The sequence below is a fragment of the Achromobacter sp. Marseille-Q0513 genome, assembly GCF_018195695.1.
In the GTDB taxonomy this organism is placed as follows: Bacteria; Pseudomonadota; Gammaproteobacteria; order Burkholderiales; family Burkholderiaceae_B; genus Achromobacter.
Genome location: NZ_JAGTJY010000027.1, coordinates 1 through 48321 on the forward strand (window position 1 = coordinate 1; position 48321 = coordinate 48321).

At 66.2% G+C, this 48321-nt stretch carries 36 protein-coding genes and 1 tRNA gene; 11 read left to right on the forward strand and 26 right to left on the reverse strand.

Going from position 1 to position 48321, the window contains the following annotated elements:
• Together KDH83_RS08435 and KDH83_RS08440 are read right to left on the reverse strand one after the other, a co-directional pair.
• Positions 1-1032 (reverse strand): hydantoinase/oxoprolinase family protein (locus tag KDH83_RS08435; protein WP_212314366.1); only part of this gene is annotated, 1032 nt, incomplete at its 3' end.
• 10 nt (positions 1033-1042) lie between these two features.
• A complete protein-coding gene (locus tag KDH83_RS08440; RefSeq protein ID WP_233772616.1) occupies positions 1043-2107 on the reverse strand; it encodes a DUF917 domain-containing protein in 1065 nt (354 codons plus the stop codon).
• 275 nt (positions 2108-2382) lie between these two features.
• Here KDH83_RS08440 and KDH83_RS08445 point away from each other — a divergent pair, with 275 nt between their 5' ends.
• From KDH83_RS08445 to KDH83_RS08475, 7 genes are all read left to right on the forward strand, one after another.
• Positions 2383-3969, forward strand: a complete 1587-nt coding sequence (locus KDH83_RS08445) for an ABC transporter substrate-binding protein (protein WP_212314368.1) — start codon at positions 2383-2385, stop codon at positions 3967-3969.
• A 14-nt stretch (positions 3970-3983) separates the two neighbouring features.
• On the forward strand, positions 3984-4994 hold the full coding sequence (locus tag KDH83_RS08450) for an ABC transporter permease (protein ID WP_212314370.1): 1011 nt from the start codon (positions 3984-3986) through the stop codon (positions 4992-4994).
• Positions 4995-4999: 5 nt separating this feature from the next.
• Complete coding sequence (gene nikC / locus KDH83_RS08455) at positions 5000-5896, forward strand: nickel transporter permease (protein WP_212314372.1); 897 nt, start codon at positions 5000-5002, stop codon at positions 5894-5896.
• Between the two features lie 41 nt (positions 5897-5937).
• Entirely contained in the window at positions 5938-6966 is a 1029-nt protein-coding gene (locus KDH83_RS08460) for an ABC transporter ATP-binding protein (protein ID WP_212314374.1), read from the forward strand.
• Positions 6956-7906 carry an ABC transporter ATP-binding protein gene (locus KDH83_RS08465; RefSeq protein ID WP_212314376.1) on the forward strand — a complete coding sequence of 317 codons (951 nt, stop codon included), beginning with the start codon at positions 6956-6958 and terminating at the stop codon, positions 7904-7906. Before KDH83_RS08460 ends, KDH83_RS08465 begins: the two co-directional genes overlap by 11 nt.
• Positions 7907-7977: 71 nt before the next feature.
• Entirely contained in the window at positions 7978-8895 is a 918-nt protein-coding gene (locus tag KDH83_RS08470; RefSeq protein ID WP_212314378.1) for a LysR family transcriptional regulator, read from the forward strand.
• A gap of 115 nt (positions 8896-9010) precedes the next feature.
• Entirely contained in the window at positions 9011-9718 is a 708-nt protein-coding gene (locus KDH83_RS08475) for a FadR/GntR family transcriptional regulator (protein ID WP_212314380.1), read from the forward strand.
• An 85-nt stretch (positions 9719-9803) separates the two neighbouring features.
• On the opposite strand, the gene otnK is transcribed toward KDH83_RS08475, so the two are convergent.
• The 7 genes from otnK to KDH83_RS08510 form a co-directional block, all read right to left on the reverse strand.
• Positions 9804-11063: a 3-oxo-tetronate kinase gene (otnK, locus tag KDH83_RS08480; RefSeq protein ID WP_212314382.1), complete on the reverse strand. Its 1260-nt coding sequence runs from the start codon at positions 11061-11063 to the stop codon at positions 9804-9806.
• Complete coding sequence (gene ltnD / locus KDH83_RS08485) at positions 11060-11980, reverse strand: L-threonate dehydrogenase (protein ID WP_212314383.1); 921 nt, start codon at positions 11978-11980, stop codon at positions 11060-11062. The genes otnK and ltnD overlap by 4 nt, the downstream gene beginning before the upstream one ends.
• A 51-nt stretch (positions 11981-12031) precedes the next feature.
• Entirely contained in the window at positions 12032-13003 is a 972-nt protein-coding gene (gene denD, locus KDH83_RS08490; protein WP_212314384.1) for a D-erythronate dehydrogenase, read from the reverse strand.
• Positions 13004-13048: 45 nt separating this feature from the next.
• On the reverse strand, positions 13049-13837 hold the full coding sequence (gene otnI, locus KDH83_RS08495; protein ID WP_212314385.1) for a 2-oxo-tetronate isomerase: 789 nt from the start codon (positions 13835-13837) through the stop codon (positions 13049-13051).
• Between the two features lie 23 nt (positions 13838-13860).
• Entirely contained in the window at positions 13861-15180 is a 1320-nt protein-coding gene (locus KDH83_RS08500; protein WP_249204949.1) for an MFS transporter, read from the reverse strand.
• Between the two features lie 85 nt (positions 15181-15265).
• Positions 15266-15916 (reverse strand): aldolase, encoded by a 651-nt coding sequence (locus tag KDH83_RS08505; protein ID WP_212314387.1) that lies wholly within the window; start codon positions 15914-15916, stop codon positions 15266-15268.
• Positions 15917-16152: 236 nt separating this feature from the next.
• Complete coding sequence (locus tag KDH83_RS08510; protein ID WP_212314388.1) at positions 16153-16839, reverse strand: DJ-1/PfpI family protein; 687 nt, start codon at positions 16837-16839, stop codon at positions 16153-16155.
• Between the two features lie 134 nt (positions 16840-16973).
• Here KDH83_RS08510 and KDH83_RS08515 point away from each other — a divergent pair, with 134 nt between their 5' ends.
• Positions 16974-17936, forward strand: coding sequence for a DJ-1/PfpI family protein (locus KDH83_RS08515; RefSeq protein ID WP_212314394.1), 963 nt, complete (start codon positions 16974-16976; stop codon positions 17934-17936).
• Between the two features lie 138 nt (positions 17937-18074).
• Here the strand turns inward: KDH83_RS08515 and KDH83_RS08520 are convergent, their stop codons facing one another.
• Both KDH83_RS08520 and KDH83_RS08525 read right to left on the reverse strand, forming a co-directional pair.
• The gene (locus KDH83_RS08520; RefSeq protein ID WP_212314396.1) at positions 18075-20312 is read right to left on the reverse strand and encodes a TonB-dependent siderophore receptor; all 2238 of its coding nucleotides are present in this window, start codon (positions 20310-20312) and stop codon (positions 18075-18077) included.
• 237 nt (positions 20313-20549) lie between these two features.
• A complete protein-coding gene (locus tag KDH83_RS08525) occupies positions 20550-21284 on the reverse strand; it encodes a GntR family transcriptional regulator (RefSeq protein WP_349291609.1) in 735 nt (244 codons plus the stop codon).
• A 369-nt stretch (positions 21285-21653) separates the two neighbouring features.
• On the opposite strand from KDH83_RS08525, the gene KDH83_RS08530 reads away from it, so the two are divergent.
• From KDH83_RS08530 to KDH83_RS08540, 3 genes are all read left to right on the forward strand, one after another.
• Positions 21654-22556, forward strand: a complete 903-nt coding sequence (locus KDH83_RS08530) for a dihydrodipicolinate synthase family protein (RefSeq protein WP_212314398.1) — start codon at positions 21654-21656, stop codon at positions 22554-22556.
• 125 nt (positions 22557-22681) lie between these two features.
• Positions 22682-23626: a tripartite tricarboxylate transporter substrate binding protein gene (locus KDH83_RS08535; protein WP_212314400.1), complete on the forward strand. Its 945-nt coding sequence runs from the start codon at positions 22682-22684 to the stop codon at positions 23624-23626.
• Between the two features lie 96 nt (positions 23627-23722).
• Positions 23723-24211, forward strand: coding sequence for a hypothetical protein (locus KDH83_RS08540; RefSeq protein WP_212314402.1), 489 nt, complete (start codon positions 23723-23725; stop codon positions 24209-24211).
• Positions 24212-24266: 55 nt separating this feature from the next.
• On the opposite strand, the gene KDH83_RS08545 is transcribed toward KDH83_RS08540, so the two are convergent.
• From KDH83_RS08545 to ispB, 15 genes are all read right to left on the reverse strand, one after another.
• Positions 24267-25751, reverse strand: coding sequence for a TolC family outer membrane protein (locus KDH83_RS08545; RefSeq protein ID WP_212314404.1), 1485 nt, complete (start codon positions 25749-25751; stop codon positions 24267-24269).
• Entirely contained in the window at positions 25751-27175 is a 1425-nt protein-coding gene (locus KDH83_RS08550) for an HlyD family type I secretion periplasmic adaptor subunit (protein WP_212314405.1), read from the reverse strand. The genes KDH83_RS08545 and KDH83_RS08550 overlap by 1 nt, the downstream gene beginning before the upstream one ends.
• 2 nt (positions 27176-27177) lie before the next feature.
• Entirely contained in the window at positions 27178-29250 is a 2073-nt protein-coding gene (locus KDH83_RS08555; protein ID WP_249204951.1) for a type I secretion system permease/ATPase, read from the reverse strand.
• Between the two features lie 136 nt (positions 29251-29386).
• Positions 29387-32074: a hypothetical protein gene (locus KDH83_RS08560; protein ID WP_212314409.1), complete on the reverse strand. Its 2688-nt coding sequence runs from the start codon at positions 32072-32074 to the stop codon at positions 29387-29389.
• 2 nt (positions 32075-32076) lie between these two features.
• Positions 32077-32430, reverse strand: coding sequence for a hypothetical protein (locus KDH83_RS08565; protein ID WP_212314410.1), 354 nt, complete (start codon positions 32428-32430; stop codon positions 32077-32079).
• 342 nt (positions 32431-32772) lie between these two features.
• Positions 32773-40422, reverse strand: a complete 7650-nt coding sequence (locus KDH83_RS08570; protein WP_212314411.1) for a calcium-binding protein — start codon at positions 40420-40422, stop codon at positions 32773-32775.
• The gene (locus tag KDH83_RS08575) at positions 40343-40999 is read right to left on the reverse strand and encodes a DUF1629 domain-containing protein (RefSeq protein ID WP_212314413.1); all 657 of its coding nucleotides are present in this window, start codon (positions 40997-40999) and stop codon (positions 40343-40345) included. Before KDH83_RS08575 ends, KDH83_RS08570 begins: the two co-directional genes overlap by 80 nt.
• 510 nt (positions 41000-41509) lie before the next feature.
• The gene (locus KDH83_RS08580) at positions 41510-42163 is read right to left on the reverse strand and encodes a DUF1629 domain-containing protein (RefSeq protein ID WP_212314421.1); all 654 of its coding nucleotides are present in this window, start codon (positions 42161-42163) and stop codon (positions 41510-41512) included.
• Positions 42164-42915: 752 nt separating this feature from the next.
• A complete protein-coding gene (locus KDH83_RS08585) occupies positions 42916-43179 on the reverse strand; it encodes a hypothetical protein (protein ID WP_212314423.1) in 264 nt (87 codons plus the stop codon).
• Positions 43180-43213: 34 nt separating this feature from the next.
• Positions 43214-43870 (reverse strand): DUF1629 domain-containing protein, encoded by a 657-nt coding sequence (locus KDH83_RS08590; protein WP_212314425.1) that lies wholly within the window; start codon positions 43868-43870, stop codon positions 43214-43216.
• 272 nt (positions 43871-44142) lie between these two features.
• Positions 44143-44805 carry a hypothetical protein gene (locus KDH83_RS08595; RefSeq protein ID WP_212314427.1) on the reverse strand — a complete coding sequence of 221 codons (663 nt, stop codon included), beginning with the start codon at positions 44803-44805 and terminating at the stop codon, positions 44143-44145.
• A 336-nt stretch (positions 44806-45141) separates the two neighbouring features.
• Entirely contained in the window at positions 45142-45789 is a 648-nt protein-coding gene (locus tag KDH83_RS08600; RefSeq protein WP_212314429.1) for a hypothetical protein, read from the reverse strand.
• A 406-nt stretch (positions 45790-46195) separates the two neighbouring features.
• Positions 46196-46903: a hypothetical protein gene (locus KDH83_RS08605; protein ID WP_212314431.1), complete on the reverse strand. Its 708-nt coding sequence runs from the start codon at positions 46901-46903 to the stop codon at positions 46196-46198.
• Between the two features lie 114 nt (positions 46904-47017).
• Positions 47018-47094, reverse strand: a tRNA-Pro gene (locus KDH83_RS08610).
• 113 nt (positions 47095-47207) lie between these two features.
• Positions 47208-48173 (reverse strand): octaprenyl diphosphate synthase, encoded by a 966-nt coding sequence (ispB, locus tag KDH83_RS08615; RefSeq protein ID WP_212314433.1) that lies wholly within the window; start codon positions 48171-48173, stop codon positions 47208-47210.
• Positions 48174-48321: the final 148 nt, after the last annotated feature.

The window sequence follows — 48321 nt, forward strand, 5'->3', positions numbered from 1 at the left end:
GCCGAACACCAGCGCCTCTTGCAGCAGCCGGTGGCCCACGCTGACCGGCCCGATCTGCAGGGTATCCGGGTTCACCAGCGTGCCGCCGCCCACGCCGATGGACAACAGGTCCGGCATGCGGAATGCCGTGCGCACGCCGCCCACCTCGACCATGTTGTTGGCCTGCCGAGGGAAGCCGTTCTGCACGCAGCCCACGTCGGCGGTGGTGCCGCCCACGTCGCACACCACCGCGTCGTTGATCTTGGCCAGGAACACCGCGCCGCGCATGGAGTTGGTCGGCCCCGACGCGAAGGAATGCACCGGGAAGTCGCGCGCGTTCTCGGCCAGCGTCACGGTGCCATCGTTCTGCGTCAGGAACAGCGGCGCGTCGATGCCGCTGTCGGCCAGCGCCTGCACGAAGGCGTCGGTGGTCTTGTGCGCCAGGTCGATCAGCGTGGCGTTCAGCAGCGCGACGTTCTCGCGGCCCAGAAGGCCGATGCGGCCGAGCTGGTGCGAATAAGTGATGCGGCAGTCCGGATGTTCCTGCTTCAGGATCTCGCCGGCGCGCAGCTCGGCGTCGCCGATCAGCGGCGAGAACACGCCGCTGATCGCCACGGTCGACACGCCCGAGGCGCGGATGGCGCGGGCGGCGTCGCGCACCGCGCGTTCGTCCAGCGGCATCAGCTCGCGGCCGTCGAACTCATGGCCGCCCTGCACCAGATAGGTGCCGCCGTTGACCTTCTGCGCCAGGTCCTCGGGCCAGTCGCAGAACGGCAGCAGCGAGGCCGCGGCTGGCAGGCACACGCGCAGCGCGGCGGCGGGCTCCAGGTCGCGCCGCTGCACCACCGCGTTGGTGAAATGGGTGGTGCCGATCATCACCGCCTCGGGCGCCGCGGCCTGCGGGCAGGCCTGGATCAGCGCCGCCAGCGCGCGCCGCACGCCGGTGGTCACGTCGGAAGTGGTGGGCGACTTGACCGCCCCGAGGACCTGGTTGTCCTGCACGAATACGGCGTCCGTGTTGGTGCCGCCTACGTCGATGCCAATGTGTTTCATAGCGATTGCTTCACGCGAAGACAGTGCGATAGTCGATGTCGAATCCAAACGCGCGCGGGCCGACCAGCTCGAGGCCGCGTTCGCTGGTGAATACCTGGGGCGCGGGCAGCGCCAGCACGCTGACGCGCTGGCCAAAGCGCAGCACGTCGGTGCCGATGCCGTCGCCGCTGACCGAGTCCAGCACGCAGATCAGGTCCGGCGTCATGACCTCGGGCACGCCGTCACGCTCGCCCACCGAGAACTCGTTCTGGAAGTGCAGCGTGTAGCGCGAGCCGCGATCCTCGCCCAGCCCTTCGAGCACGGCGCGGCCGCGCAGGAAGCCCGCCGTGGTGCGGCGTTCCACGTCCACGACCTTGCCGCTGAACATGCGCTTGCCGCCGGATTCCTGCAGCACCGCGCCGATCACGTCGTCGTGCTGACGCCGCGCGCGCAGCACCACCTCGCCCAGCCGGATGGCCTTGCTGACGGTGTAGAGGATGCCGTGTTCCTTGACCTCGGCGCCGCTGCGCGGGGTCTTGCAGGTGGCGGCGGTGGAGCCCATCTCGACCACCACCTTGCGGCTCAGGCGCTCGACCCAGGTGGCCGACGCGGCGCGCGTGACGATGACCTCGTTGTCGCGGATGTCGGCCACGGCCAGCGGATACATGGGCAGGCCGCGCACGGCGAAGCTGGTCATCTGGGCCTCGGGATAGGCGCGGCCCATGCTGTCGGCGTCCACCACCGGCAGGCCCATCAGCGCGGCCACCATGAAGGGTTGCAGGCCGTTGCCGCCGCCGATTTCCAGCGCCATGATGGCGCGGAAGCGCTGGCCGCAGTATTCCTCCATCATGCGCACCGGCTTGACCGCGAAATGCGGATCGGCCAGCCGTTCCTGGCCGACCAGCGGCGCGCCCATGCCCGACACCACCGCCACGCGGTCGTCCTCGTTCAGGTACATGGGGTCCAGCAGCGAGGCGCGATAGCCCTTCTTGTAGAGCTGGCGCATGTTGAGCAGTTTCTGGTACGGATCGCCGCCGCCGCCGGTGCCCAGTATCCAGGCGCCCACGGCCAGGGCTTCCATCTCTTCGGCGGACACGACGCGCGTTCCGGTTTGCGTGCTTGCGGCTACAGATAGCATGGTTCGATGAAGTCTCTGGTGAACCGGGAAGGTGGCCAAACATTACTGCGCGCTTCCAAGCCCGGGCAAATTGAATCTGTGCATGCCTCGCATAAACCCAAATCATGCGGCGGCATGCGCTGCGCCTATGCGCCGCATTCTTCGTATTTATTTGCCGCCGCCGGGTCCATCTGCAAATATCGGCGTACAGACTCCGGCAGCGTCCGGCACGCGACATACAAGGGGAAACACCAATGCGGCATCGTCTGAGCAACTTCCTGCTGGCGGCGGCCATCGCCTGCGCGCCGCTCGCCTCGCATGCGTTCGAGACCGCCAACGGCAAGCGCATCCTGGTCATCGGCGGCCAGCAGGCCGTGTCGGTGATGGACCCTGCGCAGAAGTACGACTTCTCGATCCGCACCATCCAGCAGGCCACCTACGACGCGCTGCTCAAGTACGAGGGCGACCCCGTCGAGCTCAAGCCCTGGCTGGCCACGTCCTGGACCGTCAACGACGACGCCACCGTCTGGACCTTCAAGCTGGACCCGCGCGCGAAATTCCAGAACGGCGATCCGGTGGACGCCGCCGCGGTCAAGGCCTCGTTCGAGCGCACGCTCAAGCTGAACAAGGGCCCGGCCTGGATGTACACCGATTTCCTCAAGCCCGAGAACATCAGCGCCGAAGACCCGCAGACGCTGCGCTTCACGCTCAGCCGCCCCTATGCGGCCTTCCTCAGCCTGCTGCCGTGGTGGTACGTGGTCAACGTCAAGCAGGCCATGGCCAACGAGCACAACGGCGACTACGGCCAGCAATGGCTGACCGATCACACCGCCGGCTCCGGCCCGTATCGCGTCAAGCGCGTCGAGCCCAATTCGTTGTATGAACTGGAAGCCTGGGACGGCTACTGGAAAGGCTGGCCGCAGCCCGAGAAGGCGCGCCTGGGCGGCATCATCTATCGCGTCATCACCGAGAACTCCAGCCGCCGCGCGGCGCTGGCGCGCGGCGAGATCGACATCGCCGGCAGCCTGTCGCCCGAGGACCTGGACCAGCTCGAATCGGTCAAGGGCGTGAAGATCGGCCGCAAGGCCGGCACCGGCATGGGCGGATTCGGTCTGAAGTTCAATACGCAGGGCAAGTACATGTCCGACCTGAATCTGCGCCGCGCCCTGGCCTATGCCTTCGATTACGAGTCGTTGCTGAAGATCTACAACGGCCGCGCGCGGCTGATGGACAGCCCCTTCCCGCCCTCGGTCAAGGGCCATGTCGCCGTGCCTGACATGCCGCGCCGCGACATGGACAAGGCCCGCGCATACCTGGCCAAGTCCAAGTGGCCGCAAGGCGGCATCGAGCTGGAATACGTCTACGTGCAGGGCCTGGAGGAAGAGCGCCAGATGGGCCTGTTGCTGATCGACAATCTCAAGCCGCTGAACATCACGATCCGCATGGTGCCGCTGACCTGGCCCAACATGGTGGCGCGCGGCGCCAAGGCCGAGACCTCGCCCGACATCTTCGCGTCCTTCAGCACCACCATGTCGATCGATCCGGACCCGGTGGCCTACATGTATCACAAGGGTTCCTGGGGCCAGTACTACGCCACGCATTTCCTGGACGACCCGGAACTGTTCTCGCTGATCGACCGCGCGCGCACGCTGCCAGCCTGGTCCGACCGCCAGCCGCTGTATGAAGAGATCCAGCGCCGCATCGTGGCGGACCAGCCCGAGATCTTCGGCATGATCCGCGACCGCAACACGGCCACGCGCGACTACGTGCAGGGATTGGTGGACTCGCCCATCCGCATGGCCAGCGAGTTCGACCTGTACCCGCTGTACATCGGCCGCTAGGACCGTCACGCCCCATGCTGCGCTTCATCGTCAAACGCTCGGCCTTCATGCTGCTGATGGTGGCGGGCCTGCTGGCCATCACCTTCACCATCTCGCACGTGGCGCCGGGCGATCCGGCCCGGCTGGCCGCCGGCCCGAACGCCACCGAGGCCATGGTCCAGACGCTGCGCGCCGAGTACGGCATGGACAAGCCGGTAGTGGCGCAGTTCGGCGGCTATCTCGCCGGCGTCGTGCAGGGCGACCTGGGACGCTCCATCACCACCACCCGGCCGGTGTTCCAGGACCTGCTGCGCTATTTCCCCGCGACGCTGGAGCTGGTGTGCTTCGCCATCCTGCTGTCCATCGTCGGCGGCGTGGCGCTGGGCACGCTGGCCGCCGCCACGCAGAACCGCTGGCCCGATCACCTGATCCGCCTGCTGTCCACGTCCGGCGTGGCCTTCCCGATGTTCTCGCTGGGCCTGCTGCTGAAATACGCCTTCGCCCAGCACCTGGAATGGCTGCCGCTGGGCGGCCGGCTCGACATGCTGGCCCTTCCGCCGGACACCATCACCGGCTTCTACACCATCGACAGCCTGCTGCACGGCGACGTCGACACCTTCCTGTCGGCGCTGTCCTACATGCTGCTGCCGGCGCTGGCGCTGTCGTTTCCGGCGCTGGCGTCCATCATCCGCGTCAACCGCGCCGAAATGCTGGAAGTGCTGCGCCAGGACTACATCGTCGCGGCGCGCGCGCACGGCGTGGCGCCCTGGCGCGTGATCGCCAAGTACGCGCTGCGCAACGCCATGCTGCCCACGCTGGCCATGATCGGCCTGCGCTTCGGCTGGATGCTGGGCGGCACGGTGCTGATCGAATCGGTGTTCGACTGGCCCGGCATCGGCCTGTATGCGGTGCAGGCCACCATGAATTCCGACTTCCAGCCCATCATGGGCGTGACGCTGGTGCTGGGCGTGAGCTTCATGCTCATCAACTTCGTCATCGACATCATCTACGGCCTGCTGGACCCGCGCGTCCGGCAGCAGGGTTGAGCATCATGTCCACCACCGCCCTACCCACCTCCCCGGATGCGCGGCACGGCCTGGGCCGCCAGCTGCGGCTGTACGCCAGCACCTTCGCGCGCAACAAGTCCGCCATGCTGGGCCTGGTCATCGTCATCGGCTTCCTGCTGGTGGCGCTGTTCGCGCCCTGGCTGGCGCCCTATCCCGAGGACGCCGCCGGCAGCGTCAAGCTGGCGCAGAAGCTGCTGCCGCCCAGTTCGGCGCACTTGTTCGGCACCGACGAGATGGGCAACGACGTGTTCTCGCGCGTGATCCTGGGCGCGCGCACCTCGCTGCAGATCGGCCTGACCATCACCGTGATCGCCGCGCTGATCGGCGTGCCGCTGGGCGTGATCGCCGGTTACTTCGGCGGCCGCGTGCAGGAATGCATCATGCGCGTCACCGACATCTTCCTGTCGGTGCCCGGGCTGGTGCTGGCCATCGCCATCGTCGGCGCGCTGGGGCCCGGCATCCTCAACGCCATGATCGCGCTGTCGCTGGTCTGGTGGCCGGGCTACGTGCGGCTGGTGCAGGCCAAGACGCTGTCGCTCAAGGGCGAGGTCTATATCGACGCGGCCCGCATGATGGGCGCCGGCCCGCTGCGCATCGTGTTCGTCCACATCCTGCCCAACTGCGTCTCGCCCATCGTCATCAAGGCGTCGATGGACATGGGCATGGCCATCCTCAGCGCCGCCAGCCTGGGTTTCCTGGGCCTGGGCGCGCAGCCGCCCGCGCCGGAATGGGGCGCGATGATCTCCGTGGGCCGCAACTACCTGCCGCAATGGTGGTGGTACTCGGCCTTTCCCGGCCTGGCCATCTACCTGACCGTGCTGGGTTTCAACCTGATCGGCGACGGGCTGCGCGACGTGCTCGACCCCAAACAACGAGGCTGAGGCTTCCCCCGAAGCGCCGGACGCGCGGCGGAACGACTGACATGAACGCACCTTTGCTCGAATTCGACGACTTCAAGCTGCACTTCGATACCTTCGACGGTTGCTACCAGGCGCTGGACGGCGTCACGCTCAGCGTGGCGCCGGGCGAAGCCCTGGGGATCGTGGGCGAGACCGGCTGCGGCAAGTCGGTCACGGCCAAGAGCGTGCTCGGGCTGGTGCCCAGCCCGCCGGCGCGCGTGGCGGGCGGCGACCTGCGCTATCGCGGCCGCAGCCTGCTGGGCCTGGATGAAGCGGCCATGCGGCGCATCCGTGGCGTGGAGATCGCGATGATCTTCCAGGATCCCATGACCTACCTGAACCCGCTGTTCACCATCGGCGACCAGATGTCGGCGGTGATCGCCGCGCATGACGCCGGCAAGCCGCGCGGACAACGCCGCGACGCGCGCCAGCGCCGCGCCCATGCCACCGAGATGCTGGCCCGCGTGCACCTGCCCAATCCCGACACGCAATTGACGCGCTATCCGCACCAGCTGTCCGGCGGCCAGCGCCAGCGCGTGCTGATCGCCATGGCGCTGTCCGGCTCGCCGTCGCTGCTGATCGCCGACGAGCCGACCACCGCGCTGGACGTCACCATCCAGGCGCAGATCCTGGACCTGCTCGACGAGCTGCGCCGCGACCTGGGCCTGGCCATCCTGCTGATCTCGCACGACCTGGGCGTGATCTCGCGCGTCTGCGACCGCGTCGCCGTGATGTACGCCGGCACGGTGGTCGAGACCGCGCCGGTGCAGGCGCTGTTCGACGCGCCGCGCCATCCCTATACGCGCGGCCTGCTGGCCTCGGTGCCGCACCCGCGCCGGCCCGCGCAGATGCCGGTGGGCATCCCCGGATACGTGCCCAACCTGCTGCATCCGCCCGCCGGTTGCCGCTTCCAGGCGCGCTGCCCGTCCGCCGCCGCGGCCTGTACCGTCAAGCGTCCGCCCTCCGTGGAACTGGCGCCGGGCCACAGCGCCGCCTGTCTGCTGCTGACGCCGGCCGCAGCCACCGCTGGAGGCCGCGTCCATGCTGCTTGAGCTGCAATCCGTATCGCGCGAGTTCGCCATGAACGACGGCCGCAAGCTGCACGCGGTCAACGAGGTCGACCTGGCCATCGCGCCCGGCGAGGCGCTGGGCCTGGTGGGCGAGTCCGGCTGCGGCAAGTCCACGCTGGGCCGGCTGTGCGCGCGGGCGCTGGACCCGACGCGCGGCAAGGTCATGTTCGAGGGCCGCGACATCACCCGGCTGCCGCCCGCCGAGCTGCGCGCGCTGCGCCGCTCGATCCAGTTCATCTACCAGGATCCGCATTCGGCGCTGAATCCGCGCATGACCATCCTGCGCAGCGTGTCCGAGCCGCTGATTCTGCACACGGACCTGCGCGGCGCCAGGCTGCGCGCGCACGCCGCCGAGCTGATGGAGATGGTAGGCCTGCCGGCGCAATTCCTCAGCCGCTATCCGCACGAGCTGTCGGGCGGCCAGAAGCAGCGCGTGTGCATCGCCCGCGCCATCGCGCTCAAGCCCAGGCTGCTGGTGCTGGACGAACCCACCTCGGCGCTGGATGTATCGGTGCAGGCGCAGATCCTGGGCTTCCTCAAGGATTTGCAGGAGCGCTTCCAGCTGTCCTATCTGTTCATCTCGCACAACCTGGCGGTGATCCGCGCGCTGTGCCCGCGCGTGGCGGTGATGTACCTGGGCCGCATCGTCGAGCAAGGCCCCACCGAGGCGGTGTTCGCCCAGCCCCGGCATCCCTATGCGCAGGCGCTGATCGACGCGATCCCGGTGCCGGAGGCGCGCCAGCCGGAGCGCCGCATCGTGCTGCAGGGCGACATCCCCTCGCCCATCGACCTGCCGCGCGGCTGTGCCTTCGCCTCGCGCTGCCCGCAGTCCATCGCCGGCCGCTGCGACGCGACGCAGCCCGGTCTGTACCGCGACGGCGCGGCGCGCGAGGTGCGCTGCCATCTGTACGCGCCGGCCTGAGCGGGCCACGCTGACACGCTCCTGACGGCCGGCAAGATGGTAAAACAGCACACTGATATGAGTCGCCCGGCATGACCGCTCTCGTGGACAAGTTCGCCAACCAGCTCGACTGGAACCTGCTGCGCACCTTCATGGTGATCGTGCAGGAACGCAGCATCACACTGGCCGCCCACCGGCTGTCGGTGACGCAGCCCTCTGTCAGCGCGGCCCTGCGCCGCCTGGAAGAGCGGCTGGACCGCCGGCTGATCGAACGCGGCGGCGCGGCGTCCTTCCAGCCCACCGCCGCCGGCGAGGTGCTGTACCGGCACTGCGCCGACATCTACCGCCTGGTCACCGCGCTGCCCGACGCGCTGGACGCGGCCCATAGCGCCGTGCAGGGCATCGTCACCCTGCACCTGAGCGGCCATGTGCACTGGCCCGAGCTGCCGGCGCTGATCGCCGCCTACCGTCAGGAATACCCGCTGGTCCGCTTCCGCATCAAGCGCGGCACCTGCGGCGACATCCTCAGCCTGCTGGCGCAGAAGAACGCCGCGCTGGGCGTCGTGTCCGCGCCCGACGCGCGCCCGACCCTCAGCCATGCGCCGCTGTTCGAGCAGGACATGCTGCACTACGCCGCCGCCGGTGCGCCGTCCGGCGAACTGCGCGGCGCGCCCGTGATCGGCTACGAAGACGAACAGACCGGCGCTCCGCTGGCCGCGCTGGCCGTGCACCGGATCCGCTGCGGACTGGAAGGCGCCACCGTGGCCGAGGGCCTGGACTGCGACGCCGTCGCCGCGCTGGTGCGCGCCGGCGCCGGCATCGGCGCCCTGCCGCGCCGCTACGCCGAGGCCGATCCCGGCCTCGTTGCGCTGCCGCTGGAGCCCGTGACGCTGCCGGTCTACCTGGTGCGCCACGAACAGGCCGGCGCCAGCCGCGCGGACCAGAGCTTCCTGCAATTCCTGGCGTCGCGGCTGCCGGCCGCCAGCACGCCCCGCGCCGCCTCGGACTGAGCCGCCCCGCGCCGGGCAAGCGCGCGCGCCCCTGCGGTTATCATTGCGCGTAGCCCGGACGCCCCCGCCTGCCAGACGGACGGCGCGGATCCGCCCACCCCTGCCGCCGCGACCCATGTCGTTCCCCAAACTCTCCTCGCCGCCCACCCTGACCGACACGGTCGCCAAGCGCCTGCTGGCCGAAATCCAGGAAGGCCGTGCGCAGCCCGGCGACAAGCTGCCCACCGAAACCGCGCTGGCCGAACAGTTCGGCGTCAGCCGCACCGTGATCCGCGAGGCGGTGTCGCGCCTGCGCCAGGACGGCATCGTCGAGGCGCGCCAGGGCAGCGGCGTGTTCGTCACCGGCGCCACCGGCAACCGCGCGCTGCGCATCGACGCCGCCGAGCTGAGCTCGCTGGATGCCGTGCTGCATATCGTGGAGTTGCGCCGCGCGCTGGAAACAGAGATCGCCGCGCAGGCCGCGGCGCGGCGCAAGAAGCGCGACATGGCCGCCATCGACGTGGCGCTGGCCGCGATCTCCGAGGCGGTGGCCGCCGGCGGCGACGGCGTCCAGGAAGACGTCGCGTTTCACCGCAGCATCGCGCACGCCACGGGCAATCCGTACTTCCTCACCACGCTCACCTTCGTCAGCCAGTTCCTGGTCGCCGCCACCCGCATCACGCGCGGCAACGAGGCGCGCCACGCCGATCAGATGCGCGCCGTGCTGCAGGAACACGCCGCCATCGTCGAGGCCATACGTGGCCAGGACGTGGAAGGCGCGCGCGAAGCGGCGCGCGTGCACATGGTCAACGCCGCCAAGCGACTGAGCCTGGCGCACCGCTGAACGGCGCGGCGACGATTGCCGCAAGAGGCCGCTACATCCGCCCACGCTCGAACGCGCGGGCGCGCCGTCGCCAGCAACGCCGGCATCAGCCTTGCGCGAAAGCCTTCAAAAAGAAATCCGTGGCGCCGAAATTGCCCGACTTCAGCGCGATGCTGATATCGGCATCGACCGCCGCCGCGTGGCCCGAACACCAGGGCACGCCCGGATCGATCTGCTCGCCGATGGCGATCTGCTCCAACCCCAGCGCCTGCACCACCGCGCCCGAGGTCTCGCCGCCGGCCACGATGAGCTGGCGCACGCCGAGTTCGACCAGGCCGCGCGCGATGCGGGCGATCTCGGCCTCGATCAGCGCCCCGGCCCGTTCCGCGCCCAGCGCGCCCTGCGTCTGCCGGACGCTGTCCGGCGCGGCCGTGGAATAGAGCAGCACCGGTCCCGAGGCCAGCAAGGGCCGCGCCCACGCCAGCGCTTCGCCCGCCACGTCCTCGCCGGCCGCGATGCGCAAGGGATCCAGCGCCAGCGCCGGACGGCCGCTGGCGATGAACGCGGCAACCTGCCCATTGGTGGCGGCCGAGCAGCTGCCCGCCACCACGGCCTGCGCGCCGGCCACGCGCGCCGGCGCCTTGGCCGAGCCCGGCGCCAGGCCCCAGTTCGCCGGCAGGCCGATGGCCACGCCCGAACCCGCCGTCACCAGCGGCATGCCCTTCAGCGCCGGCCCCAGCACCAGCAGGTCGTCGTTGGACACGGCATCGACGATGGCGATCTCCACGCCCTCGGCGCGCAGCGCGGCGATGCGCTCGCGGATGGCGGCGCTGCCGCGCGCCACCACGGCATGGTCGATCAGGCCGACCTTGCGCCGCGTCTGCGCCGCCAGCACGCGCAGCAGGTTCGGATCCGTCATGGGCGTGAGCGGATGATGCTGCATGCCCGATTCGTTGAGCAGCACATCGCCCACGAACAGATAGCCCTTGAACACCGTGCGCTTGTTGTCCGGAAAGGCCGGCGTGGCGATGGTGAAGTCCGTGCCCAGCCGCGCCATCAGCGCGTCCGTCACCGGGCCGATATTGCCCTGCGGCGTGCTGTCGAAGGTGGAGCAGTACTTGAAGTAGATCTGCTCGGCGCCCTGCGCCCGCAGCCATGCCAGCGCCGCCAGCGATTGCGCGACCGCCTCGTCGGCGGGCAGGCTGCGCGTCTTGAGCGCGACCACCACCGCGTCGGCATCCGCGCGCAGCGAGCCGCCCGGCACGCCGATGGTCTGCACGGCGCTCATGCCGGCCCGCACCAGGTTGTTGGCCAGATCGGTGGCGCCAGTGAAATCGTCGGCGATGCAGCCCAGCTTGATGCTCATTTCGCCTCCGGCAGGCGGATGCCCGGGAAAATCTTGATGACCGCGCTGTCGTCCTCGCGCCCATGACCAGCGGTGGACGCCTGCATGAACATCTGGTGCGCGGTGGAAGCCAGCGGCAGCGGAAACTTGCTGTGGCGGGCCGTATCCAGCACCAGCCCCAGATCCTTGACGAAGATGTCCACCGCCGACAGCGGCGCATAGTCGCCGGCCAGCACGTGCGCCATGCGGTTCTCGAACATCCAGCTGTTGCCGGCGCTATGCGTGATCACCTCGTACAGCGCACCGGCGTCCACGCCCTCGCGCAGGCCCAGCGCCATGGCCTCGGCGGCCGCGGCGATATGCACGCCGGCCAGCAGCTGGTTGATGATCTTGACCTTGCTGCCCGCGCCGGCGCGGTCGCCCAGCCGGTAGACCTTGCCGGCCATCGCTTCCAGCACGCCTTCACAAGCCGCGTAGGCGGCGGCGCTGCCGGCCGTCATCATGGTCATCTGGCCGGCGGCGGCCTTGGCCGCGCCGCCGGAGATCGGCGCGTCCAGATAGTGCAGGCCCAGCGCCTGCAGCCGGGCCTCCAGCGCCACGGACCAGTTCGGATCCCCGGTGGAGCACATGACGAACACCGAGCCGGGTTGCAGATCGCCGGCCAGCCCGCCGTCGCCGAACAGCACGGCCTCGGTCTGCTGCGCGTTGACCACCACGCTGATGATCACGTCGCAGGCCCGCGCCAGGTCGGCCAGCGTGGCGCAGGCCACGCCGCCCTCGGCGGCGAAGGCGGCGGCGGCCTCGGCGCGCACGTCATACACATGCACCGTCAGGCCGGCGCGGCGCAGGCTGCGGGCGATGCCCGAGCCCATCGCGCCCAGGCCGACCACGCCGACGCGGCGGCCGGCCAATGTGGAGGAAGAAGTTGTGCTGTTCATGGTGTGAAGAGAGTGGCGGCGAGGAATGGCGATGACGAGGCGGTCGGGCGCTCAGCGCGGCAGGTCGTCATCGATGTAGGCGCGGATGATGTCGGCGAAGCTGCCGTCGCCCGACAGCCCGAGCCGTTCGGCCCGGGACGTGTCCCAACGGCCCGGCCAGCTGCCGACGATGCGCTCGACGCGCGCGTCCGGCTCCCAGTGGATGCGGTCCGCGACCGTGTCGCCCGCCACCTCGCGCAGCGCCCGCGCCATGTCTTGCGCCGTCACGCAGACGCCGGGCAGGTTGATGGGCGCGCGGCTGTCCAGCCGCGCCGCGTCCAGCTCGCAGCCCGCCACCAGCGCCGCGATCGCGCCGCGCGGCGACAGCAGCCACAACCGCGTGCCGGGACGCACCGGGCACACGGCATCCTCGCCATTGAGCGGCTCGCGGATCATGCCGCTGGCGAAGGACGAGGCGGCGGCGTTGGGCTTGCCCGGCCGCACGCTGATGGTGGGCAGGCGCAGCACCCGGCCGTCGACGAAACCGCGCCGCGTGTAGTCGGCCAGCAGCAGCTCGGCGATGGCCTTCTGCGTGCCGTAGGACGATTGCGGATTCAGCGCGGTATCGTCGCGCACGATCTCGGGCAGGTCGCCGCCGTAGACCGCGACGGAGCTGGTGAAGATCACGCGCGGCCGGTGTCCCAGCGCGCGGCAGGTTTCAAGCAGCGCGCGCGAAGCATCCAGGTTGATGCGCATGCCCAGGTCGAAATCGGCCTCGGCCTGGCCGCTGACGATGGCGGCCAGATGGAACACGACGCGCGTGTCGGCGTCCATCGCCTGGCGCAGCACGGCCGGATCGGAGATATCGCCCACCTGCGCATGGGCGCGCGGATCGCCGTGCGTGTCGGCGGCGACCACGTCCAGCAGGTCGATGCGCGAGATCGGCTCGGCCGCGCCGTCCAGCGTCAGCACGCCTTGCGCCAGCAGCTTGCGCGCCAGCCGCTGGCCCAGGAAACCGGCGCCGCCGGTGATGAGTATCTTCATCGCTATGTGCCTCGTAGCGGATTCAGGAATGCATGGCGCGCCGGATCAGGCGCCCCGGTTCAGATAGGGCCGCGCCCAGCCCAGGCCGGCCGACGTGCCCGCGCGGGGCCGGTACTCGCAGCCGATCCAGCCGTCGTAGCCCAGCGCGTCGATCTGCTCGAACAGGTAGGGGTAGTTCAGCTCGCCCAGGTCGGGCTCGTGCCGGTCCGGCACGCCCGCGATCTGGATATGGCCGATGCCGGCCATGTCGCGGCGCAGCTTCATGGCCAGGTCGCCCTCGACGATCTGGCAGTGATAGCAGTCGAACTGCACCTTCAGGTTGGCCGCGCCCAGCTCGGCGCGGATCGCCTGGGCCTCGTCCTGGCGGGTCAGGAAGAAGCCCGGCATGTCGCGTGGATTGATCGGCTCGATCACGATGGTGATGCCGGCGCCGGCCGCCAGACGCGTGGCGTGGGCCAGATTTTCCAGGGACGCGGCGCGATGCGCGGCCCGGTCCTGGCCGGGCGCGATCAGCCCCGCCATCACGTGCAGGCTGCGGTTGCCGAGCCGCGCGGCGTATTCCAGCGCCTGGTCCATTCCGCGCCGGAACTCCTCCTGCCGGCCCGGCAGCGAGGCGATGCCGCGCTCGCCTGCCTGCCAGTCGCCGGGCGGCGCGTTGAACAGCGCCTGCGCGAGGCCATGCGAGTCCAGCCGCGCGCGGATCTCGGCGGCGGGATGCTCGTAGGGAAACAGGAACTCCACCGCCTGGAAGCCATCGCGCGCGGCCGCGGCGAAGCGTTCCAGGAAGGGATGCTCGGTGTACATCATGCTGAGGTTTGCAGCCAGGCGCGGCACGGCGATTCCTTGTCTGTATGAAGCTAACGGTTCACCATCCGCGCCGGCGTCAGCCACACGGCGACGGCGCCCAGCACCAGCAGCGCGGCCAGCACGTACATGCCGGACTGCGTCGACTGGGTCAGGTCCTTCAGGTAGCCAACCATATAGGGGCTGACGAAGCCCGCGAGGTTGCCCACGGAGTTGACGATGGCGATGCCGGCGGCGGCGGCCGTGCCCGACAGGAAGGCAGTGGGCAGCGACCAGAACAGCGGCGCGCAGGTCAGCACGCCGGCCGCGGCCAGCGACAGGAACAGCAGCGACATGGCGGTGTTGTCGGCGAACGAGGCCGTGGCGGCGAAACCGATGGCGCCCGCCAGGGCCGGCACGATCAGGTGCCAGCGGCGTTCGCGGCGGCGGTCGGCGCTGTGGCCCAGCAGGTTCATGACCACGATGGCGCACAGGAAGGGGATGGCGCTGAGCAGCCCGATCTTGAACGCGCCGCTCACGCCGGTGGACTTGACCAGCGTGGGCATCCAGAAGGTCAGCCCGTACTGGCCGGCCACGAAGGTGAAGTAGATCAGGCACATCCACCAGACGCGCTTGTCGGCGAAGACCTCGCGCAGCGAATGGCGCTGCGCGCCGGCCTGCTTCTGGTCGGCCTCGATCTCGCGCGTCAGCAGCCGCTTTTCCTCGTCGCTGAGCCACTTGGCGCGGTCGATGCCGTTATCCAGGTACATGACGGTGACGATGCCGATGAGGATGGCTGGCAGCGCCTCGATCAGGAACATCCATTGCCAGCCCTGCAGGCCGTGCGCGCCGTGGAAGGCTTCCATGATCCAGCCCGACAGCGGATTGCCGAAGATGCCGGCCACGGGAATCGCGGACATGAACAGCGCGATGATCTTGGCGCGGCGCTGCGCCGGATACCAGTAGGTCAGGTACAGGATCACGCCCGGATAGAAGCCCGCCTCGGCCAGCCCCAGCAGGAAGCGCAGCACGTAGAAGCCGGTGGGCGTCTCGACGAACATGAACATGGCGGACAGGAGGCCCCAGGTGATCATGATGCGCGCGATCCAGATGCGCGCGCCGATGCGGTGCATGAGCAGGTTGCTGGGCACCTCGAACAGGAAATAGCCCAGGAAGAACACGCCCGCGCCCAGGCCGAACACCGCTTCGCTGAAACCCAGGTCCTGCGACATCTGCAGCTTGGCGAAGCCGACGTTGACGCGGTCCAGGTAGGCGATCACGTAGCAGAGCATCAGGAAGGGCACCAGGCGCCAGAACACCTTGGCGTAGGCGCGCGCGGTGGCGCGGGCCTCGGGATCCTGCGGGGTGCTGCCGGCGGCCGTCTCCACGGCCATGTCCATCCGGGTCATCGTTGTCTCCAGGTCTTGCGCCGCGCCGGTCCGCTTGCTCGCGGCCGGCGGGCTTGGTGGTCGGGAAAAATCACCAGCGGGCGCCGAACACGGCGCGCAGTTCCTCCAGCGCGGCGGCGTCCAGCGGCTCGGGACGCGGCTGGCTCATCAGCCACAGGCGCGCGGTTTCCTCGAGTTCTTCGAGCGCGTAGGCGGCATGCGCCACCGAGCGTTCCCAGACCACCGGCCCCAGCCGCTCGAACAGCGCGCCGCGCACCTGGGCGGCCAGCGCCGCCACCTCGGCGGCGACCTGGGGATCGCCGGGACGGCGATAGGGGATCAGCGGAATGCGCCCCACCTTCATGACCTGGTAGGGCGTGATCGGCGGCAGGACTTCGTCCGGACGCCAGACGCCGGCCAGCGTCAGCGCCACCAGATGGGTGGAATGCGTGTGCACGATGCCGCGCGCATCGGGATTGGCGCGGTAGATGCCCTGGTGCAGCGCCAGGGTCTTGGACGGCTTGGCGCCGGACACCCAGTTGCCGGCGGCATCGACCTTGGACAACGCGGCGGGATCGAGCCGGCCCAGGCAGGCGTCGGTGGGCGTGATCAGCCAGCCGTCGTCCAGGCGCGCGCTGATGTTGCCGGCGGCGCCCACGGTATAGCCACGGTTGTACAGGCTGGCGCCGACGGTGCAGATTTCTTCGCGGATGCGGGACTCGGAAAGGGCGTCTTCGGTCATGGCCTTGCGCTGGGCAGACGCCCGGCCGGCCACCAACGCGGCCCGGGCGAGGCGCCGCGACAGCGTGTCTCTTTGGGTTTAAGTTATCGGGTCATCATACAAATTTGAGGAAGTGGGAGGAACCGGGAAAACCCGGATCCGGAAGGTTTGAAGATCACATCGAAGACGGCATCGCGCTCGCGACAACCCCGGGCCGCTCGCCAACGCGCGCCGCTGGCCCGGCAGCAGCAGCCGGTTCAACCAGCCGTGAAACCACGCCGCTGCGCCGCCGCCCGCACCAGCTCCGCCGGCATCATCGGCCCGGTCAGCGCGCGCGCCTGCGCCAGCGTGGCGGCGTCGGCCAGTTCGGGGCGGCCGCAGGCGTTGGGCGGCTCGGGCGCGTATTCCAGCACCAGCTCGATCAGCTTCGATGTCTCTTCGCCGCGCCAGTGCCGGATCATCGACAGGCCGAAGTCGATGCCGGCGGTGACGCCGCCGCCGCTGGCTCGGTTGCGATCAATGACGACGCGGGCCGCGTCGGGTATCGCGCCGAACTGGTCCAGGTAGTGGCGCGCGGTCCAGTGGCTGGCCGAACGGTAGCCGCGCAGCAGACCCGCCGCGCCCAACAGCAGCGCGCCGGTGCAGACGCTGGTCACCCAGGCCGCGCCCTCGCCCGCCCGCGCGATGGCGTCCAGCAAGGCGTCGTCCTGCAGCGCCTCGAACGTCGGCAGCGCGCCGCCCGGCACCAGCAACACGTCGGGCGCGGTGGAAAAGTCGGTAAAGTCATGCGTGGCGCGCAGCGTCAGCCCGGAATCGGTGAGCACGTCGCCCTTGGCGGACGCCACGAACTCGAACGCCACGTCCGGCATGGCGCCCCAGGCGGTCACCGGTCCCACCAGGTCCAGCGCCGTGAAACCCGGGTACATGAAACATACGATCTTCATTACAGCCTCGATAAAGTGTCTATGCGTTTTCGCCCTGTTTTTATAGTGTCGGCGCCCGCCGGCGACAACGCCGCGGCACAGGCAGATCCGGCCAAACGCAAGCCCGTTCGCGCCACCGCCTGGAGCGCGGCCTGATGCCCGCGCCGCGCAGCGTTGCCCTCGCCTTCGGCCCGGACGCGGCGGCGCTGGACCTGGCCGGCCCCATGGATGTGTTTTCGGCTGCCACCGCGCTGCTCGGCGAAGGCGCTGGCTACCGCCTGCTGCTGGTGTCCCCGCAGGACGGGCCGGTGCGCCTGTCCAACGGATCACGCATGCTGCCCGACCTGCGCTGCGCGGACGCCAACGACCGCTACGACGTCGTACTGGCGGCGGGCGGTCCCACGCCCGCGCACGACCCCGCCTTGAGCGGCTGGCTGCGGCGGGCCTGCCCGCGCGCGCGCGTGCATGGATCGATCTGCACCGGCGCCTTCGCGCTCGGCCACGCCGGGCTGCTGGACGGCCATACCGTCACCACGCATTGGGAATTCGCCGATGAGCTGGCGGCCCGCTTTCCCGCCGCGCGGGTCGAGCCGGACCGCATCCACGTGCGCAGCGGCGCGCTGATCACCTCGGCCGGCGTAACCGCCGGCATCGACCTGGCCCTGGCGCTGGTGGCCGAGGATCACGGCGCGGAACTGGCGCTGCGCATCGCGCAGAAGCTGGTGGTGGTGGCCCAGCGGCAGGGCGGACAATCGCAGTTCAGCCCCTACCTGAGCGCGCCGCAGGATCCGGGCACGCCGATCGCGCGGGTACAGGCCCATGTGATGGAACACGCTGGCGACGACTACAGCGTGGCCAGGCTGGCCGCCATCGCCGGCATGAGCGCGCGCAGTTTCGCGCGCCATTTCACGCAGGCCGCCGGCATCACGCCGCGCGAGTTCATCGAGCGCGCGCGCGTCGATGCCGCGCGCCGCCTGCTCGAAGGCAGCCGCCAGCCGCTCAAGGCCATCGCCTACGACTGCGGGTTCGGCAACGCGGACAACATGCGGCGCGTGTTCCAGCGGCGGCTGCGCGTCTCGCCCGCCGACTACCGGGCGCGCTTCAACCGCGACGCCTGAGCCTGCGCGCAGCGCCTACCGCGCCGAAAAAAAGGCCGTCCCGAAAGGACGGCCAATGCCTCAAGGCCAGAGCGGCCGCTGGAGGCGCGGCGATTGCGGCCCGCATAAGCGCAACCGCCGCACATCAATGACAGCGCGTCAGTTGTAGCGGAACGTGGCGGTCAGCATGGCCGAACGACCGGGCGCCACGTAGCTGAACAGGCCCACGTGCGAGGCTTCGTAGATCGTCTCGTTGGTCAGGTTGTTCAGGTTCAGCTGCAGGCTGAAGTTCTTGTTGAACGCGTAAGAGGCCATCGCGTCGTAGCGCCAGTAGGACGGCAGCTGGTACACGTTGGCATCGTCGACATAGCGCTTGCCGGTATAGGTGGCGCCGATGCCGGTGGTGAGTTCGGGCAGGAACTTGTAGGTGGTCCACAGGCTCGCGCTCTGGCGCGCGATGAACTTCATCTGCTTGCCGCTGAAGTCCTCCTTGCCGCTGCGATAGGAGCTGATCTTCGGATCCAGGTAGCTGTAGCCGGCCCAGACCTGCCACTTCGGCGTGATCGAGCCCGCCGCGCCCAGCTCGATGCCGCGCACGCGGTTGCTGCCCGCCAGCGTGATGTCGCCCGTCAGCGGATCGGAGGAACGCGCGTCGGTCTTGCGCGTCTCGAACAGCGCGGCGGTCAGCGACAGACGGTCGTCGAACACATTCCACTTGGTGCCGATCTCGATGCTGCGGCTCTTTTCCGGACCCAGGTCCGCGGTCGAGGCGGTCAGGCGCCCGCCCGCCGCGCCGTCGGCGCCGCCGGACTGGCCCGCCGTCTCGCCCGAGGGATTCGACGAGGTGCCGTAGGACACGTAGATGCTGCCGTTGGGCGCGGGCTTGTACACCAGGCCCAGCTGGTAGTTCCACAAGCCATCCGTGCGTTTGGCGCCGCCGCTTTCCACGCGGTAGCGGTCATAGCGCAGGCCCACGCTGGTTTCCCATTGCTCGCTGAACTTGATCGTGTCGAACACGTAAGCCGCGGCGGTATTGGTCTTGGCGGCGCGGTACGACGGCCCCCAGCTCAGGCTGCCCGTGTACGCCTGATGCGGATTCGGCCGGTACAGATCGTCGAGCAGCGTCTTGTCGAAGCCGCCGCTGGAGATGCCGTCGCGCTTGGTGATCTCTTCGCGGCTGAATTCCACGCCGGCCACATAGCTGTGGCGCAGGCCGCCGGCGGCGAACTCGCCGAACAAGTCGGTCTGGTTGGCGAAGGACCTGTTGGTCTGGTTCAGCGTGCGCAGCGCCTTGCTGATCTTCAGGCCGTTGGCCTCGGTGGAGCACGGCGCCTTGCCATAGGCCGGATTGGGCCGGCTCCCCGTGGGCGCGGCGCAATTGTCGAAGGACGGACGCGTCATCACGTATTCATTACGCGATTCGCTGTAGCGGGTGGAGTTGCGCAGCGTAGCCGCGTCGCTGAACTGGTGCTCGATGCGCAACGTGCCCATGTCGGCCTGGTTCTTGCGGTAGTCGCGGCCGACGATGCCGTAGTAGTTGTCGCGGTCCACGCGCGGCGGCGTGACGCGGCCCGGGCGCGATTCGTTCTTGAACGGGATGCCCAGGTCCGGCGTGTCGTCGTTCTGCAGGTGGTAGTAGCTGAGCGTCACGCGGGTGGGCGTGCCCAGGCCCCAGGCGATGGACGGCGCTGCGCCCCAGCGGTCGGTCTTGACGTGATCGCGGCCCGGCACGTCGCCGCCCTGCTTCATCACGTTCAAGCGGAACGCCGCGGTGTCGGAGAACGCCACGTTGGCATCGCCGGTCAGGCGCCAGTTGTTGTCGGTGCCGAAACCGGTGGATGCCTCGGCGAAGGTCTCGGCCTTGGGCGACTTGCTGACCAGGTTGATGCTGCCGCCGGTCGAGCCGCGGCCGGAATATGCCGAGCTGGGTCCCTTGAGGATCTCGACCGACTCGATGTTGAAGGTCTCGTGCGAGAAACGGCCCAGGTCGCGCATGCCGTCGACCATCAGGTCGGTGCTGGCCTCGTAGCCGCGAATGAAGGGGCGGTCGCCCGTGGGCGTGCCACCCTCGCCCGCGCCGAAGGTGATGCCGGGCGCGGTGCGCAGCACGTCCATCAGCGAGGTGGCGGCGCGGTCACGCATCAGCTGCTCGGTGATCACCGTGACCGAGCGCGGCGTATCCAGCAGCGGCGCCGTCATCTTGGGCGAGGACGCCACGTTGGCCTCGTAGCCGTCGTTCACCGCCTGGCCCGACACGTGCACTGGCGACAACTCATGCGTGGCGCCCTGCGCCAGCGCCAATCCCGGCGCGGCCAGCGCGCCGCACACGGCGGCATAAATCGAGTTCGACACGCTGCCGGCCCTTTGCAGGACCGAGAATCTCTCTTGGATAGACATGGAAATTGAACGATTGACCGCCCCGCGGCGGCGCGCTTGGTGCGCTTGTTTTTTATAGGAAGCGCAATGATAGGCATTCCTATTATTTTGTTCAACTTTACGTCAGGAATTTTTCAAATATCAGAACTTTCCAAATGAAATTTGGGACCCGCTCTTGCACCGCGTGATAGCCAGGCCGAGGGAACGCCTGACCGCGGACGCGCCACCGCGTCCTTCAGGCATCCGCCAGCGCGGTCTTCAGGCGGGCCTGGCCCCCGCCAGCGCGTCGCTCCAGCCCGGCGCGGCCGCGCTGCTTTCCAGCAGGCGGTCGACGATGTCCAGGATCTGCGCCGCGGCCTGCTCGATATGCCGCTCAAGCGCCGCGCCGGCGTCGTCCGCCCGCCCCTCGCGGCACAGCGCGATCAGCGCCGTGTGCTCGTCGTGGGCCTGCTGCCGGATGGGTGCGTTGACGATCTGGAAACGGAAATAGCGCTCGGACTTTTCATGCAGCGCGCGGATCATGCCCAGCGCCGCCGGCCGCCGCGCCGCGCGGTACAGGTGTTCATGCAGCTGCCAGTTCAGCTGGCCCCACTGCCTGGGCTCGGCCGCGTCCATGCGCGCCACCACGTCCGAGGCCTGCGACAGATCGGTATCTTCCAGCAGCGGAATCGCCTCGCGCAGGATCCAGGGTTCCAGCCGCAGCCGCAGCTCGAAGAACTCCTGCACTTCCGCGCGCGACAGCATGGTCACGAAAGCGCCCCGGTGGGCGATGGTGTCGACCAGCCCCTCCGCGCTCAACAGGCGCAGCGCTTCGCGCACTGGAATGCGGCTGACGCCCAGCTCCTCGGCGAACAGCTCCTGGCGCAGAGGCTCGCCCGGCGGGATGTCGCCCGACAGGATGCGATCCCGCAGTACGTCGGCCACCAGCTCGGTCGTGGTCTTGCGCACGATGCGCTGACGGTTGGCGTCGGACGGGGAAGAATGTCTGGTCACTGCGATAGCCTCTGCTGCAAGGGGCGGGCCAGCATGCCCTGGCCAGGCGACTTCGAACCGCAAGCCGCCTGCGGCGGACCACGGCGGCACCTCAGGGTGGCGGCACGCCCGGAATGCGGACACTAGGGGAACCCCGCAGAGACAGGAACGCGCGGATCCCGCAAGCTAGTCACAGAATTATATTGGATCCAAAATCCTTGTCCGTTCCCGATGACGGTTCCGGATGATCCCGTCGCAGCATTTGGCGGGGTGGCACAGGCGATTTCATCGGGTGCAGGCATGCCGCACAAAATTGGATCCAATATAAAGTAACCACGAATCGTACCGAATTTTCGCCTGCTTTCTTCCCCATCGCCCAGGAGCGCACGCATGGCCATCCAATGGAAAGGCGTTTTCCCCGCCGTCACCACCAAGCTGAAACCGGATTTCTCGCTGGACACCGACGCCATCCGCGCCGGGCTGGAACGCCTGATCGCCAATGGCGTCAGCGGCGTCGTGATGATGGGCATGGTGGGCGAGAACGCCCAGCTCGCGCCCGAGGAGAAACTGACCGTGCTGCGCACCGCGCTGGACACGGTGCGCGGCCGCGTGCCGGTCATCTCCGGGCTGGCGGAAACCAGTACGGCGCGCGCCGCCGCCTACGCCCGCGACGCCGAGAAGCTGGGCGTGGATGGCCTGATGGTGTTTCCCGGCCTGACCTACAAGTCCGACGCGCGCGAGACGATCGCCTTCTACCGCAGCGTGGCGCAGGCCTCGCGGCTGGAGATCCTGCTCTACAACAACCCGCGCGGCTATGGCGTGGACCTGACGCCGGACGTGGTGGCCGAACTGCTGGAATCGCCCACCATCACCGCCATCAAGGAAGAGTCGTATGACACCACCCGCGTCACCGACCTGGTGTCGCGCTTCGGCGACCGCCTGGCCGTGGTCTGCGGCGTCGACGACCTGATCGTCGAGAGCGCGGCGCTGGGCGCGCGGGCCTGGGTGTCGGGCATGGCCAATGCCCTGCCCAGGGAATCGGTGCGGCTGCTGGAACTGGCCGTGGCCGGCGACTTCGCGCAGGCGCGCAAGCTCTACGCCGCGCTGACGCCGCTCTTTCACCTGGATACCGTGGTCAAGCTGGTGCAGCACATCAAGCTGGCCGAGCACCTGATCACCGGCTCGGCCGAGACCGTGAAGCCGCCGCGCCTGGACCTGGCCGGCGAAGAGCGCGAGCGCACCATCGCCATCGTCAAGCGCACGCTGGAGGACCTGAAGGCGCTGGGCTGCTGAGGCCCGGCGTACATGCCCGAAGACCCCGCCGGCGCGAGCCGGCACGCCTCCCGCCGGCGCCGCGGGCGGCATTCGATGCAGCGAGATCGGCGCCCCAACCCCGCTCAAGGCCACACCCGAATCCCATGAAACTGCTCAACCTGCTCCTGCTTTCCGCCGCCTGCTGCGGCGCCGCCGCCCAGGCCGCGGACAGCTATCCGACCAAGTCGATCGAACTGGTCGTGTCATACCAGCCCGGCGGCGGCAGCGACAGCACGGCGCGCGCCATCGCCGACGCCGCGCGCCCGCTGATGCCACAGTCCGTGGTGGTATTGAACCGTCCCGGCGGCAGCGGCTCCATCGGCTGGTCCTATGTGGCCGGCTCCGACGACGGTTACCGCCTGATCCTGATGACGCCGGAAATGCTGGTCGTGCCGCTGATGGGCATCGGCAAGGTCACCGTCGGCGACTTCCAGCCGATCGCGCGCTTCACCGACGACCCGTCCTCGATCACCGTGCGCGCCGACGCGCCGTGGCGGACCGCTCAGGAATTCATCCAGTACGTGAAGGCCAATCCCGGCAAGGTCACGTTCTCCAACGCGGGCAACGGCACCATTCCGCACGTGGCCGCCGGCGCCTTCGCCGAGGCGATCGGCGCGCGGCTGGAACACATCCCCTACAACGGCTCCGCGCCGGCCATCATGGGCCTGCTGGCCGGCGACGTGCAGGCCACCACCGTGGCCTATGCCGAGCTGCGCCAGTACGTGGAAAGCGGCAAGCTGCGCACGCTGGCGGTCATGTCGGAGAAACGCGTGGCCGGGCTGGACGCGCCGACCTTGAAAGAGCTGGGCCACGACCTGCAGTTCAGCGTGTGGCGCGGACTGGGCCTGCCCAGGAACGCGCCGCGAGAGGCGGTGGAGAAATGGCGCGCGGTGTCCAGGGAGCTGGCCACTTCGCCCAAGTTCCAGGAAACCATGACCAAGCAGAATCTCACGCCGTCCTATGCCGACACGCCGGCCTTCGTCGCCGACATCGAGCGGCAGAACCAGGCGGTCAAGACGCTGATGCCCAAGCTGAACCTGAAGCAATAGGCGCGTGAAGACGCGGCCGGCGGCGGCGCCATTTGCCGCCGGCCCGCCGCGCGGGTATGTTTGAGGGCCCTCCCGCCGCCAGACGAGATCCCGCCGATGTCCTCATCCCTGTCCGTCGTGAACATCTCCGCCAATGCCAGCGACTGGCGCGGCCAGGCGCTGTCGAACTTCTGCCTGTCGCCCTTCGTGCTGGACGGCGCGCTGTACGCCTCCATCGAAGGCTTCATCCAGGGCATCAAGTTTCCCGAGGGCGATCCGGTCCGAGCGGCCGCGTTCCAGGCCAGCGGCTGGGACGCCAAGCACCTGGGCGACGGCGCCCGCCGCGATGCCGTGCACTGGCAAGACGCGCGCATCGCCTATGGCTCGGCCGAACACCATCGCCTGATCGAACGCGCCATCCGCGCCCGCGTGTCGCAAAGCACCGGACTGCGCCAGGCGCTGGCGTCCACCGCGGGCGCGGCGATCGCGCATGAGACCGGCGCGCCCGAGTCGCCCGCCACCTCGCTGCCCGCGACGGTGTTCTGCCGCATCCTGGAGACGCTGCGCGAGGACATCCTGGCGGGAACGCTGCGCGAGGAACGTTGAAGCCGACCTGCGAAAGCGAGAAAGCTCGCGAGCGCGATGCGATCCCGCCACAGGCTCAATGTGGCTCAACGCGACCGGCGGGCGCGGCGCTCGCGCGAACGGCGGGAGCGCCGGATAGCGGCGGCACGGCAGACGCCAGCGGCGCGCCGTCCATCGCCGCCTGCGGCTTGCGCGCCGCGAAATAGCCATCCACCTCGCGCACATCGCCCGCCGCCAGCGTGCCCGCCAGCTGCCTGACCTTCAGCCCGGCCAGCAGATACGCGTAACGCGCCTGCGCCAGATTCTTCAAGGCATCGAAATAGCGCTGCTCGGCATCCAGCACATCGGCGTTGACCCGTTCGCCGCCCGCCACGCTCTTGCGCACCGCGACGGTCAGCTCGCGCGCGGAGTCCACGGCCAGCTGGTAGGCGCGCAGCTTGGCGACGCTGCTGTTGTACAGGTTGAACTGCTTGCGCAGCTCGTTGAGCACCTCGCGCGTCTTGGCGTCGTTCTCGTAGCGCAGCCGGTCGCGGTTGTCGACGGCCTGCCGAACCGATGACGACACGCCGCCGCCGGCGAAGATCGGAATGCTGACCTGCAGGCCGAACGAATTCGTCACGTACTTCTGCCCGTAGGTGCTTTCGGAGCTGGACTTGTCACGGCCGGCGCTGGCATAGGCGCTGACCTTGGGCATGTGGCCGGCGCGGGCCTTGCCGATGGCGTGGTCGGCGGCATCCGCCGAATGGCGCAGCGCGATCAGCTCGGGGTTGTGCGCCAGCGCCTGCGCGCGCCAGTGCTCGAAGTCGTTCGGCGCCAGCGGCCGCACCGCGAACTGACCGCCCAGCGCGTCCAGGTCGGCGGCATCGATCGGCTCGCCCACCATGGCGGCCAGCGTGTTCAGCGCCGCGTCCAGGTTGTCCTGCGCCTCGATCTCCTGCGCCAGCGCCAGGTCGTAGCGCGCCTGGGTCTCCAGCACATCGGTGCGATTGCCCTCGCCAGCCGCCAGCCAGCGCTCGTTCTGCGTCTTCTGCGCTTCATAGGCGCGCTTCTGCACCCGCACCAGGTCGATCTGGTCGGTGGCGTACAGCGCATCCATGTAGGCCTGCGCCACCCGCACGGCCAGTTCCTGGCTGCGGCTGCGGAAACGCTCGTCGGCGTGGCGCGCCTGGGCCACGCCGTAGTAGTAGGCAGAGATGGCCTCGTAATCGAAGATCGGCTGCTGCAGCGTCAGCGAGGACGAGCTGCTGCGATAGCTGCGGTCGGTGGTCTGCTCGCCGAAAAAGGTGGGCTGGGTCACTTCCGAACGGTTGCGCCCGTTGCGGTACTGGAACGCGATGTTCGGCAGCAGGCCGGCCCGCCCCTTGTTGCGCTCTTCCAGGCCGGCGTCGCGCTCCTTGCCGGCGGCCAGGTAGGCCGGATCGTTCTCCAGCGCCATGCCGTAGAACTGCATCAGCCCAGCCGCGCCGGCCCCCGGCGCGCACAGCGCCAGCAGCAGTCCGGCGCACAGCATGCCCACGACGGACCCGGCATCGCGCCACGAATATCCCCGAATCTCGTGCATCAGCGCTCCCGGATGCTTTCCATGCCGTACTGCATCAGCGGATCCAGGAAATACTCGATGACCCGGCGCCGGCCCGTCTTGATTTCCGCCGTCACCGCCATGCCGGGAGCCAGGCGGATATCGGCGCCGTTGACCGCGATGGTCGAGCGCGCCATCTCGACGCGCATCGAATAGACCAGCCCACGCTTCTCGTCGTTGATGGCGTCATCGGACACCGACTTCACCGTGCCCGGCACGATGCCGTACTTGGTATACGGAAAGGTCTCGATCTTCACCTCGGCTTCCTGTCCAGGCCTCACGAAACCCACGTCCTTGTTCTCCAGGAAGGCCTCGATCTCCAGCAGATGCTCCTGCGGCACCACCAGCATCAGCGGCTGCGCCTCGGTCACCACGCCGCCCACGGTGCGCACGGCCAGCTGCTGCACCGTGCCGGACACCGGCGCGGTCAGCCGGGTCAGATGCTCGGACTGGCGCGCCTTGACCAGGTCCTGTTCCAGCAGCGCCATGCGCTGGCGCGCCTCGTTCAGCCGGTTCAGGCTGGCGTGCCGGGCGTCGGCGCGCACGGTCTCGCGCTGCTGCCGCGCCTCGGCGATGGTCGCCTCGATCTCTTTCAGGCGGCTGCGCTGCATGGCCAGGTCCGATTCCTGCTCGATGCGCTCGCGCTCGCGCTCCAGATAGGCGTTGCGCGCGACATACTGGTCGCCGGCCAGCTCCTTCAACGACTCGGCGCGCTGGCGCGCGATGGGCGATGTGCGCTCCAGCTTGCGCGCCAGCGCCTGCGTGGTCTGCAGCTCGGCCTGGCGTCGCGCGATTTCGGCATCGATGCCGGCCAGCTTGGCCTGCAGCGCCAGGTACTCGGCGCGCGCCAGCCGGCGGACGTCCTCCGCCGCCCTGGGATCGGCCTGCACCGGTTCCAATACCGGCGCGCTGCCCTGGTCGATGGCCACCAGCATGGCCTCGGCATGCGCGGCCTGCAACGCCCAGGTCTGCAATTCGTTGACGATGCGCTGCTGCTCGGCCCGCGTCACGGTGCCGTCCAGCTCGATCAGCAGGTCGCCGGCCCGCACCGCCTGCCCTTCGCGCACATGGATGGCCTTCACGGTGGCGGTGCCGATAGGCTGCACCACCTGCGTGCCTTCGCTGGGAATGATCTTGCCCTGCGCCGTCGCCACGATATCGACCCGGCCCAGCACCGACCACGCCAGCGCCAGCGCCGCGAAGGCGATCAGCAGCCACATCGCCACCCGGGGCGCGGGCGACACCGCCTGCTGCTGCAAGGACAGCGCGGCGGGCAGGAACTCGGCCTCGTCGCTGCGGTAGCGCGTGCGTTCCCACGACTTGCGCTCGCGCCAGGAAGAGGCGAACACCGCCCCGTACCGGCGGACCAGATCGCGCCACGCGCCCAGTGCATGTCCCAGCGCCATCGCTACCCCTGCTGCATGCGATACAGCGCGGCGTACTGCCCCTGCTCGCGTTGAACGAGGTCGGCGTGCGTGCCTTCCTCGACGATATCGCCGCGATCCATCACCACGATGCGGTGCGCGTCCTTCACGGCGGACAGCCGGTGCGCGATGATCAGCACGGTGCGCCCGCGGCTGATCTCGCGCATGTTCTGCTGCACGATGCGCTCGGACTCGTAGTCCAGCGCGCTGGTGGCTTCATCGAAGATCAGGATGCGCGGATTCGACAAGAGCGCGCGGGCGATGGCGATGCGCTGGCGCTGCCCGCCCGACAGCGTGGCGCCATGCTCGCCCACCATGGTGTCGTAGCCTTCCGGCAGCTCGGCGATGAACTCGTGCGCGCCGGCCAGCTGCGCCGCCTGCATCACCCGCTGCAGCGGCATGCCGGGATCGCTGAGCGCGATGTTGTCGCGGATGCTGCGGTTGAACAGCACGTTCTCCTGCAGCACCACGCCGATCTGCCGTCGCAAGGAACTGGCATCGATGGTGGAGATGTCCACGCCATCCACCAGCACCCGCCCCTGCTCGGGCTGGTACAGCCGCTGCACCAGCTTGGTCAGCGTGCTCTTGCCCGAGCCCGAACGGCCGACGATGCCCACGGTCTCGCCCGGCTGCACCCGCAGCGACACGCCGCGCAGCGCCGGCTGCGCGCCGGGCCGGTAGCGGAACTCGACCCGGTCGAACTCGATGCCGCCCTGCACCGGCGGCAGGGCCGGCCTGGGCGTATGCACCTCGGTGCGCGTGTTCAGGATGTCGCCCAGCCGCTGCATCGAGATGCCCACCTGCTGGAAATCCGTCCACAGCTGCGCCAGCCGCATCACCGGCCCGGCCACGTTGCCCGACAGCATGTTGAAGGCGATCAGCTGCCCCACGGTCAGCTGCCCGTCGATCACCAGCCGCGCGCCCAGCCACATGGTGGCCACCGTCACCAGCTTGCTGACGAAGGTCACGCCACCGTTGGCCACGGTGCCGATCGCGGTCGTGCGAAAGGCCGCCTTGACGTAGGCCGCCAGCTGGTTGTCCCACTTGCGGATCCACTGCGGCTCGACCGCGCTGGCCTTGACCGTCTCCACGCCGCTGATCGTTTCCACCAGGAAGGACTGGTTTTCCGCGCCACGGTTGAACTTCTCGTTCAGCCGCGCCCGCAGCGTGGGAGTGAAAGCCAGCGACAGCACCACATAGCAAGGCAGCGACGCCACCACGATCAGCGTCAGCCAGACGCTGTAGTAGGCCATCACGGCCAGGAACACGATGGAGAAGAACAGGTCCAGCACCACCGTGATGGCATTGCCCGTCAGGAACGACCGGATGTTCTCCAATTCCCGCACCCGGGCCACGGAATCACCCACCTGGCGCGCGCGGAAATAGCCCAGCGGCAGGTTCAGCAGATGCCGGAACAGGCGCGCGCCCAGCTCCACGTCGATGCGGCTGGAGGTGTGCGCGAACACATAGCTGCGCAGCGCGGTCAGCACGACCTCGAACGCCACCACCGCCAACAGCCCGACCGCGATCACGTCCAGCGTGGTGAAGCTGCGGTGCACCAGCACCTTGTCCATCACCACCTGGAAAAACAGCGGCGTCACCAGCGCGAAGCACTGGATGACGAAGGACACGAGGAATACCTCGAGCAGCAGCTTGCGGTAGCGCACCACCGCCGGGATGAACCAGCTGAAGTCGAACTTGGCCAGCGCGCCGGTGATCGAGGCGCGCGAGGCCACCAGGATCAGCTCGCCGGTCCAGGTCCGCTCCAGCTCGTCCAGCGTCAGCTCGGTGGGGCCGCTGCGGCGCGGATCCTGGATCAGCGCCTTGCCGGCATCGACGCGCGCCAGGATGAAGAAATTGCCGTCGCTGTCACGGCCGATGGCCGGCAGGGGCGTGGTCGTCAACCGATCCACACGCACCTTGGCGCGACGGGCGCGCAGGTCCAGCTTGCGCGCGGCGAGCAGGATCTCGGTCACGCCGAATGGCGCGCCGTCGGCGCGGAATTCGTGAGCCAGCTGGTCGGGGTCGGCGGCGACCTGGTGGTAGCGGGCCAGCATGGCGAGGCAGAGCAGGCCGGTGTCGGGCGTGGCCGTGGGCGCGCCATGCGGCCCGCGCGCGTCCGCCGGTTGGCCGCCCGGCCCGCCAGATGCTTCGTCGATGTGCTTCATCTTGCCGGGCGCCTCGTTCCTTCCCTCATTGCAGGCTCGCGGCGACAACGGACAACGGTAGGCCGACGCCATGAGTCGGCAGCGCCAACCCGCCGCTGGCCGGCGGCGCGAATCCGGCCATCGCCGCCACCAGGCCTTCGAGCTTCGCATCGGCTGATTCACCGCCCGCTGACGCGGCAGGCTCCGGACGGCGCACGGCACTGGGCTGAAAACGCAGCGTCAGGTCTCCGACCAGCATTTGAGAGCCGTCCGCCATTCGCGCTCGTGAGGTACCGCCAATCTCCGAGCCGTCCGCATAGCGGACTGCGGATTCCGTATCCGGAACCAGGCCGATCGCGCTGATGCCGGCCTGGTCCAGCGTCTTCAGCTCGTCCGGCGTTGCTGCGCCGTCCTGGTCCAGGTCTTGCCACACGCGAAACGCCCGCCATTGCTCATCAGTGCCATCCAGCACGCCGTCGTGATTGGAATCGAACAGCAGGCGCAAGGCAGACAAGTCCGTGATCGTGTCGATCCCGGCTCCCGGCGGCTGCGCAGCCAGCTCGGCCTGCCATGCTTGCGGCGTCTTCCATTGGGCGAAGGCAAGCTCCTGGGGCTGGTCAATGCGGCCATCGGCCTCAGGCCCCAACCCGGCGCCACGATCGATGACGAGAAAGCCGTCGCCAGGGCCCACCCACGCCGTCCTGTCCGGAATGCCGTCGCCGTCAAAGTCGAAGCGGGGGCCAGCCATATCCAACGGCTGATCAGTGTACGGGCGAATGTCGAAGACGCCGTTTCGGTCCAGATCGAGCACCACCGGCGGCGCACCGCTAGGTCCACTGCCATGCGCACCCATCAGCTGCAATGCCGCCTCCCAGTTCCCCGCCGTCTGGCGCAAGGCTTCATCGAAATCCGGGTCGTTCCAATACACCCTGACGGGCGGCAGCACGATGATTCCATCGTCCGTCGGCGGCACCGAGCCTCCGGAAGGAAACGTCGGCAAGGGCAGGCGTATCACACCACCGCCTGGGCCACCGCCCGATTCCTGGCCTCCCGCTTGAGTCGGCGGATTGCCGGCCGCGATCCGCGCTTCCTCCGCTCTCTTTCTCTCTCTTTCCCGCTCGGCTTCGGCGGCGATGCGATCAGCGGCGATGCTTTCCCACCGCTTGCGCTCTTCAGCTTCATCGCGCGCTTTCACCACCTCCGGCGGAATGAGCGCACCTTTGTCGTCATAGTGCTTTTCCAGCACCCGCTTGCCGGTGTTGGGATCGTAGTAACGCTCGACACGCCCATCCGGCGTGACGTCCGTGGTCTTGACCAGGCGGCCGTCAGGCGCATAGACGCTCGTCGAATAGCGGGCTATGGCATCGCCTGCCCATTCATCGATCGTCCTCACGCCCGTGACGCCATTCTGACCGTACTCACGCTCTTCGATCACCTTGCCGTTCTGATTCACCGTGATGTCGCGGCCGGCCTCGACCATCGTCACGATGCTGCTGTCCGGGCCACGGGATACATAGCGCAAGACGAGGTCGCCGTCTGCCTGGGCATTGCCATTGCCGGCGCTCGTATCGCTGAACTGCTTCAGATAGTCCTGACGGGCCTGGGCGGAATCCGCGTTGACCAAGGTGCCGTCGTTCAAGCCCAGCGCGACCAGTTTCGCGATGTCGGCTGGCATGTTCCTGGCCGCGAGGTCCTGCTCCATCTGACGGAAATGGCCGACCTTGCCGTCGATATCGCCGTAGCCGAGCAATTTGATCGCCTGCCGGGCGGCGCCCCATATGCGTTCCACCAGCGCGTCGCCCGCCGCTCCACCGATCACGCCGCCGACGATGCCGCCGACCAGAATGCCGGCGATGGCCACCGGCGTGCCGGCCAGCATGGCCCCCGCCAACGCGCCGCCAGCCATGCCAAGCTGCAACCCGCCATAAGTCCGGGCCGCCAGTTGCGCCATCACCTCGCTCGCGCGCCCGGCATCGCCCTTGCTCGCGGCCTGTGCCGCCTCGGCCGAGCTGGTGCCAATGTCGTAGATCAGGCCGGCCAGGCCCAGGAACTTCAGCCCGGCGCCAAGCTTGGACAGGATCGTGGTGGTCGTGGTGGTGCCATCCTTCATCACGCGCATCACTTCCGCGTCGCTGAGCAGTTTTCCGGAGAGCGTCTTGGAATAGGACGGACTGGTCGGATCGAACACCGGCAGCTTGCCGATGTTCGCGCGCTGCTCCGGCGTCAGATTGCCGCGCACGCCTACCTGGTTGATGAGGTCCGGCGTGCTCAACGTGATCGCCGACGGCTCGAAGCCAAAACCCTTGATGCTCTGCCCGCCCTTGGTGGGAACGCCTCGGAAAAAACCGTCGTCGGATGCTACCGCGACCACGTTCCCGGCCTTTTTCTCGGCTCTCATGCGCTCGAGAATGGACGCGTCCCCGCCGTCCAGGCCAAGGGTGGGGGAACTGTATTTGGCGTCGCGGGGCAATGCCCCACTCTCCTTGCCGCGCTCAAACTGCGAGTAGGATAAAAACTCCTGCGTCGCAACAGCCAGAATCCCCCTGGATTGCAGCCAGTTCTGCAGGCCCGTGCCATTTGGCCCTTTGCTTATCTCCACAGAGACTACGTCCGTCACCGCAAGCACATATCCATCGAGTTTGACCAGATTCACCATCTGATCCAGATATGCCCTGCCACCGATGTTCCAGGCTCTCGACAAAAAGTCGTTGTCCAGGTAAAGAACTTTCTGCATCGTCAGTCCAATCCCAGCATTTCGCGGCGGGCAATCCGGACACGCCACTGCAATTGGATGACGTCTCGATGATCAAAGGCCTTCTCATACTTGATCATCAACGCAGCGAGTTCAATGCCTGGAGCAGATGATTCTGAAAGATCGCCTGTCGTTTTTTCCAGGTGTTCGAGCTCCGCCCAATCCTGTGGGTTTCGTTCCTTGAGATAGGCAACGGCTTCGGCCACCTCCTCCTGTGACCATTCATGCGGCACCCAACCATCCCGCGACGCGGCACCCTGCTTCTGTTCGTTGTCCATCGCTCCCCCTGGATCCATGACTTCCGTCACGGCGAACGCTTGTCCGCCATTTGCGATCAAGCCCAATGTTCCACGCCGCACACTTCCCCCTCAGCAGTCCAACAGAACCGCACCAACCAAAGTGGCATCGATTCCGTTATCCGGGGAAGTTCGCTCGTTGAATGAAACCAGGCTCATATTTCGATACTTAGTTTCAGTTGGTATTGAGTGCTATTTATATTTAAGCCATGCAAGCATGAAACTTTTATTGCAATCCGGAAAACTGAGACTGATGCTGTCGCCGCCTCACGGCTTCGCATGCGTCTTGGAATTGGCGCCTTGTTCCAGCCTGACAATCCACGCCCCGGCGGACCTACCGGCCCGCCGGATGCTTGTCGATGAGCTACATGCCGCCCCCAGCCATCATTGCCAGTTGGCCGCCAGCACCGGGTTCAGCGCCGCCGCGTAGTTCGGCGGCAGCGTGGTGACGCCGCTGGGAGGCGGTGTGAAACCGGCCATCGCGTTCACCAGGTTGTCGACCTTGGTGTCCAGCAAGAAGCGGGAGCCGGCCTGGAATTTCTCGACGTGGTGCTGCTGCCCGGCGTACCAACGCTCCACCGTCACCCGGTTCTGCGTGCCGATGACGCTGACCTCCAGGTCCTCGCCGACGCGCCGGAACCAGAGCTGGTCGAAGGTGCGCCCTCCGAGCACGGCCACGTCGACATCACCGGGATCCGACTCGGTCTCGATAATGCGGTCCTGTCCGAACTCCTGGGTGAAGAAATAGCGGTCGCCACCCAGACCGCCAATCAAGATATCGTTGCCACCCATGCCGTTGAGGATATCGTTGCCCTTTCCCGCGCTGAGGATATTGGCGGCATCGTTGCCCACCATACTGTTCAGGGCGTCGTTGCCGGTACCGTTGATAGCATCGTTGCCTCTCAACGTCAGGCCTTCCACATGCTCCGGCAGCGTGAAGCTGATCGTCGACTCCACGCGATCCCCGCCCTCGCCCGCCAACTCGATGATGCGGTCCAGCGGACTGTCGATGTAGTAGACGTCATTGCCCTTGCCGCCGATCAGCGTGTTGGCACCGTCCCCGCCATGCAGATGGTCGTCGCCATCGTTGCCGATGAGGATATCGTCGCCGTCCAGCCCCCACAGCACGTCGTTGTTGCTGCCGCCTTCCAGGATATCGTCGCCGGCCGTGCCGGTCAGCGTGAGCGGACCATTGACCACGCCCGTCCAGCTTCCCGACATCGCCGTCTTCAACGCCAGCGCCTGCGCGGCCGTCAGGTTGAGCTGTCCCAGCGGCGGCGGCGTCATCCCCGCCATCGCCGCGACCAGCGCCTCGACCTTGTCCTCGCGCAGGATGGCGCCCTGCGTGGTGGTGAACTGCTCGACGCGGTAGCGCGCGCCCAGGAACCAGTTGCTGATCGTCACGCCGCCGGCGGTGCCGATGACGCGCACCTCCAGGTCGTTGCCCACCCGGCGGAACCAGAGCTGGTCCGCCGCGATGCCTTCGCTAAAGGCCACGACATCGTTGTTGCCGGCGGTGTCGTCGTCCTCGATGATGCGGTCCATGCCGCTGTCTCGCGCAATGACGTAGCGGTCGTTGCCGTCGCCGCCGATCAGCGTGTCGTCACCACCGCCGCCGTTGAGCGTATCGTCGCCGCCGCCGCCGCGCAGCGTGTTGGCGGCGCTGTTGCCGACCAGCACGTTGTTGCCGCTGTTGCCCGTGCCGTCGATGGCCTGGTCGCCCGTCAGATACAGCAGCTCGACATTGTCGGCCAGCGTATGGCTCACCGAGGCGTAGACCCGGTCCAGGCCCTGCCCGGGCAACTCGATGATGACGTCGTCGACGCTGTCGACGTAGTAGGCGTCGTTGCCATCGCCGCCCACCAGCGTGTTCCTGCCCGCGCCGCCATAGAGCTGGTCGTTGCCGTCTCCGCCATACAGCGCATCGTCGCCATCGCCGCCGTAGAGCTTGTCGTTGCCGCCATGGCCGTACAGCACGTCGTCCCCGGCGCCGCCGGTCAACACATCGTCGCCCGCGCCGCCTTCCAGGCGCACCGCCTCGGGCCGCGTCAGGCCCCAGGCAGTCTTGACCGCCGGCCATAGCGCGCTCTGCTGCTCCGCCGTCAGGCCGGCCTGCGGCACGGTCGGCGACAGGGCGGCCATCGCGTCCACCAGCGCCTGCACCGCCTCGGCGCGTAACAGCGCGCCGCTGGCGGCCTGGAAGATCTCCACCCGATACTGCGCGCCCAGGAACCAGTTCGTGACCGTCAAGCGATCCGCCGTTCCCGGCAGCGAGACCACCAGGTCGTCGCCGGCGCGCGAGAACCACAGCTGCTGCACCTTGACGCCGGCGCCGAACAGCACCGTGTCGGTATTGCCGACGGTCAGGTCGTTTTCGACGATACGGTCGGCGCCGTAGCCCAGGTCGAACAGATAGGTATCGTTGCCCGCGCCGCCGATGAGCACATCGTTGCCGCCGCGGCCGTCCAGGATGTCGTTGCCCAGCCCGCCGTTCAGCACGTTGTCCAGCGCATTGCCGTACAGCTTGTCCGCGTAGGCCGAGCCCGTCACGTTCTCGAAGTTCGACAGTCTGTCCGTGCCGCCCATGCCGTTCTGCGCGCTGCCGGCCGCCAGGTCCACCACCACGCCGACGCCCGCGCCGGAATAGTCGACCGTATCGATGCCCGCGCCGCCGTCCAGCGTGTTGTTGCCGGCGCCGCCCGCGATGCGGTCATTGCCCGCACCGCCCATGATCACGTTGTCCTGCGAGTCGCCCAGCAGCACGTCGTCGTAGTAGCTGCCGGTCAGATTGCTGGCATGCAGATAGCCGTCCGCGGCGCGCGTCGTCAACGAGTCCAGCTTGATCGACACGCCCGCGCCCATGCGGCTGAAATCCACGGTGCGCGCGCCGAGCAGGTTGTCGTAGAAGGACAGGTCAGCCAGCGCCACGCCGTTCAATCGCAGCTGCGCGGCCTGTCCGCCCGCCGTCGAATAGGACAGGACCACGCCGTTCGGGCCGACCGTGACGTAGGCGCTGTCGCCGCCCGGCTGGAGCAGCCAGATGCGGTCGGCCGACAGGCCGGTGCCAAAGCCCAGCACGTCATCGACGGTGCCGGCTGCGGCCTGCGCGAACAGGAACACATCGCGGCCCGCGCCGCCCACCAGGCGGCGGTTGGCGCCGCTGCCGGCGATCAGCAGGTCGCCGCCCGCGCCTGCCTGCACGGTCTGCCCGCCCGCGGCATAGTGCGCCTGCTGGAAGTTGTCCAGGCCGCGCAGCGAGCCGATGAAGCTGCTCGCGAAGCGGGCCGCGTTGTTGTAGGCATTGGTGCCGTGCTGCCACACGGACAGGAACGCCTGGTAGCGAGCGCTGTCGGTGCTGGAATAGAACGTCGTCTCGTAGTCGTACCAGATGCCGCGATCGACCGTCTGGCGATACTTCGCCGCCGGCTCCGCCCCCGTCAGGTACTGGCGATAGACGGCCAGCTGGGAATACAGGCCGGCCAGGGTCGCGCTGTAGGCCTGGTAATTGGCCAGCGCGGTCCACAACTGCGCGCTGAACTGCTGCGCGGCCTGCGCCGCCGCCGCGGCCGACGCGGCCGTGGGCGCCGCGTTCGAGGCAACGGCGGCGTTCAACGCCGATTGCCTGGCGGTGAAGGCGGTCTCGTAGCTGGCGGTGTACGCGGCCAGCTGGTTCACGCTGCCGACCAGCTGGTTGCCATAGGCGGTCAGCGTGCCGACCTGCCCGGCGGGGCCTTCTCGCAAGAAATCCCGCACGCCGTAGTCCTGCATGTTGCTGGTGACGCGCAGGTTGTAGTAGAACCTGCCGGCTTCGGCGCCGGACAACTCCACGTAGCTGGTAACGTACGAGGGGCGGCCCAGGACGGGACTGGGGTTGCTCCAGTCGTGGAAGGTCAGCATGATCAACTCGCCCGGCTCGGCGGACGAGGTGTAGCGGTACAGGTGCCAGCGCTCGGGAATGGTGATCGGCGTCACCGTGGCGCCGAGCTGGTTGGCGGACGCCATGTAATTGGCCAGGTTGTTGCGGTCCCAGGCGGTGGAGCTGGCGACCGAGCGGACTTCGGAGAGGGAGGTGGCGACCTTGCCGCTGTTGAGCAGTTGGCGCGTCTCCAGCGCGACGTCCACGGGATCCCCGACCACGGGCAGTTCATAGTCCTTGCGGAAAAAGCCTTCCGCGCTCACGGCGACTGGCCTGGGCAGGCCGACGGCCGGGTTGAATTCGGGATAATCGGCGCGCCAGGCCTGCATGGCGCCAGTCAGCGCCTCGATAGCCGCGACATCCATTCGCAGGCCGTCCGCTAACTCCAGGATCGCGACCTTGCGGAAGGCATCCTGATACCAGCCTTGGACGACCAAGGCGTCGTCCGTTCCCAGGATGCGGATCCAGAGGTCATTGCCCTGGCGTTCGAACCACAGATCGCTCGGGCGCAGGTTCGCGCCCAGGATGATCCGCGAGCTCGGGCCGCCATTGGCAGCGACGCCGTTCTGCACGGTATCAACGCCATAGCCGCGGCCGAACAGATAGACATCGTTGCCGCCACCGCCGACGATCATGTCATTGCCAGCCTTGCCATCCAGCCAGTTGGCGCCGCTGGACCCGACGAGCCTGTCGTTCCACACCGAGCCGGTGACGTTCTCGATGTTGACCAGCGTCGAACCAAGATCGTCCGAGCCCGCCATCAGGTTGACCACGACGCCCTTGTCCGATTCCAGATAGGAAACGGTGTCGACGCCGGCGCCGCCGTCCATGTAGTAGCCCGTTCCCGTCACCACCAGCGTGTCGCGGCCGGCACCACCGCGCAGCACACTCTTCCACGCGCCGCCTATCAACCAATCGCCATAGTTCGACGCGATCAGTTCGTTGACGTGCACCAGCCCGTCGAACATCAGCGTGCCCCGGAGGCTGCGCACGCCGCCGGCCGTATCGTTGACGAAAGACACCGAGGTCACGCCCGCCAGATTGGCGAACAGGTCCAGCTTGGCGATGTCCGCGCCCATCAGCAGCACTTGCTTGCCGCCCGTCACCAGCTCGACGCCGCCCGCGATCCGTCGCAGGAACACCTGATCGGCGACGCCGGCCACCTGCACCTGGTCGCCGCCGGCGCCCGTCTGGAAGCCGTGCAGCGTGACCGATCCGGCGGTCTGACTCAGGATCAGATGATCCACGTTGCGGGACAGCGAGAAACTATTGCTGCCCGCGCCCGCCAGCATCAGGTTGAAACCGTCGCTCAGCGCCACGTTCTCACCGTTACGGCCCAGATAGACACGCGTATAGCCCGCGGACTGCGCGAACGCGCCCAACAGCTCATCGAGGATGATCTTGCGATCCGCCGCATGCTGCAACGCCTTGGCATACGCGGAGAACGTAGCCGCCGCGAACCGGGCGTCGCTCGGCGACCAGTAGGTCATGCCTCCGGGAATGTGTTCGTTATAGGATGCGTTGACCGGCACCAGCCGGTTCAGCTCGATCCGCAGCTGTTCCAGCCTGCCGCCTAGCGCCTGGGTCTGACCATGCGCGAGCCAAAAGGCGTCGACCGCGGCGCCCAATGCGTTGGCCGCCGTCCTGGCGGTGGACAAGGCCTGCAGCCTGTCGGCATCCTTGCCCATGAAATTGGCGACCGCCGCCGCGGCACCCGCTTCGGTGATCCTGCCGAAAGCCGAGTCCTCTTGCGTCGCGGCGGCCGCGATCGAACCGTCGACGGCGGCGCTGTCCTGAATCCACGACACCATGTCTCGGCCGGCCGTACTGCCAACCTCGACATTGGTCGACGTGTACATGGTGATCAGCGAGGCATCGCGCGTCTGCAACAGCGCATTGGGATGTCCCTGCCACGTCCGGCTCCGCTTGTTCTGCATCCATTGCTGCAGGCTGGCCACATCCGCCGAAAAATCCTGCTTGATATTGGCGAACACCGAGACGGCCGCCCTCACCTGCCCTTGGGCCATGCCGGCATAGCCCCTGGCGATGTACTCCGCATGGATCGCCGCTCCCTGATGCGGCGCCCAAGCCGCCGCGGGAACGGCGGCGGTCGCGGCATTGGCGGCGAGCGAGCGCAACTGCGGACCGGAGGGCGTGCGGACGATGTACCACAACGTCACCTCGATGATGGATGCCGCCTCGGCCCAGCGGCGCTGCGAAATCGACGACAAGGCCTGGTTCAAGGCTCCGGCCTGGGACCAGGCCAGGTACACGCCGTTCATGATGTTCCCGCCCAGCACGATTGGCGCCCAGCGGTCGGAAACGCTCTCCAGCGCCATGCGTGTGGCCAGGTGCAGATTGCTCGCGGCATTGTCGCGGGCTTCATTCACGCCCGCCGCCGTCGTGATCCGCCCGTTGATCCGCAGCACATCCGCGGCAGCGCGCGCCGCTGCTTGCTGGGCCGCGTTCTGCGAGGCAGTCGACGACAGGAACGCGCCAGGATCGCCAGAGGTGTATGTTTTTCCACCCATCTCCATCTTGACGATCTGCACGACGCCGTCGGGAGACAGCTTCGAATTCACGGTAACGCCGGGACCGGTGATGCGCTTGGAGATTTCACCGCCCTTGAATACGATCTGCTCCTCCCTCCCTGGCAAGGTCACGATCGTCTCGCCATTGACATACGTCACTTCGGCGCCCGGCGGCAGCCAGCTGAAGTCGATCCCATCGACCTTCATACCCTCGACGCCGCCCCGGCCGTAGAGCACGTTCTGCCCCTCCGAGGACGGAATGAACGTCTCGTTAAGCCACTGGCTGAATGCTTCCTTGGAATCCTTGTACTGCTTGTAGCCCTCGCTCTCCTCGATGCTCTTGGCCACTGCCACCAGCTTCTTCAGCGAGAGATTGTCCGGATACAGCGATCCGTACAACTTGATCAGGCCGATCATGTCGTCGCCGGCGAGCAGCGCATCCCATGCCTGCTTGGCCCAGCCGAACGGCAGGACCATGCTGACGGCACCGTTGAACGCGGCTTCGCCCGCCATCTGGCGCAGGCCTTGCTCGGTCACTTCGATGCCGAGTTCGCGCCGCGCTTCGTCGAAATCGACCGGCCGGCCCAATTCAGCGGCCATGACATCTCTGGTTTGAGTGATCAACGTGACGACCCCGACAACCAGCGCCGCGAACATGGCGGGGTTCAGCTTGCCCGCTACCCCCTTTGCCCAGAGCGTCAATACGTTGCTCTTGGCGAACATCGAGGTCCCGCTGGTGTTGATCCCCAACTCGCGTTGCATGGCGGCCATGACATCTTTCGGCTTTTGATACGTCGAAATGTCGAGCATGCTGCGCGAACCCGGGGTCGCATCCAATACGCTTGCACCGGCTCCGGCGTGAACGCCAAGCTGGAACTTGCTGCCTTCGATGAAGGCGGGATGCTCGGTAATCCTGGGGTCCCAGGTGAGAGTGCTCCTATTGAAAAACTGGTTATAAAACTCTCCCCACAACACCTTGGAATCCAGGTCCAGACGCACCCTATCCTTTGTGTTGAGCTTGAGGCCGGACCCGGGATTGGACAATTCCACTTTTAAAAGTGCAACCAGGCCATGGATCTCGGAGGCTTTGGCCGCAAGCCATGATTCCCGCGACGGGTATCCATGCCATTCATTGGATTTCATGCCGCTGCTGTACTGGTCGTCATAAACGGTCATGACCCGTCGGAGGAACTCCGAATAAGCAGGATGATCGCCAGTATGGGTCGCGGTACTGACGCGATCGCGCCCATCAGTGGCAGTAATTTTCTGTCCATCTATCCTTCTAGCGAGAGAAACACCATTGACCGTGTAATCGCTCTGCGCCCAAAGACCGGTTTCCTGCATGGCCTGTAGCGCGCGCGAACCCTGGAAAACCGATATCGGAATAACATGATGGCCGGCATACTCAACCCCATCCAACTTGGGCAGGGACAGATTCTTGAATTCCCATTCACTTCTACTTCCGGCCATTTTTGGCTCCGAGCGCATTGCGGTTGACGTCTTTGTCCTAAACCACTCTATCCACACACTTCTTGTCAAAAGACCAGCCGTCCAACCGCTCGGCCTTGAGAAAATCTCGCAACGCATCAGAGCAGAAGTACGTCCTCCAGGTCGTACTCACGGGGAGGTTTGGCGTCGTGCCAAAATCTTGGGGCAGGCGCCAAAGATGGTGATTGCCGATTGCCCGCTTGTTGACTACGCACTTCGCATCTGGACTCAGGGATATGTCTCCGCCGCTGCGCTCATACCCCTCTCGGCCCATGCCCTTGGAAAAACAAGTTGCCTCGATGACAACCGCATCCAAGCTCGGCGGCATGACCCAGTAGTACGTGCCGTAATGACACTCTCGACGCCGTTCATCCAAACCCCAGGTCTCGAATGACTTGAAGCGACAGTTTCCTGGCCCAAGCAATTCCAGTTTTTCCTTAACTGCTTCACAAACTAGAAACGGACCACCGAACCAGCCCATGATCGCGGGTGGCCCCGGCTTGCGACGCCTCTCGCCGGCACGTAGCACGCGTGGCTCCGACCATATCGCCACTTCCGCGGGAGTGAGGGATTCACCAAAATCCACTTTGGCCTGGATGCCCATGTCCAGCGGGGGATCAAAATCCTTGGTCACGGATGAACCCGGTGCGACGCTGAGACTCAACAAATACGACATGCTTTCCTCCATCAAGATCCTGAGAACAGTAGCCACATGAAAGAAGTATGCATCCCTGCTGCTACATGGACTCCACAATGTTGTGAAAGCCCTGACAGGGTCAACCCCATACTTCTGGTTTCGCGTGACAGTAGACGAGCGTACGAAGGCCACAAACTCCCACGCCTACCATTCATGAACAACTGCCTCAGGTCTTGCCGCTTTCGACGACGAGCCCCACTAATCTCTCTCGCACGTTTGCGCCCGGAGACAACGCCTCCCTTGGCATGTGCGGCGCTTTCACAATGGCATGAGCTTGATGTGAAGACTTGCGAGGATACGAAAGCAAATCGAAAGGATCATGACTGAATCAGGCCGAATCCGGTAATCACCGTCACAATCAAGCGCCTAGGCGAACTCGTCTGAAGACGGGGCTACTAATTTGTGTGCGAGGCATATCATGGGGACTAAAGATCATGGCCATGCCGATAAAGAAGCCACGCTGAGTTAAACGTGACGGTGAAACCGGGTCTATCCGCTCCTATCCACACACTTCTTGTCAAAGGACCAGCCGTCCAGTCTCTCTGATTTGAGGAAATCCCGGAGTTCGTCTGAGCAGAAATAGGCGTTCCAGCCGACTTTGATCGGACTGTCCGGATTCACGCCGAAATCGCTCGGCAATCGCCATAGAGGGTGGTTGGCGACCACGCGTTTATCGATAACGCAGCGGTCATTGGAGATCGACGAAATCCTGCCCGCGCTGTCTTCGTATCCGGCTCGACCGCGTCCCTTGGCAAATTCGGTCTCTTCAATAACGATCGCGTCCAGGCGCGGCGGAAAAACCCAGTAGTACGTTCCGTAGCAGTGATCACGGCTTGGATCGCTTAGTCCCCAAAGCTCGAATGGCTTGAAGCCGCAGTCCCCAGGCGCCAGCAACTCCAGTCGGTCCTTGATTGCCTCGCAAACAAGAAAAGGACCGACTGACCACCCCAGGATGGCCGGAACACCTCCCTTGCGACGTTCTGACACACGCAACACTCTGGGTGCGTTCCACTCTTCCTCGTCTTCGATGGCGAGGGGCATGTCAGCATTCTTTCTAGCTTTGACTCGATCTTCCAGCGGAGGATCGAACTCCTTGTCTACGGAAGAACCGGAGGTGACATCATTGCTCAACAGATAAGACATGTTCTTTCCAGTCATGGTCCAGGCATGACCGCTCATAAATAGAGGCGGTTTGCGCTTCACTGCCTCCCCGACACTACGGCGTGGTAATGGCTTTGCAAGGCGCCCGTGCTCCATCCATGTTCCGATTCGACTTTAACGCGCAGCCATACAGCCATTCCCGCTCAATCTGCGAGCAATACCGGGATGAGTTGGCCGTACTGCAACCATCGCCTTCTTATTGGACCATTCCTCTCACCACCAGCGTCATGCCATCGCCCGCACCATGCCGCACGTGATGACTCACGCATGTCCGCGCACAGCTTGAGGGCTTGTGATGAATGCGACAGGATAAGAAAGAACTTTGAAAGAAAAATGAATGAATCGACCCAGATTCCGAACCTATCGTCATAAACGAGAAACACAGAGCGCTCATCTGATTACTCGCATAGAAAAATCGATTCCTCACCGGGATAGAGCAGATGCGACCAGGGGGCTCGGGACAATCGAATTGATGATGCAGATCCGGAAACCAGGCCCGCAGGCAGAGGGGCCGACCGTCACCGCGCAGGCGCAAGCAGTAGATCGCGCAATCGCCGCTCCTGGTCGAGTCGACCTGGCTGCCGGCAGCGCGCGGAATGGACGGTCTGCCGCCCCGCCAAGCAGCCCAGATCGGTCTGGTACCGCAGGTTGCTCAAATCCACTGGCCGACGTGTCTCAGCAGGCGTGGATGTCGCGGGTGTATTTGGTGTCGCGCATGCAACTGAGGAAAGACGCTACCCAAGGATCATGCCGCGGTGCGGCTTGGATAGGCGCCATGGAAACGCCAAGCGCAAAAAAGCCGGTACGCTTGCGCGATACCGGCTCTTGCCGATCATGTCGTCGCCGGCGAGCAACGCATCCCATGCCTGCATGGCTTGCAGCGCCCTGGAATCCTGGAACGTTTCTATGGGAATCACATGATGGCCCGAGTAGCCTACCCCATCCACATTGGGTAGCGACAAATTCCTGAATTCCCATTGATCCCTGGGGCTGGCCATCTTTGCTCCGTCGCCAAATGCGCGTGACCTTGCGTTACGTCGTCTTGTTTACGCACTTCTTATCAAAGGACCAGCCGTCTAGCCGCTCCGTCTTGATGAAGTCGCGCAGTTCGTTTGAACAGAAATATGCACTGCTGCCCACGCTCGCCGGGTCATCGGGATCGGTGCCGTAATCGTCCGGAACACGCCATAGGTGATGATTGGCGACGATCTTTGGATCGATCACGCAGCGGGTATCCGGCAGCAGCGAAATCCTGCCGGCGCTACGCTTGTAGCCGCCCGATCCACGCCCCTTCGTAAAATCCGTTTCCTCAATGGCCACCGCATTCAGGCGGGGAGGAAAGACCCAGTAGTAGGTCCCATAGGACTGATCGCGTAGCTTTTCGCTCAACCCCCGAATCTCGAACGACTTGAAACGGCAGCTCCCTGGCGCAAGCGACTCCAGCTTTTGCTGGATGACCTCGCAAACCAGGAATGGACCCGTGAGCCAACCCAGGATCGCAGGCGCGCCACCTTTACGATGGCGTTCGGATATCCGTAGCAGACGCGGGACAACCCATGCCGCTTCTTCTTCCGGAGATAGCAAAACACCGCAGTCCGCCTTGACCTGGATGGTCTCGTCCAACGGAGGATCGAATTCCTTGGTTACGGACGAACCTGGCGTGCTGCTGAGATTCAACAAATACGACATGCACTCTCCATCTCTTGCCCAGAACAGCGATCACATGAACGTGAAAGGCGACCCCGCCCTTAGCATCGATTTTTCAATTTGATGGGGCTTCTTGGACACGCAATTTCACTTTCATGGCCTGAATTGGCTGTACCCCCGCCGTTTTGCAGGCACTACATTCCCCCAATGTCACGGAGCGCGACACATGACTGGAAGGCCAGCAAGAATACGAAAGAGAATTGAAAGAACCGTGACAAAATCAGCCCGAAGTCCGGGCCCACTGTCAGGCATTCTCAATCCTTCAATGTTCGTTTGATCAACATGACTTGGCCAATCTGTTCAACCACTGTGCGATGTATTTCTTGCCAATTCCGCAATGACTGATATCTGATCGGATACTCGATGAAGACATACCGCTGGAGCTCCGCTCTCACCGTGCACCCCGTATCCTCAACGAGATTTCCAGCGGTGGCGCGATAGGGTTTGGTGCAAAAAAACAGGATCCTCTTGTCACCATCCCCGGACATGAGAAGCGCGGTTCCCGTCTCACCCCGGTCAGACTCCTTCAACACCACGAGGCTGCCTTGCCCCTTGTTGACGGGCAATTCAGGAAGAGACATATAGCGATTGAAGGCCATGTCCGGCGTTTCGATGGCCGTGATTACACTGACCTCATATTTACCGTTCCTGAGATAGCTCGGCACTCCGGCGATTTCAGCGAGCCTGAGTCCAAAGGCGCCCAACTTTTCCTCAAGCGAGTAATACGGCGTCCGCGCGAGCATGGAGGTCTCGCCGTGCACGCTGAAACTCAGTAGATCCTTGCACGCTGATTTGCTCTCTGCCTTGACCATGCAGACGTCAAAATCTATCGGCAAGGTGTCGCGTTGACAGCCGCTCAGCGCCAGCGCCGCCGTGGCGCATGCAACCATCTTCACCATGGCAAGCCCTTTTCCCATGGATAGATCTCCCTGATACCCATCGACCGCCATCACTACCCCATATCGGTGGCCTTCCGTGAACGGCTGTTTGTCCTTGGTCGCGGCAGGGTTTCACCCTTGGATTTCAATCTCATCTTGCAGCGCCCATCGGCCCCGGCAAGCGAGGCGTCAGTGTCGATACCTGGCTGCGATTGGCATTGAGTGCTATTCATATTTAAGCCATGTGAGTATGAAACTTCCATTGCAGCCCGAAGAATTGAGACGGAGGCCCTAGCCGCTTCACTGGTCTTGCGCACGCTTGATATTGCGGGCTCACCGTAAGCCAGGAACGAGTCCACGGTCTCCATCGCTGCCTTAGTCAAGTCGGCGCTCATTTCTCTTCCTTATCCTCTCTACCCATTCGGCTAGAAGCAGCCCCAAGAACAACAAAATGAATGCGAAAAGCGCGAATCCCGGCGCGCTTTCCTTTTCCCACTGAAGATTTCGCCGGAGATGGTCCGAAGGCAGTTGCGATTTGCCGGCGTAACGTATGTCGACGACGCGGCGTCGTTCGACAAACAGATAGACAGGCTGAAGGAACCAGTCCACGGCGATGATCTTTCCGTCCAATCTCTGAGGATCGTCCTGACCGGCAAAACAATCCGGATTGGATCTGGACTGCGGACTTTCGCAGCTGTAGTCCTTGCCCTTGACCATCAGCATGTAGCCGCGCTTGACTCGATACTGGAAATGCGCCGTTCCCTCATCGGTGAAGATGGCTTCTTTGGCGGGATAGGCAGCGAAGTAGGCATAGCCGGCCGGAATCGCGAATCCAAAGACATAAACGGAAAGAAACATCAGCCGCACACCGTTCTTGCTGCCGATTTTCTTCAGAATGCTCTTGATCCTCTGCACGCTCCGCCTCTCGCAATCGCGCTGTTCCTGCCGCAACAGCGGCACGGATGGCGCAACATCCATCCAGGCGCTCACCATCGACCCCGACGACCGGCAGGCTTCGCGCACGCGCCAGGCTGCGTGCCTAAGCACACCCACGGTCTTCTAAAGGTGTGGAGAATACGAAAGCAAATTGAAAGCCTGGTGACTGAATCCGGCACGGCGTGGCGGGCGCTGTCACAATCGCTTGACATGCGCGGATGCGGAGCCGGACCAGGGCGATCGCCGCTTGATGCCGGATCCGGGATTGGGCAACTCCACTTTCAAAAAGGCGACCAGACCATGAATCTCTTCTGCCTTGGCTCCAAGCCACGATTCTCGCGACGGCTAGCCATGCCAATTATTGAAACTCGCCCCAGCTTTGTACTGGTTATCGTAGGACGCCAGAACCTTCTGGAGAAGGTCCGAGCAGGCTGCTTGCCATTCCGCGCCGGTCCAGTGCTCAATGAGTCCGCCACGGACCATGGCATGGACGCTACTCCCCTTCACGCCCACCAAATCTGCGTTCGTTTCTGATCCGTATCCTGTCCATCCACTCATAGAACAGCAGCATGAGCAGCATCCCCGAGAAGGTGATCAAGGCGTCCGTGCCCGCGCTGTCCTTTTCATACTGAAGTCCCTTTTCCAGGAAATGCGGCGGCAACTGACTGACGCCGTCGTACCGTATGTCCGCCACCCGCCTGGCCTGGCCGAATATCGGGGCAGACTGATGGAACCAGAGGATCTCGACGGTCTTGCCCTCCAGCAATGTCCGCTTTGCCGGCGACTCGCTCACATTGAAACAATTAGGATCGGCGTTGAGATATTGCCCCGCGCAGGTGTAGTCCTTTCCGTCCACCATGAGCATGTAGCCCCGCTTCACGCGATATTGGAAATGGGCCCGTCCCTCCACGATCCGCATCTCGTCCTGGGTCGGCGGTGTTGCCATGTAGACATGGAGGAAGGGAATGCCGAAGGCAAGGCAGTAGCCGCAAAGCAGCGCCAGCCGCACGCCGTTCTTGCTGCCGATTTTCTTCAGGGCACGCTTTATCCGCTGCACGCTCAGCCTCTCGGGACCGACTCCCGTCCATTCCGGCTGCGGTCGAGCCCGCGCGAGCGGACTCTCGCCCGCAGCGCGAGCATCAAAAGCGGGCAAGCATAGGCGCGGGAATTGAAGGCGCGATGACCAGATCGGGCGCGCCATGCGAGACGCTGTCACATGCGGGCAGCGAGCAGACGCAAAAAAGCCGGCACGCTTGCGCGATGCCGGCTCTTGCCGATGATGTCGGGTACATCACCGAGAATTCGACCACATCAGTGGTCGGGGCGAGAGGATTCGAACCTCCGACTCCTGCGTCCCGAACGCAGTACTCTACCAGGCTGAGCTACGCCCCGATTTTGGCAAGTCCCACACTTCAGACTTGCGCACTTGCTTTACTGCTCTTGCTCTTACTACCAACTTGCTTCACTACTGCGGGTTCGGCATCGCTGCCTCACCGCTTTTTTCGCTAGCGATCTCTGTTCACCGCGAAAGCGCAGAATTCTAACAGAGATTTTTGGAAAACGGAAATGGGGTAGTTCGACAGCGCATTGCGAGCCAGTTCCGCCTCGGCTTCGGCGGCCTGCATGGCGTGCTCCAGCGCGTCGGTGGCCTGGATGGCGGCGGCCACGGCGGCGAAGTCGGCGTCGCCGGTCTTGATGGCGTCGCGGATGAGTTGCTGCTGCTCGGGCGTGCCCACTTCCATGACGCGGATCAGCGGCAGCGTGGGCTTGCCTTCGCGCAGGTCGTCGCCCACGTTCTTGCCCAGCGCGGCGGCGTCGCCGCGGTAGTCCAGCACGTCGTCGACCAGCTGGAAGGCGGTGCCGACGTGGCGGCCGTAGGCGGCCGCGGCGGCTTCCTGCTCGGGCGTGGCGCCGGCCAGCACCGCGCCGACCTGGGCGGCGGCCTCGAACAGCTTGGCGGTCTTGTAGCGCACCACCTGCAGGTAGCGTTCCTGCGACACGTCGGGGTCGTGCACGTTCAGCAGTTGCAGCACCTCGCCCTCGGCGATCACCGTGGTGGCCTCGGACAGGATGCTCATGATGCGCATCGAACCGGCCTCGACCATCATCTCGAACGAGCGCGAATACAGGTAGTCGCCCACCAGCACGCTGGCGGCATTGCCGAACACGGCGTTGGCGGTGTCGCGGCCGCGACGCAGGTCGGACTCGTCGACCACGTCGTCATGCAGCAGCGTGGCCGTGTGGATGAATTCCACCACGGCGGCCAGCAGCTGGTGATTGGTGCCTTCATAGCCCAGCGCGCGCGCCACCATCAGCACCATGGCCGGGCGCATGCGCTTGCCGCCGGCGCCGATGATGTAGTCGCCGATCGTGCGGATCAGGACCACCTCGGAATTCAGCCGGCTGCGGATAACCGCATCGACGGCCGTCATGTCGTCTGCAATGGGAGCGATGAGCGCGGGGAGATTCAAGACGTATCCGGATTGTGAAGCGAGCCGCGTGGCGGGCTCTTACCGCAAGGGCCCCGTCCGGCGGGCGGTCGGGGAGGATTCGACGGAGGATTATACGGGCTGGCCAAAACAGGGACGCGTCTTGCGCGTCCCTGGCCGCTCCCTGGAC

What these genes read in the sequence shown, in the direction of transcription:
- KDH83_RS08470 (WP_212314378.1), top strand. Translation starts at nt 7,978, where the DNA reads ATGACCGCTCTCGTGGACAAGTTCGCCAACCAGCTCGACTGGAACCTG.
- nikC (WP_212314372.1), top strand. Translation starts at nt 5,000, where the DNA reads ATGTCCACCACCGCCCTACCCACCTCCCCGGATGCGCGGCACGGCCTG.
- KDH83_RS08555 (WP_249204951.1), bottom strand. Translation starts at nt 29,250, where the DNA reads ATGCTGGCCCGCTACCACCAGGTCGCCGCCGACCCCGACCAGCTGGCT.
- otnK (WP_212314382.1), bottom strand. Translation starts at nt 11,063, where the DNA reads ATGAGCATCAAGCTGGGCTGCATCGCCGACGATTTCACTGGCGCCACC.
- KDH83_RS08575 (WP_212314413.1), bottom strand. Translation starts at nt 40,999, where the DNA reads ATGTCGTATTTGTTGAGTCTCAGCGTCGCACCGGGTTCATCCGTGACC.
- ltnD (WP_212314383.1), bottom strand. Translation starts at nt 11,980, where the DNA reads ATGAACAGCACAACTTCTTCCTCCACATTGGCCGGCCGCCGCGTCGGC.
- KDH83_RS08450 (WP_212314370.1), top strand. Translation starts at nt 3,984, where the DNA reads ATGCTGCGCTTCATCGTCAAACGCTCGGCCTTCATGCTGCTGATGGTG.
- KDH83_RS08570 (WP_212314411.1), bottom strand. Translation starts at nt 40,422, where the DNA reads ATGCGTTGCGAGATTTTCTCAAGGCCGAGCGGTTGGACGGCTGGTCTT.
- KDH83_RS08545 (WP_212314404.1), bottom strand. Translation starts at nt 25,751, where the DNA reads ATGCACGAGATTCGGGGATATTCGTGGCGCGATGCCGGGTCCGTCGTG.
- KDH83_RS08505 (WP_212314387.1), bottom strand. Translation starts at nt 15,916, where the DNA reads ATGACCGAAGACGCCCTTTCCGAGTCCCGCATCCGCGAAGAAATCTGC.
- denD (WP_212314384.1), bottom strand. Translation starts at nt 13,003, where the DNA reads ATGAAGATACTCATCACCGGCGGCGCCGGTTTCCTGGGCCAGCGGCTG.
- KDH83_RS08460 (WP_212314374.1), top strand. Translation starts at nt 5,938, where the DNA reads ATGAACGCACCTTTGCTCGAATTCGACGACTTCAAGCTGCACTTCGAT.
- KDH83_RS08475 (WP_212314380.1), top strand. Translation starts at nt 9,011, where the DNA reads ATGTCGTTCCCCAAACTCTCCTCGCCGCCCACCCTGACCGACACGGTC.
- KDH83_RS08465 (WP_212314376.1), top strand. Translation starts at nt 6,956, where the DNA reads ATGCTGCTTGAGCTGCAATCCGTATCGCGCGAGTTCGCCATGAACGAC.
- KDH83_RS08550 (WP_212314405.1), bottom strand. Translation starts at nt 27,175, where the DNA reads ATGGCGCTGGGACATGCACTGGGCGCGTGGCGCGATCTGGTCCGCCGG.
- KDH83_RS08520 (WP_212314396.1), bottom strand. Translation starts at nt 20,312, where the DNA reads ATGTCTATCCAAGAGAGATTCTCGGTCCTGCAAAGGGCCGGCAGCGTG.
- KDH83_RS08590 (WP_212314425.1), bottom strand. Translation starts at nt 43,870, where the DNA reads ATGTCGTATTTGTTGAATCTCAGCAGCACGCCAGGTTCGTCCGTAACC.
- KDH83_RS08540 (WP_212314402.1), top strand. Translation starts at nt 23,723, where the DNA reads ATGTCCTCATCCCTGTCCGTCGTGAACATCTCCGCCAATGCCAGCGAC.
- KDH83_RS08515 (WP_212314394.1), top strand. Translation starts at nt 16,974, where the DNA reads ATGCCCGCGCCGCGCAGCGTTGCCCTCGCCTTCGGCCCGGACGCGGCG.
- KDH83_RS08510 (WP_212314388.1), bottom strand. Translation starts at nt 16,839, where the DNA reads ATGAAGATCGTATGTTTCATGTACCCGGGTTTCACGGCGCTGGACCTG.
- KDH83_RS08605 (WP_212314431.1), bottom strand. Translation starts at nt 46,903, where the DNA reads ATGGCGCGCCCGATCTGGTCATCGCGCCTTCAATTCCCGCGCCTATGC.
- KDH83_RS08580 (WP_212314421.1), bottom strand. Translation starts at nt 42,163, where the DNA reads ATGTCTTATCTGTTGAGCAATGATGTCACCTCCGGTTCTTCCGTAGAC.
- KDH83_RS08530 (WP_212314398.1), top strand. Translation starts at nt 21,654, where the DNA reads ATGGCCATCCAATGGAAAGGCGTTTTCCCCGCCGTCACCACCAAGCTG.
- KDH83_RS08585 (WP_212314423.1), bottom strand. Translation starts at nt 43,179, where the DNA reads ATGGCCAGCCCCAGGGATCAATGGGAATTCAGGAATTTGTCGCTACCC.
- KDH83_RS08595 (WP_212314427.1), bottom strand. Translation starts at nt 44,805, where the DNA reads ATGGGAAAAGGGCTTGCCATGGTGAAGATGGTTGCATGCGCCACGGCG.
- KDH83_RS08500 (WP_249204949.1), bottom strand. Translation starts at nt 15,180, where the DNA reads ATGGCCGTGGAGACGGCCGCCGGCAGCACCCCGCAGGATCCCGAGGCC.
- KDH83_RS08445 (WP_212314368.1), top strand. Translation starts at nt 2,383, where the DNA reads ATGCGGCATCGTCTGAGCAACTTCCTGCTGGCGGCGGCCATCGCCTGC.
- KDH83_RS08560 (WP_212314409.1), bottom strand. Translation starts at nt 32,074, where the DNA reads ATGCAGAAAGTTCTTTACCTGGACAACGACTTTTTGTCGAGAGCCTGG.
- KDH83_RS08535 (WP_212314400.1), top strand. Translation starts at nt 22,682, where the DNA reads ATGAAACTGCTCAACCTGCTCCTGCTTTCCGCCGCCTGCTGCGGCGCC.